This is a genomic window from Falsibacillus pallidus (assembly GCF_003350505.1).
Classification (GTDB): domain Bacteria; phylum Bacillota; class Bacilli; order Bacillales; family DSM-25281; genus Falsibacillus; species Falsibacillus pallidus.
Map to the genome: position 1 here is coordinate 401,903 of NZ_QQAY01000001.1, position 57,671 is coordinate 459,573.

Sequence of the window (57,671 nt, forward strand, 5' to 3'; positions counted from 1 at the left end):
CCGGTATGGAGACATTCCTCCATTTAAAGAAACACAAAAATATGTTGAGAAGGTAAAATCCTTCTTCCTCAGCTGACTATAAGCCTTGCATGTCCATTTTAGACATTGCAGGGCTTTTTTCTTTGATTCATAGAATAGAATGAAGTAAAATCATCAAACATATTAGTATTCAGACAGCGGGACAAAGCGATTTGTTTGAGTTATCCCATTTCCCTTGCTACAATGGAAATAATCTAAAAGGTAAAGGAGTTACCAATATGATCGAGAAAGATGCTACGCCTTTTAAATTGATTGGCGAGGAAAAACTCTCGATGCTGGTGGATGCATTTTATAGAAGAGTTGGAAAACATCCTGACTTATTCCCCATCTTTCCTGACGATCTTACTGAAACCGCTAGGAAGCAAAAGCAGTTCCTGACCCAATATCTCGGAGGTCCCCCTTTATATACAGAGGAACACGGGCATCCAATGATGAGGGCTCGCCATCTGCCCCATCCTATCACACCGACAAGGGCTCAGGCTTGGCTCGGCTGTATGAAAGAGGCGATGGACGAAGTCGGTCTCGAAGGACAAATCAGGGATGAATTTTTCGCAAGATTGACATTGACCGCCCGGCATATGGTAAATATCACGGAAGAAGAACTGGGTGAAGAGATTTGATGGATATGACTGCATGGAATGATTCAAACAGCTGCGGACAGCTAAAAAAGCCGTTGGAGATCTATATGTTCATCGATCCGCTCTGTCCCGAATGCTGGGCTCTTGAACCTATCATGAAGAAGCTTCAGATCCAGTACGGTCGTTTTTTCACACTAAAACATGTAGTCAGCAGCAAGCTTGCAAGATTGAACACCGCTGCTCAAACCCCTGAGAATATTGCAGATTCCTGGGAAAAGACTGCATGCCGTACAGGCATGTCATGTGATGGAAGTCTTTGGTTCGAGAATCCTATTTCTGCTCCCTATTTAGCGTCAATGGCGATTAAAGCTGCCGAGCTTCAAGGAAAAAGAGCTGCTTCCAAGTTCTTAAGGATATTACAGGAATTTCTTTTTCTTAAGAAGGAGAATATTTCTCACCTGGATATTTTACTTGAATGTGCAAAAACGGTCGGGCTTGATACCGAGGAATTTATGAAAGACATCCATTCTGCCAGCGTCGCGAAAGCTTTGCAATGCGATCTAAAAATTTCTTCTGAAATGGAAGTTTCAGAAATTCCAACCCTTGTTTTTTTTAATGAAAACATTGAAGATGAAGGTTTAAAAGTAACTGGATTATATCCGTTTAAGGTATATGTACAGATCCTCTCAGAACTTCTTGACGAGGAACCTGAACCTGCACCTACACCTAGCCTAAATGCTTTTCTGAAGCATTATAAGGTGGTAGCATCCAAAGAAATTGCAGAGGTTTATGAAATGTCCATTTCAGAGGTTGAAAAAGAAATGAAGAAATGGGCTTTGCAGCAAAAGGTCAAAAAGATACCAGCTAAACACGGTTCTTTTTGGAAATACATTGAGTCCAAATGATATTTTAAAATAATAAATAAACACAAGAAACCCCTGGCATAGCCAGGGGTTTCCATTTTACGAACAAAGGGGATGGGAGAAATTTTTCACGGTCAAACAAAGGGGTATATGTTTGTATGTGATCAACTTCACACTAGTAATATAGCATGGGGAGACTTGTATTTGCAAGTGCATGTTAGTTATTTCACAATATTGTCAAAAAGCTTTCCAAGATACCTGATTAGTTGGAATAGATCCCATTCTCTTTCATATATATAGCTTATACTGCTTATCCGGAGTGACATGCTATGAAATTGAACTGGTTTCTTATCGGGTTCATCCTCCTTTTTTTGGCCGCTTTTTGGTTCAATGTCCTGGGCTTATTGGAGATCTATCCTATTTTAATAACGTCGCCTTTTTTGTTTTTTTCTTTATTTCTGCTTGTTTTCTACTTTAATCAAAGAAAGAGATTCAAAGGGTTCAAAAGACGATTTTAGTGGAAACAAAAGGAAAAGAGGAGGGCAAATGCCATCCTCTTTTCCTTTTATCCTAATAGCTCTTCTAGTTCGGCTAACTTTTCTTCGAATACTTTCAAAGCCGCTTCAATTGGTTCTGAAGTCGTCATGTCCACTCCTGCTTTTTTCAGTACTTCGATAGGATAGTCAGAGCTTCCTGACTTCAAGAAGCCGATGTATCTTGAAACAGCTTCTTCGCCTTCGTCCAGAATCTGCTGGCTCAAGGCAGTTGCAGCACTGAATCCTGTTGCATATTGATATACATAATAATTGTAGTAGAAATGCGGGATCCTGGACCATTCCAAACCGATTTCTTCATCAATCACGATATCTTCGCTTCCGAAGTATTTTTGGTTTAGCTTATAATACTCTTCTGTCAGCAAATCTGCTGTCAATGCTTCGCCATTTTGAGCTTTCTTATGGATCAGATGCTCGAATTCCGCAAACATCGTCTGACGGAACACCGTGCCCCTGAAGCCTTCCAAATAATGATTCAAAAGGTAGATGCGCTTCTTCTCATCATCGATGGTTTTTAATAAGTAGTCATTCAGCAAAGCCTCGTTGCATGTAGACGCTACTTCAGCTACAAAAATAGAATAGTTCCCGTACGTATACGGCTGTGACTTGCGTGTATAGTAGCTGTGTACACTGTGGCCGAATTCATGAGCCAGCGTAAATAAATTATTGACGTTATCCTGCCAGTTCATCAAGATATACGGATTAGTCCCATATGCTCCTGAAGAATAGGCGCCGCTTCTCTTCCCTTTAGTTTCAACAACATCTACCCACCGGTTTGAAAATCCTTCTTCAAGAACATTTCTATATTCTTCACCCAATGGAGCCAGGCCTTCAAGGATCATATCTTTTGCTTCGTCATATGGAATTTCCATTTTTACTTCTTTCACAAGTGGTGTGTATAAATCATACATATGCAATTCATCAACACCAAGAATCTTTTTGCGCAGCTTTACATAGCGGTGAAGCAGGTGCAGATTGTCATTTACAGTATTGACCAGATTATCATATACACTTTCCGGAATATTATTTTCAGAAAGGGCTGCATGACGCGCTGAATCATAGTTGCGAACCCTAGCATTGAAGTTATCTGTTTTCACCTGTCCGCTCAGGGTGCTGGAAAAAGTATTTCGATACTTTCCATAGGTACTGTAAACAGCTTTGAATGCATCTTCCCTTACACGACGGTCAGCACTTTCCAAAAAGCGGGTATATCTGCCGTGAGTGACTTCTACTTCCTCACCGTTCTCATCTTCAATGGATGGGAATTCAAGGTCGGCATTATTCAGCATCCCGAACGTATTGCTTGAAGCCATGAAGACCTCTCCAGCCTGTGCAAGCAGTGCCTCTTCCTCCGAAGAAAGTACATGCGGCCTTTGAAGGTTGATTTCTTCAAGTGCGTGCTTATATTGCTGTAAATCCTGATTTCCTTCAACGAATTTTGTAAGTTTCTCTTCATCGATGGATAAAATTTCAGGAACCACATAGGAAAAAGCACTGGAAATCTGGGTATAGAGGTTCTTGGCTCTATCATCCATCCCCTGATAAGTCGAATTCGTGGTATCCTGGTCATACTTCATATGGGAATAGGTATAGATTTTCCCCATCTTTTCCAAGACCTCATCCTGATATTTCAATAGCTTCAACAAGTCTTCTGCACTGCTGCCAAGCTTTCCTTTAAAGGAATCAGCGTCTTTCAGCATATCCTTTACTTCGCTATATTCTTCATTCCATTTTTCATCTGATCCAAAGATATCTTCTAATTTCCATGTCAGTTCTTCAGGCACTTCTTTACGCTTTGGCAATGCCTTTGTCGCAGTAGAGTTTTCCATCTCTAAATTCCCCCATTCTTTCGTGTTACGAAAAATTTTACCTATCTCTCATCAATTCGATGTAAACAAGGGAAATCCTTCTAGAAAAACGTAATTCTCTCTATTAATTGACGATTTATATCCTTAATGATGGTCATATAATAGTTCTTTTCCTCTTCTATCCCCATCTCCATATTGAGATAAAAATTGAATTCCTTTACATACATAAATTTATTCTTGCCACAAATTTTCAGGTGTCCTGTTCTCACAAGCAGATGTAGATAAGAAGAGACCATCCGCTCCGTAAAATCAATAGAAAACAGCGGCAGCGGCCTTTTTTTGATATCCCCTCTATGAATTCTTTTTTGAACATTTTGCAGGCACCTGTCCATATCGATTATTTTACCCTTATTGTGATTAAGTGTATCCGTCCAAATATAAAGCTGCCATTCTAATGGATGAGACGATACAGAGCACATATAAGAGACAGGAAGGCCTATTTGAGGAGCAAGCAAAAATGGATTTAGCCCATTCTCATAAATGGCCAATAAGAAACGATCCCTTTTCCATCTGCTGTAATGGACACGCTGCTGCATCCATTTATTTTTTTCATCAATCCATCTTTTTATAGGATATTGTGTAAAAGAATCTGCAGGATTAAAAAGAATTTGTGAAGGGTCCAGTTTAGTTAAGGGAGAGATGAGTGGAGCAGCAAACGTTTTTGATGGTGTAAGAGGAAAAATTTTTGAGTATTGACCCATGACTTTACTATCAGGGGAGTAAGAAAGGAGTATTGGACTGCCATTTGAGGACATCTGGGCAAAGGACCATTGAAATGGTGAAAGTTTATAGATGCTTGTATTCCCTTCCTTCCCTTTTCTGATAGGCGCATCTCCCATTATCCAAATGGGTTTTATATTCATCTCGTGATAGCCTTTTGTCCGGGCTTGAATAAGGGAGGATGGTATCGAAGAACATTGATATTCTATGGCATAAATCTGTCCCTGGGCCATCATAAGGATATCCGGCCTTTGTCCGATTTCCTCGAGATACGGTTCAAGCTCAACTGAATCCGGATAGAACTGTTTTAACCAATTGAAAATATCAAGCTTACCATTTAAATGCTGAATGGATTCTGATTCGCTGAGACTGCTGCAGGCGGATTGACTTTTGTGGGAGAAATGGGGAATGTTGATGCTCCCTGCTTTTATAAGCAGTGAATCACCACAGTGAGGGCAGTAAAACTTTTGGGTTCGTCTTATTCGTTCAATTTCGTTTATGGGCTTTTTCCATAATACAGTGAAATCTCCATTTTCATTTTTGGCAGAAATCACAACTTCACCTCCTTGTTCATTATCATTCTTCATCCATTCAATAAACCCTGCAAAAATGAAAAAAACCGCCCAATATTATGCGCGGTCTAATTTCTAGAGCAAAGGCGATAAAAGCCTCGATGTGGACTCCAGAAGCCTGTATCCGATGTGCCGGTCCTTGAATGTATCCAGATTCAGTTCATTGGAATTTTCCAAATCATGGAGGTATTCCTTCACTAACGTCTGGGTGCTTAAGGTCCTATATAAAAAAGCATTGACTTCAAAATTCAAATGAAAGCTTCTCATATCCATATTCGAAGTCCCAATTGAAGCAAGTTCATTATCGACAATCACAATTTTACTATGCATAAATCCTTTTTCATACTCATACACTTTGACCCCTGCCGCTAGCAGCTCCGGAAAATACGATCTGGAGGCATGAAATACGATTCTTTTATCTGGGCGGTTTGGTACAAGCAATCGTACATCGATTCCGCTCAAGGCAGCAATCTTTAAAGCAGAAAAAATATCTTCATCAGGGATAAAATATGGAGAGGCAATCCAGACAGAATGCTCAGCAGAATTGATCATCGCAAAAAAGATGTCTTTCAAAACACTCCATTCATTATCTGGTCCCCCTGCTATCATCTGCACCCCACCATCCTGAAAAAGCTCCGGCGGCTCTGCATGAAGATATTTTTCATCCAGGAAATGTTCACTTGTCATGTAATACCAATCTTGAAAAAATATGAGCTGAAGAGATTTTACAGCTTCTCCATGTACCATTAAATGGGTATCTCTCCAAAAGCCGAAGTGGTCATTTTTCCCTAAATATTCATCTCCGATATTCAACCCGCCTACAAACCCAACTTTTCCATCAATCACAATGATTTTTCGGTGGTTTCGGAAATTAAACTTATTGTTCAAAAAAGGAACCTTTACCGGTCCGAATGGAATGGCTTCGACACCTGCAGCCTTCAATTCAGAGATATATCGTTTAGAGAGCTTCCACGAACCAACTGCATCATAAAGGAAACGAATTTTCACACCTGCTTTGGCGCGGTCTATTAGGATCGATTTTATTTCCTGCCCAAGTTCATCATTTCGTACAATGTAATATTCCATATGAATATGATGTCGTGCACGTTTTAATTCTTCCTTGATGAATTGAAAAGTCTCTTGTCCATTTGTCAGTACTTTAGTAGCAGTCGAGAAGGACACCGGACTATGCCCAAGCTTTTGAGCAAGGTGATAAAGCTTCTTTTGGTGATCCCCGAGCTTCTCAAGCCTGGGTTCATGATTCTCTGGAAAATCTTCATATTTTATAAAAGCTTCTTTATCAAGGATGTATTTTTCCCTGAACATCTTTTCTTTTCGATAATTCCTTCCGAAAAGGAGATAAAAAACGAATCCCAATAACGGAAAACTCCCAAGCACGACCAGCCATGTGAGCGTCTGTGTGGGATGCCGGTTTTCCAAAAATATCACTACCCCGATAAAAATCACTGATAGTGTAATGATAAAGCTGAGATATTTTAATACATCATACTCAAGCCAATCTTTCATAATAATGTATACACCGGTTAACGCTGCTAAAAACAAGACTAATCTTACTGTGTTTTTCACGTGAATCCACCGCCAGTCATGATCCCATTCTAATTAACGCACCTGAGCGATAAAAAAACCGATTTCTCATGGAAATCGGTGTTGAAGCCTTTCAGCTAAAATGTTTATTAAGGACAGAAAATACATCTTTATCGATTACAATATTACCGTATTCTTCTAACCGATGGATGGTCATCTGTGTTTCATTTCCGTATTCGAGAAGCACACTCAACACGTTGTCGATTTCATCTTCTTCAAATACATCTTCCTGAAACTCAACATATAAATAATATTTATCCTCAAATGAGAACAACTTTGTATTTAAATGCTCTAAACCAGGACGCTTTGACAATGATATGGCATCCTCAATGTCTTTGAATGATAATAGAAATTCAAGTGAATCCTCATTATCCGAATCCTGCTGCCTTAATTGAAACTGCTGATCAAGAAGTTCTTCAATTCTTTCATCCACAGGCAAATCCTTTAATTTATCTTCCGGAATAGGCAGTTCAAAACGCTGGCCATCCTTGGACATCTGTGCTCTAGTCACTAGGACTTCCAAGCCTTTGTCAAGCGCCTGTACCTGAATCCATAAAGGACCTTCTACTGAAAACTCTTCTTCCTGATGGACTTCATCCATCATTTCCCAAAAGAGTTCCTCACTACGCTCGCGATTGTACCAAATTTCTTCGCGATCGAAACCTCTCTCTTCTATATCAAGATACGAAATATAAAATTTAACCGTATTTTCGTTAATTCTCTCGATTTCCACTTTCAACTCTCCCTTCTTTGTTAAAGTGATGAAGGGACTACACCCCCGAGCATCTGCTCAAATCGATGTTGAAGCTGTACAAAGTATTTTGTACCTTGTACTCTTATTTTATGATAATAAGGTCTAAAATGGAAACAAAATGTACTATTTCTTGAACAAAATAATCAAATGCCCATCAAGTCCTTTTTTCAATTGGGTCGTTTTGGCTATTTTAGCCCATTCAAATAAAAATTTCAAGTCAGAATATTTTTTCAATTCAAAAGACTGGTGATGAATGTTCGAATTTTCTCAGCCCATCTTAAATGAATAAGAAAAAGCCTGCCGGTAATGTACAGCAATGCAGCGTTGAAACTTCTTGTCTCGAACTTGCAGCCGAACATATTATGGGCAGGCCTTTATAGTTAAAAATTAATTGACCATTCTTTGCGCTTCACGCAATTGGAATGTCCTTACTTTACGAGGAAGGAATCTTCTAATCTCGTCTTCATTATAGCCAACTTGAAGGCGCTTTTCATCAATGATGATCGGACGTCTTAAAAGACCAGGATTTGATTGAATCAATTCAAATAACTGCTGCAGAGGAAGAGTTTCTAAATCCACATTCAGCTTTTGGAATATCTTTGAGCGGGTTGAGATTATTTCATCTGTACCGTCTTCTGTCATACGAAGGATCTCTTTGATTTCCTCTAAGCTAAGAGGTTCTGAGAAAATATTTCTTTCCGTATATGGAATTTCATGCTCCTCTAGCCATGCTCTTGCTTTCCTACATGATGTGCAGCTTGGGGAAGTGTATAATGTAACCATTCTTCATTCACACTCCTATATAATAATGGATTTTAGTTATCTTATGGATTTTTAGTTTATAATTACTATAAATAAAAAATCTATATTGTGTATTATACACTATTTAAATATAATTGAACATACATTTTGGAATATGTAATAATTGTTATACATACATTGTACAATTTTTGTCAAAATTCGTTTGATATAATACATTACCCCTTATTTACTGCATATAAACATGCCTTTTTAAAGTTTTTTGAATATAAAAAGGTGCGGCTTTATGCCACACCTTCTGCATTAAATATCCTTTAATATATCTTCTGAATCCTTCGTGTCTTCATCATATGTCAACACTTCATTCACCGGCTGATATGATGCACCATAAAAATCTGTGTCCTTATAAGTATGAATCATTTCGTATGTTTTCTTCATTGCTTCATAAACTTGTTCTTCGGACTCATTATTAGGAGCCCAATAAAGGATTTCCATTGCATTGATTTCATTAGTAGCTAATGAACGCCTGCGATAACCAATGTTCTGGGCATGCTCAAATCCTTCCCTCTTATAAAACCGAAGTCTTTTCTCAGTATCCGTATCTTCATAATTTACTGGTTCAACTTCTAATATAATTGGCTTGTTTTTCTTTTTCAACTTTTCAATTAACTTATGTCCAAGTCCTTGGCCCCTTGCATCTTTGGAGACAAATAAATAATCAATGAAAGTAAAATCTTCAAGTTCAACATACATCAATACGTGTAGTGGACCTTCATCCTTATGGTAGATCTCACCCTTATCTTTCAATAATGTCTCCATATGTTCTTTCGATTTCATTTCCACAACGGGAAAATACTGATTCAATTTTTCATACCAATGCATTTTTCTGCTCCTCCTGAACTTATTCTCAATCAATAAGCTCCCATCTTTGTATTTATATTATTGCGATTACTACTGCTTTTCATTCAGGTTCCGGCATACAATGAAATAAGCGCAGCAAGTCCAATGGCAATACTTAATGGTTAGAGAGCGATTAAATATAAAGATGGAGGTTTATGATGACTGAGTATGTGATTGATTTGATACTTTTCTCCGCATTCGTCATCGGGTTAACGGCCATAATGGGCGTTTTGACAAATGGAATAGGAGAAAAATTATTCGGTGGAAAGAATAAAAGGTTTTTCGTGGAAAAATCAGCTTCCATTCAATCTGGCTGGAATAAGGTTGGCGGAAGAAGTGATTAAACTTTTTTAGACGTTTCCAACACTATATCCAATTATCTCTTTTCCCCCTATTTATAGTTATTAAACATAAAAAGAGAATTCCCTTTATATTTTTTATTCTAACTTGTTAAGTTTGTGTCGAAATTTCCGAGGAAATGAGATAAAGGACAAAAAAAAACGATCCAATTAGGATCGTTTTTTTCTATTTATTAATCATGTTTATATTGTGCTTGGTATTGGACAAATTCCTTTTCAGAGCAAAGGACGAAATGACCAGGTGCTACTTCCCTCATTTGTACGTCTTCCCCGTCTTTATAATCATGTACGTTCGGATCGTAGGTTTTTCTCTTTCTGGACCGTTCGTATTCCGGGTCCGGAAGCGGAATCGCTGAAAGAAGTGACTGTGTATAGGGATGCAAAGGATTCTTATACAATTTTTCAGATGTTGTCAACTCGACTAATTTACCGAAATACATAACACCGATACGGTCTGAAATGTATTTTACCATTGACAGGTCATGCGCAATGAACAGATATGTCAGGCCTTTTTCTTTCTGCAATTTTTTTAGAAGGTTAACAACCTGCGCTTGGATGGAAACATCAAGCGCTGAAATCGGCTCATCCGCAATGATGAACTCTGGATCTACAGCCAAAGCACGTGCAATTCCGATACGCTGTCTTTGCCCGCCTGAGAATTCATGCGGATAGCGGTTCGCATGCTCTTTATTCAATCCAACCGTTTCAAGAAGATCATAGACAATTTTCATGCGCTCTTCTTTTGATTTTGCAAGACCATGGATATCAATACCTTCGGCGATGATATCCGCTACTTTCATACGGGGATTCAAAGATGCATATGGATCTTGGAAAATCATCTGCATTTTGCGATTGAATTTTTTCAATTCTGCCCTGGATTTTTTTCCATGAACATTTTCCCCATCGAATAGTACTTCACCATCTGTCGCATCGTACAAACGGATGATTGTACGGCCAGTCGTTGATTTTCCACAGCCTGACTCGCCAACCAACCCTAATGTCTCTCCTTTATAAATATCAAAAGTGAGACCGTCAACTGCTTTAACCTCGTTAGGGCGTCCTACGTTGAAGTGCTGCTTAAGGTTTTTGATTTCAAGTAATTTTTCTGCCATTTCTTAACGCCCTCCCTTTGATAAAGATGTTTTCGCTGAAGGGAATTTGCGCATACGAACCTTCACAGCTTCCGGCGGCTCAACTTTCGGAGCATCCGGATGCAGAAGCCATGTTGCTGCATAATGAGTGTCAGAAACCTTGAACATTGGAGGCTCTTTTTCCAAATCGATTTTCAGCGCAAATTCATTACGAGCTGCAAATGCATCTCCTTTTGGAGGATCCAATAAATCTGGAGGAGTACCAGGAATCGCATATAACTCTGCATCAGCAGCATCAAGGTTAGGCATGGAACTGATTAATCCCCATGTATATGGATGCTGTGGGTTATAGAAGATTTCATCCACTGTACCCACTTCCACAATTTTTCCACCGTACATAACTGCTACTCTATCCGCTACATTTGCCACTACACCTAAATCATGTGTAATGAAAATAATGGATGTATCAATTTTCTTTTGTAAAGCCTTCATCAATTCAAGAATCTGAGCTTGGATTGTTACATCCAATGCAGTTGTCGGCTCATCCGCAATAAGAACCTGTGGATTGCATGCTAATGCAATCGCAATAACGACACGCTGTCTCATACCACCAGAGAATTGGTGAGGATATTGCTTCAGACGAACTTCAGGTTTTGGGATCCCAACAAGTTTAAGCAGTTCGAGTGCACGATTGCGCGCTTCTGCTTTGCCTAAATTTTGATGCTTCAACAATGGTTCCATTATCTGCTTTCCAACTGTCATCGTTGGGTTCAAGGAAGTCATTGGATCCTGGAAGATCATCGAGATGTCTTTTCCACGGATTTTCTGCATTTCTTTTTCAGATGCTTTGGTCAAATCTTTATTGTTAAAAAGGATTTCTCCAGATTTAAATTCAGCACTTTGCTCAGGCAATAATCGCATAATTGATTTAGTCGTTACGGATTTACCTGAACCTGATTCACCAACTATCGCGAGTGTTTCCCCTTTGTATAAGTCGAAGTTCACTCCACGAATTGCTTGTACTTCACCTGCAAAGGTGTGAAAAGATATGTGCAAATCTTTTACTTCTAATAACTTTTCCATTATTTCACCACCCTTATTAATCACGCATCTTAGGATCTAATGCGTCTCGTAGACCATCTGCCAATAAGTTGAATGCAATCATCAACAAACAGATAATGATTGCCGGGAACAACATGATGTGCGGAAGGATCTGCATAGTGCGGTATCCGTCCTCAATCAATGTACCAAGTGATGCTGCCGGAGCCTGAAGACCCAGTCCGATAAAGCTTAAGAATGCTTCGAAGAAGATAGCACTCGGAATTGTAAACATAGTGTTGATGATAATGACACTCGCCAAGTTAGGAATCAAATGTTTAAAGATGATTTTCCCATTGCTCTCACCCAATGTACGGGAAGCGAGGACATATTCCTGTGACTTTAATTTCAGTGTTTGTCCACGAACAACACGTGCCATACCTACCCAGCCCGTGATGGTAATTGCGATTGTGATGGATAATATTCCTGGTTCCAGAACTAAAATCATCAAGATTACTACAACGATATTCGGTATACCTACTAGAACTTCAAGGATACGCTGCATGATATTATCGGTGCGTCCGCCATAGAATGCTGAAATTCCGCCGTAAGCCACACCAATGACCATGTCAATGAAGGCTGCCAATATGGCAATGTATAGGGAAATCTGTGTTCCTTTCCACGTTCTTGCAAAAAGGTCACGTCCAAGTCCGTCAGTACCGAACCAGAAATATTCGTCAACATTCTTTCTTTCATACATGTCTACTTCTTGACCGCCAAGCTGCATTTTTCCATCAAAGATTCCAAGCTTTTCAAGACCTGGAACTTTCGGAGGCAGATTCGCAAAGGCAAGGTTTTGTTCTTTATAGTTATGTTTCGTCATATGTGGGCCTGCAAAAGCCATGAACGCCAAAATGATAAGAAGGATCAGAGCAAATAGGGCCCCTTTATTCTTTTTGACACGCAGCCATGCATCTTGCCAATAGTTCAAGCTGGGCTTTGCAATGCGCTCACCTGATGATGTATCAATATTAGCGGGCTGAAATAATTCTTTTGAGATTTTTTCTGGCTGATTCATTATTTTTTACCTCCCGCTAAACGAATTCGAGGGTCGATTACACCGTATAGCAAGTCGACAACCAAAATGATTGCGATTAAAGCAAATGCGAATAAAAGTGTTGTACCCATAATAATCGGGTAGTCATTTGTCATGATGGACTTAACGAATTGTTCACCAATTCCCGGAATAGAGAAAATCTTTTCAACTACCAGGGATCCGGACATTAGACTTACAGCTAATGGTCCCAATACTGTAATCAATGGAATCAAAGCATTACGGAATGCATGTTTGAATGCAATTTCAAAAGATGAAGCACCTTTTGCTTTTGCCAATGTTATATAGTCGGAACCTAATACTTCTATTAATTCTGAACGCATAAAACGTGCTCCTGTCGCAATTGGGAACATGGCCAATGCGATAGTAGGCAAGATGCTGGATGAGAACCCATTCCAGAATGCCACAGGGAATATTTCAAATTTAACAGCCAGCACATACTGCAAAAGTGCAGCGAATACGAAGGATGGGATTGATTTTCCAAGAACAGCAATGAAGGTACTGCTGTAATCCACCCATGTATTTTGATAAATAGCTGCCAAAACCCCTAAAATGACCCCAAGAAGGGTACCTACAAACATAGCTTGGAAACCTAGCATAGCGGAAGGTCCGATTCGTTCGAGGATTAGCTCAGTTACGCCGTGGTTATCGAATTGAAATGATACTCCCATGTCACCTTTAAGCAAGCCAAAGATATAATGTGCATATTGAACAGGAACGGGATCATTCAATCCATACTTTTCATTCATGATATGAACCTGTTCTGCAGATAGCTTCTGGTCGTTAAACGGTGAACCAGGCAGTATTTTCATGAGGAAAAATGTAAACGAAGCAATGATAAATAAAGTAATAATCATGTATATTACACGCTGTAAAACATACTTCGTCATTGCTGCACCTCCTAGTAATAAACTCTATCTTCTATAGTATCTGTGATTCACTAAAATTAGTGTCGAAATTTAGTATTTTTTCTAAAAATTCGCCAATATTCGACAATTCTTATACAGGGAAAAAGAGAGTATACTCGAGGATATACTCTCTTTCCGCTATTGGAAAAATATCAGCCTATATTATTTTTCAATGTGCGTCCACTTGTAGCTGAACTCAGGTCCAAATGGATGTACATAAAGATCTTTAACATATTTTTGTTGAAGAACTGCTTTTGCACGTTGGTATAATGGAGAGATTGCAGCATCATCCATTAGGATTTTCTCAGCTTTTTGCAGAGCTTCCCAACGAGCTTGAGGATCAGTTGCTAAAGTAGTTTTAGCATCGCTGATCAACTTATCGTATTCTGGGTTGGAATATCCCATTTTATTTTGAGATCCGCCAGTTACGAACAAGTCAGAGAAAGTCATTGGATCTTGGTAGTCAGGACCCCATCCAGCAACTTGGATATCGTAGTCTTGCTTAGTATCAAGATCAAGACGGATTTTGAAAGGTACTTCTTTCAACTTGATAGAAAGGCCTTCAAGGTTCTTTTCAAGTTGGTTTTTGAAGTAAGCATCCATGTTTTTAGATACTTCAGAGTCACCGCCAAGAATTTCAAGGTCTAACTTGTCAGTTCCAAGTTCCTCTAATCCTTTTTTCCAGTACTCTTTCGCTTTATCAAGATTGTATTCGTTCATATCGCCGTTTCCTTTACGGAAATCGTCGCCGCTTTCAGGATTGAAAGCAAATTCTTTTGGAACTTCGTAGTTTGCAACAACTGATCCGTTTGCAAGAACTGTATCAACCATAGATTGTTTGTCTACAGCCAAAGAAAGTGCCATACGGATGTTTTTGTTAGCTAAAGCAGTCTTTTTGCCTGTGCGCTCTTGGTTAAATTTAAACCAGAAGATTGTCGGCTCAAGATATTTGTTCAAATCTGGATCGTTTTCATATTGTGTTACATATTCAGCGCTTAGAGCAGCACGGTCAACTTTACCAGTTTTGTAAAGGTTAACTGCAGTACCAGTTTCTTTAACAACGTTTACGTTAACTTGAGTAAGTTGAACTGTGTCTTTATCCCAGTAGCTGTCGTTCTTTTTGTATTTCCAAGAAAGACCTGTTCCGTTCCAGTCAGACAATGTGAATGGACCGTTGTAGATCATGTTATCGCTGTTAGTAGCGTATTGATCGCCTTTAGATTCTACGAACTCTTGGTTTTGAGGGTAGAAAATAGGGAATGTCATTAATGATAGGAAGTAAGGAACTGGACGCTCCAAAGTAACTTCTAAAGTTTTATCGTCTATAGCTTTAACTCCCAATTGATCTGGAGCCATTTTGCCTTCGCCGATTTCAGCTGCATTCTTGATTACGCCGCCCATCATGTAAGCTCCGTATGGAGTTGCATTTTTAGGGTCAATTGTTTGCTGCCATGCATAAACGAAATCGTTTGCAGTTACAGGAGTTCCGTTAGACCATTTAGCGTCGCGGATCTTGAAAGTGTAAACTGTACCGTCTTCATTTTTTTGAGGTTCTTCAGCAGCCATACCTAATGTTGGCTTGTTGTCTTTGTCAAGACGCATTAAACCTTCGAATACTTGGTTCATTACGTTAAGAGAAACAGCATCCTGTGCCATGATTGTATTCATGGTTGGAATCTCCGCAGTTTCGTAAGTATTCAGGACTTGCTCAGTTTTAGTCTTAGTACCTGTGTCGCCTTTACTGCCCTCATTTGAAGCTTTCTCTTCATCTTTGCCGTAGCAAGCTGAAAGGAACATGCTTAGAACGAGTGAAAAGCATAAAAGTAATAATAATTTAGACTTTTTCACTAGTAGACCTCCCTTTTTTATTTTTCTGAAAAATTTCTACAATGATTATTATACATAAATTCAGAAGATTGTACATTACTTTTTTTAAAAAAAATTTACACAATTGAAATATTTTTATTATTCTATCAAAAGCATAATTGAAATATTCTATTACAATAGCCTCCCAATTAATAGGTTCAAAGCCTTGATTTCATGCCTTTCGCCCTAAGAGGGAAATTTTTGGAATATAATTATTTCGAAAGCCGCAATAATGTTTCTTCCTTATTTTTCATTGTAACTATTACACTTCTTTTGTAATATGAATACGGTAGTATTTCATTACGAAGACAATACTAATGAAATATAGACTCATTATTTTCAAGGGGCTGTTGCTATTGCTGGCAAAGAAAGTTGCAAGATTATTCATCCCTTCAGAGATTGCGGTATTGGCTGCTTCTTATATTCATTACCATGACCTCAGCCTTGTTCATTATATTAATACTTCTTTTTTTATAGGTGGACTGTTTCTATTCTTCTCATTGACAATCTTCATCCTATCCAGCGGTTTTTTTGATCGCACGGCTAATGGATTCAGAAAGACTTTCACTTTTAATGGAAAAGGCCTTTCAAAAGATGAATTGAGTGAAATAAAGCCATTATCTGAACTCATTGCCATCCCTTATCTTCCATCCCTTCTAAATGGCGTACTATTAATGGCCGTCATGATGGTTTGCCTATGGATATATTATTTATAGGAAGGGCATGCTTGAAATGTATCATGTGATTTCTTATAATAATGTCATTCAATAGTTAATAGGCTATGAAAAAGAGTAGTATAGCTGAGTTTCGTTTTTAGAGAGCCTGTGGATGGTGGAAACAGGCAGCGGATCAGCTGGAATGGACTTTAGAGCCCTGTCTGCCAAAAGCATTGAGCTTAGTAGTGGACAGCGCATGCCAAAGCGTTAAACTGGCACCATGGTGTTTCGCCATGGACTAAGGAGGCTTATTTAAGCACTTAGGGTGGTACCGCGGATGTTCAGCCATTCGTCCCTATTTTTCAGGGATGGATGGCTTTTTATTTTTTAGGAGGTTATTATATGAAGACTATTTTTTCAGGGATTCAGCCGAGCGGCACAATCACGCTTGGCAACTACATTGGTGCAATGAAGCAGTTTGTAGAGCTGCAAGAGGAATATAACTGCTATTTTTGCATCGTGGACCAGCATGCTATCACAGTTCCTCAGGATCGACTCGTCCTCCGAAATAATATCAGGAGCCTTGCCGCCTTATACTTGGCGGTTGGAATCGACCCAGAAAAGACGACGCTATTCATTCAATCAGAAGTGCCGGCTCATGCCCAGGCAGGCTGGATGCTTCAATGCGTAGCCTATATCGGCGAGCTGGAGCGCATGACCCAATTCAAGGATAAATCACATGGAAAAGAAGCTGTATCTGCAGGACTTCTTACGTATCCCCCTTTGATGGCGGCTGATATCCTCTTATATAACACGGACCTGGTTCCTGTTGGTGAGGATCAGAAACAGCATATTGAGCTTACAAGGGATCTGGCAGAACGCTTCAACAAAAAATACAACGATATCTTCACGATTCCAGAAGTTCGTATTCCAAAAGTCGGAGCGAGGGTCATGTCCCTTCAGGATCCAATGAAAAAAATGAGCAAATCCGACCCGAATACAAAATCCTTCATCACGCTGCTGGATGATCCTAAACAAATCGAGAAGAAAATCAAAAGCTCAGTAACTGATTCAGATGGCATTGTAAAATACGATAAAGAAAACAAGCCGGGAGTTTCTAACCTTTTATCGATTTACTCCATCCTTTCCGGAAAATCCATTGAAGAGTTGGAAGCTGCATACGAAAATAAAGGATACGGTGATTTCAAAGGCGACCTTGCTGCATTAGTCGTTGAAACCATCAAGCCGATCCAGGATAAATACAATGAACTTATGGCTTCCTCAGAGCTTGATGAAATACTGGATAAAGGCGCGGAAAAAGCTAACCGGGCTGCATCCAAAATGATCAAGAAAATGGAAAATGCAATGGGATTAGGCAGAAAGAGAAAGTAAAAAAGAAGCTGGATGATAGATTTTATCATCCAGCTTCTTTTTGTTAAGGTTGTTTTCATAACAAATGTTGTTAAAATCTTACTGCCGATTTTAACGCTAAATTAGCTGTTTTGGTGCGATGCGAATTTGTATCCAGGCTCTTTTAGGGCCAAATAAGGAATACTACTCTCATAAGTGATCCTGCTTTAATGGCTTAAGCAACAAACTTTGAGAAAAGAGCCATTGTTAATTTACCCTCGGACCATTCTCAACTTCCCACAGTTTTTCAAAGAATGGCTGGCCTTTTATAAGGTTTTCACAAAAATAAAGATGTTTCTCGCTCCACCCATGCTTCATATCTTCAAACAAGCCTGTCCAAATTTCCTCAAAACTCATCTCCTGAATTTCATGATAGAGGTTTGGGGACCACTCTGTATACCAATAGCGCATCTGGGCGGTATTCTTTGAACTATAAAGCTGGTCTAACCCCATGAATAAAAGCTGCTTCAGCTGTCTTTCTTTCCTTGTCAAACCATTCATCAATTCCGGATTCGGTGATAAAATGTGGTACTCTTTCGCCCTAGGCTTCGCGGCAAAAGAAAATGATTGTGGTTCATGCATTTCCGTCATTTCATAAACGAGCTGCTCCTGACGTGGAATCAACCTGCTCTTTCGGATAGGGATGTTATAGCCAATGGTGTCTACTGCCAGGATGCCTGTCCCATCTGTAGCAACAAAACAATATTCAAGCTGAGTCCTTTCGTGGTTCTTTCTTAAATATGCCTTGTGATATACCTCATCAAGAAGTGCTTTAGGGAGTTCTGACAAATCATTCTCAATATAGTGGAACAATAAAGAATCGACTTTGAGCAGTGGAACCTGGTCCAATAGCTCTATGACATCATCTTTCCTCCACTCGTGGAAGTGGCATACATTATACCCATTCTCTTCACCTTCGAACCAGTTCACCCAAACATCATGAAGATATAACATGTTTTACCCCTCGCTTCATAACCGTTTGTCATTCAGTATAGGCAGCAGCAAGGTTAATTATTCCTTTTCCCGAAAATCACCTTAGGAATCATCGGCCTCTATTATGTGGAAGAATGATAGCAAGAATGATGAAAACCATCCCTCCAATAAGAAAGTACCCTTCAATCCGCCTCGACATAAAAAGCAGATACCCTGCTGCATCGCTGCCAAAAGTCATGATGTTCAAGTAAACGATCCAGCTGATTCCCCCTGTGACGGCAAATCCAAAACCAATCAGCAACAGAAACAACCTCAAATTGAACCAGTCCATTTCTTATTATCTGTTTGTCCTTTTTTAATACGTATTCCCATTAACCTGCTGATAGAATAGCAATCGAAGATACAAAAAAAAATCTACCATATGTCGATGGTAGATTATCGTCTTGATTTTGGATTTAATGCATCTTTTATTCCTTCTCCAACAAAGTTAATGGAGAGAATTGTTAAAGTGATAGCTAACGCCGGTGGAACCCACATCCAAGGCTTAGATTGGAGAACATCTGGTTCGTTGGCGAAAGATAGCATGTTGCCCCAGCTTGGTATCTCGGCCGGTACACCGAATCCTAAGTAGCTGAGTCCTGATTCCGCAACGATCATTCCCGCAAACACGATGGTTGCTTGAACGATGATTGTTGAAAGGACGTTTGGCAGCAAGTGTTTCATTATAATTTTTGCAGGTGAACACCCAATGGATATTGAAGCGAGAACATACTCATTTTCTTTCTCTGCAAGGATCTTACTTCGAACAACCCTGGCGATGCCGCCCCAGCTAAGTGCACCGATAACCAGGATTAATATCCATAGTCCACTGACATTAATAAAAATAGTCTTCAATACAATAACAAAAACCAAGAACGGGAAGTTCAAAACAAAATCAGTGAATCTCATTAATGCATTGTCTACTGAGCCGCCGAAGTAGCCTGCGACAGCTCCGACAATCGTTCCGAGTACTATTACAAATAATGTACAGGAAATACCGACTAATAGAGAAACCCTGCCTCCATATAAGAGTCTTGTGTATACATCCCTTCCACTCTTATCAGTGCCAAGCCAGTGGTCCCCTGAAGGATCGAGGGACATCTGTCCAATATTTACTTTAACAATATCCTGCGTTGTAATATATGGTGCTAAGAATGAGACAATTATGACAAACATCAAAAATACAAAGCTGACCATCGCAATTTTATTTCTTAGGAATTTTCTTCGGGCAATGGCCCAGGGAGATAAATACTTCACTGGTTTTATTGATGTCTGGGCTGTCTTCTGTGTTACTACTTCCATCTGCCATTCCTCCTAATCCATTCTAATGCGCGGATCAACTATTCCATAAAGAATATCTGCCACTAAATTCCCGAATAGCGTTAAAAATGAGAACATCATTGTCAATGTCATCAATACTGAATAATCACGCGTCGTAACAGAACTTAAGAACAGTTGTCCAATTCCCGGATACGTAAAGATTGTTTCAGTAATGATTGCTCCGCCCACAATGGCGACAATGTCAAATCCCAAGAAAGTGATCAAAGGGATAATTGAGTTTCTCATGATATGCTGATTATAGATCTTCCTTTCAGGTGTACCTTTCGCACGAGCCGTCCTTACGAAGTCTTTACGGCTGTTTTCAATTATGTCATTACGCAGGAACTGCGTATAGTTTGCTGTACTCAATAAACCTAATACTAGAGCTGGAAGTAGGACATGGTGGAATCTGCTTGCCCACCAGCCTAAAGTGCCTTCCGGAACAGAAATGTCCACGGATCCATTCGACGGGAACCAGCCAAGATAAAAAGCAAAGATATAAATGGCGAAAACCCCTGCGACGAATGAAGGCAATGCGAGGCCGAGATAGTTGGCTCCACCTATAAAATGATCACCTATCGTATACGGCTTCCTCCCTGCAAATGTCCCCATTGCAAAAGCACATATATAAGTAATTAAAATAGAAGTGATTCCTAAAAATACAGTGTTTGGCAGACGCTCTAAAATGATGTCGCTTGCCGGAATTTTATAGCGGACGGATTTGCCGAAGTCTCCATGTGCAAAATCATTGATCCATCTGAAATATTGTTTATAAACTGGATCATTGTAGCCAAGCTGTTCCCGCATTTCTGCAATATATGTAGGATCCGTATTGTTTGGATCGATTTCCCCACTGAGGGAATCCCCTGGCATAAGCTTTGCCAGGGTAAACACTACAATGGAGATAAGGAAGAGCATAGGGATCATACCGAGTAATCTTCTTAAAGTGTATTTAAGCATGATGCATTCTCCTTATCTAAGTGATGCCATTAGGATTATTGCTTGATCCACCATTCTGCAGGTGAATTTGATCCAGAAACATCATATTTCACGTCTTGTACGCGTTTGCTTACAGCGTATACATCATAAAGTTCAGCGATTGGAAGTGCTGGAACTTCTTCGTTGAAAAGTTTTTGCCAATCAACATAAAGCTGCTTGCGCTTCTCTTGGTCTGTACCAACAACGCTTATATCTACAGCATCTTTAAGAAGTTTTTCTGAATCATCGTTCACCCAGCGAGGGTAGTTCCATACTGCTTCTTTACCCCAAAGTGGTAGTGGATCTGGATCTGCACCAGTTCCCCAGCCGCCATAGAATACTTCAATAGAAGGATCATCTTTTTCTAACTGATCGTAGTAAAGGTTAACGTCAGTCATTGTAAGCTTGGATTTCAAGCCGACTTCTTCCCAATATTGAGTCATTGCTTTCGCACGAGCTTCATATGTTGGGTTTCCTGTATCATAGTGTGCAAAGTTAACAACAAATTTCTTGCCGTCTGGATCTTCGCGGAAACCATCGCCGTCTACATCTTTGTATCCAGCTTCATCAAGCAATTGCTTTGCTTTTTCTGGATCGTACTTGTAATCGTTCGGAAGATCTTTGTTATCAGCAGCAATCCAGTGTGAAGTTGGGACAGGACGGTTAATAGGTGAGCCTAAACCGCTGAAGAACGCTTTAACCCATTCATCGCGGTTGATCGCATAAAGCATCGCTTGACGCAATTTTTTGTTTTGGTATTTCGGTAGATCCATTACGTTTTTCTTGCCATCAAAGTGGCCCAATTTGAATCCGATGTAGTAATAAGAAAGACCAGGGACTTTTTCAACACGTACATTGTCAAGCTTCTCGATTTCAGGAAGCAATGTTGGGTGGAACGCTGTCATATCAACGCCGCCATTTTGAAGCTCACCCACTGTCAAAGATCCATCGATAACTTTTACGATGATCTTTTCAATGTGAGGCTTGCCTTTCCAATAATCATCGAATCTTGTCAATTCAACAGATTCACCAGGAATAACTTTTGTAACTTTGTATGGTCCTAGACCGACTGGCTTTGTACGGACTTGCTCGGACTCTGCCATTTTCTTAGGATCCATGCCTTCAAACTCTTTGCGGGAAAGAGGGTATGTCCAAAGGTTTTCCAAGTTGTTCACACGAGCTTTATCAAAAGTAATTTTGATTGTGTAGTCATCAACGACTTCAACACCAGAGATATGGTCTGCTTTGCCTTCATTGAAAGCTGTAGCACCTTCAATTGTGTTAACGTTCGTCCAGCGAGGATGCTCTGGTCCGATTTTCGCAATTGTTTCAAGGGCAAACTGCCAGTCTTGAACTTTCAATTCTTCGCCGTTTTGCCATTTAACCCCTTTTTGGAATGTGAATGTATAAACTTTGTTATCATCCGTTTTCCAGTCAGCGATGTTTGGCTGCGGTTTAAGGTTTTCATCATAGTCAATTAAAGTATCATCGAAAAGGCCGATGATTTCAGCATCTGATGAGCTGTCATAGAAGTTGACGTTCAAAAGTCCTTTGAACTCAGACTCCATCGCATAAGTCAATGTACCGCCGTCCTGTGGACCAGAATCAGCTTGTTCGCTGCCTTTTTTATCTTCATTATTATTCTTAGTGTTTGTTGCGGTTTTCTTATCGCCGCCACATGCAGCTAAGAACATTGACAACACTAGTACTAGAGTTGTCAGCCACAAAAGTGATCTTCTCTTCATGTTTTTCCCCCCAAAAATATTTGTTGTTTCTTACTCATAAAGGATGCAAGCTACACTATGACCAGGCTTCACCTCCTTTAATGCTGGCTTGATCTTGGAACAATCCGCCTTTGCCATTGGACACCTTGTATGGAATGGGCATCCTGACGGAGGATTGATCGGACTCGGTACGTCGCCTTGAAGCACAATCCGATCTTTCTTTTTCTTTGGATCCGCTTCTGGAATCGCCGATATCAGAGCCTGTGTATATGGATGAAGCGGTTCAGCATACATGGATTTCTTATCAGCAATTTCAACAAGGTTTCCTAAGTACATGACACCGATTCGATCACTCATATGTTTAACGACACTCAAATCATGGGCAATAAATAGATATGTAAGGTCAAAATCTTCTTGAAGCTCTTTCAAAAGATTGAGCACTTGAGACTGCACCGACACATCCAGTGCCGAAACCGGTTCGTCCGCTACAATCAGCTTCGGCTTCAATGCCAGCGCCCGGGCAATTCCGATACGCTGCCTTTGGCCGCCGGAAAATTCGTGTGCATATTTATAATAGGCATCTTCCGGAAGGCCGACGCGGTTAAGAAGCTGCATCACTTCACCTTTCAGTTCCTTAACGCTCTTTCCTGTATAGTTGCGGATAGGTTCAGATACAATATCACCGACCATCTGCATCGGGTTGAGGGATGCATATGGATCCTGGAATACCATCTGGAAGTCCTGTCTTGCTTCCCGCAGATTCTTTCCTCTTAATGCTGTAATGTCCTGGCCGTCAAATAGGATTTTCCCATCTGTAGGATTCAACAGTCGGAGGATCGTTCTGCCAATGGTAGATTTTCCGCAGCCTGACTCCCCAACCAGCCCGAGTGTTTCACCTTTTTTTATTTCAAACGTAACATCATCAACTGCTTTGACGTTGGCAACCGTTCTTTTGAAAAAACCGCCTTTAACAGGGTAATAGGTTTTTAGATTGTGAATTTCCAAGAGGTTTTCTTCAGAAATCTGCAGTGAAGATTTTTTGTTTTTCTCTTTGACATCCGTGATGCTCATCATACATTCATCCCTTCTCTAGGCTGGCTTGTTTCATAAAGCAAGCATGCTACTTCATGTCCCGCTGTATTTTCTGCCAGCTTCGGAGTGATTTGAGAACATTCCGGCATTGCTTTAGGACAGCGGTTGGCAAAACGGCAGCCGACAGCAGGCATATTCTTCAATGACGGGACAATGCCCTCAATCGAACTGAGCTCTTCCACTTCTTCATCCATTTTAGGGATGGCACCCATCAATAATTCTGTGTAAGGATGCTTCGGTTCATGGAAAAGGGTTTCGACATCGGTTCTTTCAACTACTCTTCCGGCATACATGACGATGACTTCGTCGCACATTTCCGCAACAACACCAAGATCATGTGTAATCAAGATGATGGACATTTCATTTGCTTCCTGTATTTCTTTCAACAGCTCAAGGATCTGGGCTTGTACCGTTACATCCAATGCTGTAGTCGGTTCATCTGCAATGAGAAGCTTTGGCTGACATGCGATCGACATGGCAATCATGACACGCTGCCTCATCCCGCCGGACAATTGATGCGGATATTCATCAACGATTTTTTCCGGCCTGGAAATCCCTACACTTTTCAATAGAGCGATGCTTTTCATTCTTGCTTCTTTTTTTGATATTTTCATATGATTGAAGAATGCTTCCTGAAGCTGGAATCCAATGGTGAATACCGGATTCAATGAAGTCATCGGCTCCTGGAAGATCATCGAAATATCTTTGCCTCGGATTTTATTCATTTCCCTTTCAGAAAGGCCATCGATCTTTCTTCCTTCGAAAACGACCTCTCCGCCGGCAATCTTCCCGATTCCTTTCGGAAGGAGCTTCATGATTGACAGTGACATAACACTCTTCCCGCAGCCTGACTCCCCTACAATTCCTAATACTTGGCGCCTTTTGACTTTGAATGAAACATTGTCGACTGCATTGTAGTACTTTCCGTCTATATCGAATGCAGTTTCCAGATTGTTTACTTCAAGTAAAGGAGCGTCTTTATGTATATTCTGTTTAGTACTCATCTAGACACCTCTAACTATTTAAATTATCTGTCTATTTATTATATTTGAATAAAATATTATTACAGCTTTGTTACAATTGCAAGATTTTTTTATCAATTTAGAATCTTCGTTCTTTGCAAATAACAGGAAAAAGCCCATTAATTAGGCATTTGGGCATTTGTAAAAAATTTTTTTATTAGTAATTTTTTAGGGGGTAAATAGATTGCTTTTGCAGTTGAAAATGAATTTTCTTTCTTAAATTGTTCAATCAGATAGTATCCCATCGAGTAGCCGAGCAATTTCGGATAGCCTCTCTTCCCGAACAAAAGATCATCATGTGCCTGTTCATTCTTTTTTAATCCCAGCTTGTTTTTGAACCACTTTTCCCAGTATCCTTCCAGCTGCTTCCCTCCCCTCGATTGACACCAGGCAGCCAGGTAGTCTTCACCGCAATACTCTTTTACTGCGTGCTCGGCCAATCCTTCAAACATCAAGGAATCTAGAAGTGTGTAGTCTCCCATTTCTTTTTTAAAGTGCTTCAGCCTTACTGCATGGTGGTATTCGTGGACAAACAATGATTCATATTCCTTATCATCTTTTTGAGGGGAAAAGAAAAGGTATATACAATCATGAAAGGCGATTCCAGAGCGTCCTCTTGTTTCCCTCATCAAGCCTCTATTTTGAACATCGATGGGCAGAATGGCGATATTAATATCCACTCCATTCCAAAGCTTTTTATATTTTTTAAACATGATTTCAACCTTTGACCACACGTCATCTTTCACAAGCTCTTTACAGCATTCTTCTGCCCCACGGGAAGGCTGGTACATTCCAAATGACCGCAAGTATTTATAGAACTGTTTTCCATCTTCAAGATTGCCATCAATTTTTTTCAAAATTTCAAGCGGTTTATTGAGGTTCTTTTCAAGCCATTTATCTGTCGGCAATATCATCTTTGGCACCCCCGATAATTTCTCTACTTACATCCTATGTCCGTAATCTAGTGATAATGGCTAAATTCTAGACACAAAAAAAGCAAGACCATTACGGCCTTGCTTTCGGATTATTATTTTAGATTAGCTGTATTTTTTAAATACAATGGTTGCATTGTGGCCGCCGAAGCCAAGTGAATTGCTCATGGCAGCAGTAATTTCTTTTTTCTTTGCTTCAATTGGAACATAATCCAGGTCGCACTCAGGGTCTGGATCATTGAGGTTGATGGTCGGCGGAAGGATCCCTTCTTTAAGCGCCATTACTGTAAAGATGGCTTCGATTCCTCCTGCTGCACCTAATAAGTGTCCTGTCATGGACTTAGTGGAACTGATGGCAACCGTTTGGGCATTTTCGCCGAAAACTTCTTTGATTGCCATTGTCTCATACTTGTCATTATATTGCGTGCTTGTTCCATGCGCATTGATATACCCGATGTCGGCAGGTGTAAGTCCACCGTCTTCAATGGCAAGCTTCATTGCCCTCGCACCGCCTTCTCCACCTGGAGCTGGTGCAGTGATATGGTAAGCATCACCTGTTGAACCGTAGCCGACGATTTCAGCATAGATTTTAGCGCCTCGAGCTAAAGCGTGCTCGAGTTCTTCCAAGACAACAATACCTGCACCTTCTCCAATAACAAATCCATCACGGTTCGCATCAAATGGACGACTTGCACTATTTGGATCCGGATTTGTAGATAATGCTGTATTTGCACAGAATCCTGCAATGGACATTTGAGTGATAGGCGCCTCTGCTCCGCCTGTCACCATGACATCTGCATCCCCGCGCTGGATTACTTTGAAGGCATCACCAATTGAGTTTGTACCAGTCGCGCACGCTGTAACTGTACAAGAATTGATTCCCTTTGCACCAAGCATGATGGATACCTGCCCTGCAGCCATATCAGGGATGATCATCGGGACGAAGAAAGGACTTACCCTTCTATATCCTCTTTTTTGGAACGTTTCAAACTGCTGTTCGAACGTTTCCATACCACCGATTCCAGATCCGATCCATACTCCCACACGGTGGGCATTTTCGTCTGTAACAGTCAAGTCCGCATCTTTTGCAGCCATAACCGAAGCCGCTACCGCATATTGAGTGAAGCGGTCCATTTTTCTAGCTTCTTTCTTTTCTAAATAGGCTTCAATATCAAAGTCCTTCAACTCTGCAGCAACCTTTGCAGGATAGTCATCGGGATTCAGCCTTGTCAAAGGCCCTACCCCATTGACTCCTGCAATGGCATTTTTCCATGAAGTTTCTGCGTCATTTCCAAGTGGAGACAATGCTCCGATTCCTGTTACTACTACTCTGCGTTTAGTCATGATTTCCATCTCCTTTATCTCAATCAAGAAGATTCAATTGATTATCTTCATTCGATTATCTGCCCCATTTAATGGCAATTGCTCCCCAAGTGAGTCCTCCACCGAAGCCAACCATGACAATAACATCATCATCTTTCACTTTACCGGCCTCTAATTCTTCCACTAGTGAAATCGGGATGGAAGCCGCTGATGTATTGCCATATTTATGGACGGTCTTAGACATTTTCTCTTCTGGAAGCTCAAGTCTCTGCCTTGAGGCTTCCATGATTCTGATATTCGCTTGATGAGGAATGAGGAAATCCACATCTTCTTTTTTCAGACCTGCTTTTTCTATCACATTAATACATGATTCACCCATTTGTCTAACGGCAAACTTAAAAACTTCCCGGCCATTCATGTAAAGGTACTTTCCGTTCTGGAATAAGTGCTTCCCGCCGGAACCGTCAGCACCAAGTTCAAAGGATAATATTCCTCTTCCTTCGGATACTGGACCGACAATAGCAGCCCCTGCTCCATCCCCGAATAGGACAGCTGTATTCCTGTCCTCCCAATCTGTGATTTTAGAAAGCTTCTCTACACCGATAACCAATACATGTTTATACGTGTTGGTTTCAATAAATTGCTTAGCGGTAACAATTCCGTACATGAATCCTGCACATGCTGCACTGATATCCATCGCTGCTGCTTTCTTGGCACCGAGCCTTTCCTGCAGCATTGTTGCCACACTTGGAAATGGACGATCCGGTGTAACGGTCGCCACAAGGATCAAATCGATTTCTTCAGGATCGATTTCAGCGTTCTTTATGGCATTCTTTGCAGCTTCGTAGGCAAGATCGGACGTATCCATATCGTCACCTGCAAGCCTTCTTTCTTCAATGCCTGTCCTTGTCCGGATCCATTCATCCGACGTATCCATTATCTTTTCCAAATCTGCGTTTGTTACCACTTTCTCAGGATTGTATCTTCCTATACCAATGATTCCTGCATTCATGAAAGGGATCCCTTCTTTCGAATCAGTTGTTTTTCATCCATCTGCCAAGGTACAGCAGCCAGGATGATTTAAGACAATTTGTTTCTAAATTTATTTTTTATTATCAAATATTATGACTTGGTACTAATTTTATCGGATTTCATTTTTTCTTGCAACTTATTTGTGCTTTTTCAATCATTCGTCTATACCGTATCCACCAAGAATCATATACATGTCATATGTACTAATGTACTATCCGGAGGTGAATGAAATTGGCTGATGGCCCATCCGCAGAACGCACCCATCCATTTGACCAATTAATATTCGGGAATAAAATGCCAGAGACGAATGAGTCCCTTCTCGAGAACCTGCAGCAAAAAGCAGTCTCAGGGCTCGATGAAATAGATGTTGATGAGTTGTTCGGGCATATCGATTCCTTGATGGAGACTTTTGCTTACTTTAAGCCTTTATTCAAGAAAATCGGGCCCTACCTAGAAGCCTTCATACAGCAGGATGATAAATAAAAAAGGCAATGCATCGGATGCAGGTTGCCATCCGAGTGCTTTGCCCGTTTTTTTATTTATTTGCATCTTGTTTGCCAAGTTCGTATGCTTCGCTCATTACTTTTGTGAAAAGCTCCATGAACGGTTGAATCATTTCCATTGATAATTCCACACCTGCACCATCCAGCTTTTCTTTTGCTTCCGGCAGGTATTTCATAGCTATCTGCATAAATTGCATGTTTTTATCTTCGTGCATCTCTCATTACTCCTTTGTTTGGTCTGATGTTTGCAGTTTACCTGTCTTTTTATATGTATCGATCATGTCTGCCACTTTCTGTTGGAATTTTTTATCCACAAGTGAACTATATTTCCCCATGGAGATGACCCCATCATTGAAATCAAAATACAGATTCCCGGAATCAAGCTTCCCTTTAGAAAATTTTTCGGCAACAATTTCATACAGCTTCGGTACATGTTGGACAGTGCTGGTTAATACAGTTGTTTCTCCAAGGTCGGACTGATCGGAAACATACCCGATTGCATATAAGCCCCTGGACTTTAACTCTTCGATCACAGGAATATTATATCCATCTCCGGCAGGATACACAACATCTGTCCCATCCTTTGTCAGTTCATCCAACAGCCGTATTGCTTTTTCCCGGTTGTCCCAATTCCCTACATATTTTATGGTGACTTTCACATCTTTATTTTCTTTTTTGGCACCATCAATGAATCCTTTGATTTCAGGCTGCCATTCGAATGCGGCAATCATTCCGATTTGATTGGACTTCGACATATGGGCGGCTGTCATACCCCCGAAATACCCCATTGCATATGATTTAAAATTAAGGCTGGTGGTGTTTTTTTGTTTCGCATCCCCGTTGAAGCTCACAAACCTGATATCAGGGTATTTCGGCGCCAATTTATCAAAGTAGGCTGCATACTCATTACCATGCCCGAAAATTAAGTTGACACCTTTTTGATGAAAGACTTTGACTGATTTTTCTACAAGGTATTCAGAGTCCATCCCTTCTTTATAGTAGACTTCCACTCCGAATTTAGATTGAATATTAAGCAGCCCTTTATATCCTTTTGTTCCCCACACCTGATCACTCACTGTCTCCGGGACCAGCAGTCCGACCTTTTTGATTTTCCCTTTTTCAGGGTCTTGAGAACAGCTGACCAGCAGGAAAAGAACCAGCAGGATCGGTACCCATTTTTTGATCAATATTCAGCAACTCCTTTGTTCATGGCTGCCTTCCATATTTATGAAAGAAACATCTATTATTCTACCTATTAATTCGGTTTCTGAAAAGACCCGTTAGGTCCGTTTCTTCAGGAGGCTGTCAATACAGGTTCTTTGCTGCTGTAGTCCTTCTTCCAATGTAGTGCTGCTATTTATGACCAATTCCTTATAAAGAAGCGCAGGCTCATGAGATTGATATGAACTTTCCCCCGCCTTTTCACCTAAGTGCTTGAGCCCTTCTGCCCAGCGTCCATTCTCTCCGGTAGAGAGCACCAATGATGCTTTATCTCCCTTTTTTTCCGCATAATCAATGACCCCTGCTGCCAAGTCATCCACATAAAACGCATCCTTTAATGGTTCTTTATAGTCGATCGTGGACTCAAGCCCTTCCCGTTCCTCCGATAAAAGTTTATGAAAGGCAAATTCTTTTGGCTGCCATGGGCCAAAGACGGTCGGCAAAAAAAGATTACTGTGAGGAATCGGAATTTCATTAAGCAGTGCATCCTGTTCTATTCGACTTTCACTGATAAAGCGAAGAATCATGGTTTGATGGACGGACTTATCAAACCATGATTTATTTTGAATTATTTTTTTCTTGATTTCCGAGGTTCTTCCTTCGTACCTTTCCCCGAGAAAATCGTAGTATGGGATAAAACAAAAGAAGGGTTCTTTAAGTCCGCCTTCCCAATCCTCCAGTGAAGAAACATTGAAATTGGCATTCCTTCCGAATTCCATCCATTTATTTTCTTCTGAGATCTGCATTGTTTCGTTATGTTCGATTGCCAAAACATTGTAGCCTCTATTCAAAAGTTCCCTGCATAGGGAAAAACCGATGAATCCGCCGGCGGAAAATACAATTGCATGATTCATGCTTCCGATACCCCCAAATAATAAGTTGTTATTGTATCGTATGCTATGAATCTCATTTTCTTTCATTTATCCTATAGGTCCAATTCAGAATGATGAAATTCTTTCAGCATCTTTCTTGGGATGAGGGTCCTTTTTTCAGGTAGGAGATAGTGAAAAGAAATAGGCAGGCCTGCATCCTTTCTTTTCTGGATTGTTTGATTGATGAGTTCCTGCTGCCCATCGTAGCGGCTTCTTTCTACAAACTTTATGATGACCATCGGAAAAATGGCTTCTGCCAGTTTTTCCAGGTTTCCTTCCTGAGTCTTGAGTAATTCTTCGATTTGATTCTCGTTTATTTCATGAGAATTAATGAGTTCCTGGACAATCCTTTTGTAAAAAAACTTCTTTTCTTTCTCCTGTTCCACATGTTTTTTGAGAGAAAGGCATGGAGAAATAAGCGATACGGATCTGATTTCCCCTTTCATCATTGTGATGAGCTCAATCGCGGCCAATGCCCCCATTCCTTCTGCGATAACGTGGATTTTCTCGTTGAGGATTTCTTGCTTCATGATTAAATGATACAAGGTTTGTGCTAACTCTGCGGCTTTAGTGCTTCCCCAATTCTTCCCGTATAAGTTCGAATAAAAAACTGTATAGCCGTTGGAAGTCAATTCTTCAATCATTTTTGCCCTTCCGATATTTTGTGTCCAAAAGCTTTGGTTCTCTTCCACAAAATGCTGCTGATCGCCTAAGATCATTACCGCAAAACCGTTTGGCTTTTCAGGGCAATGAATCATACACCATTCATGTTCAATTTGAAACGTTCGCTGCGTCATAAGGAATTCTCCTTTTGCAAAGTGAGTCAATATAATGTATGAAGGGAAAAGATGTTGGAAAGGGACAAAGCCTAGTTTTTAAAAAATCCGCTCTCGGGAAAGCCGTGATTTTAGGCAAGAAAAGGTTTTCAATAATTTTGCGAAAAATATTTATTAATTATTTTGGCTGTGATACTATGTAACGAGAAACTTTTCCGTTTTACATTTTATGATAAATGTATTTGAATAGAGGTGAATAAGAAATGAGATACATCTGGACTTTCTTTTGGACTTTTTTGTTGATTGAAATGGTTACATATGTAGTAAGTGCCATGAGCGGATCTGAATTCCACTTTGCAACTGGTGTGACATTAGCTGTCGCTGCTACAATCTTGATCTTTATTATTCCTGCAGTCATCCCGAATGAGCCTGTGGAGCACGAATAATTATTTGGATGGCCGATCATTGATCAGCCATCCTTTTTCATTTAATTCACGATTATTTCTCCATCGATCAATTGGATGGTCACTTTATCATAAGGATGTACATTCCCTGCAATGATTTCTTTCGCGAGTGCCGTTTCTACTTTCCTCTGCAAATATCTCTTTAACGGCCTTGCACCATAGACAGGATCATAAGCTTCCTCCGCAATCGCTTTTTTCGCTTCCTCTGTTATCTCAATTGAAATATGCTGTTCATCCAGTCTTTTCTGCAGCTGTTTCACTAACTGATCTACGATTGCTTTTATATTATCTATCGATAATGGACTAAATAAAATGACATCATCCACACGGTTTAAAAACTCCGGACGAAAATGCATACGCAGCTGTCCCATCACCTTATCTTTTGTTTCATCACTTTCCATATCGCCTTCAAGCAGCCATTGTGAGCCAATGTTTGAAGTCATGATGATGACAGTGTTCTTAAAATCTACCGTTCTCCCTTGGGAATCTGTTATCCTTCCATCATCAAGCACCTGCAATAGGATATTAAACACTTCAGGGTGCGCCTTCTCAATTTCATCAAGAAGCACCACTGAATAAGGCTTCCTTCTGACTGCCTCCGTCAGCTGTCCTCCCTCTTCATAACCTACATACCCCGGAGGTGCCCCAATTAATCGTGAAACGGCATGTTTTTCCATATATTCGGACATATCAATCCGAATCATCTGTTCCTCGCTGTCAAACAAAGTGTTGGCCAGTGTCTTGGCGAGCTCGGTTTTTCCCACTCCTGTCGGCCCAAGGAAAATAAATGAACCGATAGGACGGTTAGGATCCTTTATCCCTGCCCTTGCTCTCAGAACGGCATCACTGACAAGCCTTACTGCTTCATCCTGCCCAATGACACGTTCATGCAGTATGCTCTCGAGTTTTAATAACTTTTCACGCTCGCCTTCCACCAGCTTGGATAGGGGAATTCCTGTCCATCTTGAAACAATCCCTGCAATTTCCTCCTCTGTCACTTCTTCTCTAAGCAGTCTAGTTTCGTCTTTTTGTTTTGAAGCCATTTCTGATTCGATAAGTGAAAGCTCCCGCTCCATAGCCGGTATCTTTCCGTGGCGAAGCTCAGCCGCTTTATTCAAGTTATAATCATTTTCAGCCTCTTCCAGCTCACGTTTATATTTTTCCAATTCTTCGCGTTTAGATTGAACCTTTTGCAGCCCTTCTTTTTCACTTTGCCACTTTGCTTTCATCGCATCTGCCTTTTCTTTCAGGTCAGCCAATTCTTTCGTCAGCAAGGAAAGTCTTTCTTTACTCGCTTCATCCGTTTCCTTTTTCAAAGCGGCTTCTTCAATCTCCAGCCGCATTACCCTCCGTGTGACTTCATCCAATTCTGTCGGCATGGAGTCTATTTCCGTACGGATCATTGCGCAGGCTTCATCCACCAGATCAATTGCCTTATCCGGCAGGAACCTGTCAGATATATATCGGTTTGATAAAGTGGCAGCAGCAACTATCGCTCTGTCATGAATCTTGACTCCATGGTGTATTTCAAATCGTTCCTTCAATCCCCGCAGGATGGAAATTGTATCTTCCACAGTCGGTTCATCAACTAAGACTTGTTGAAATCTGCGCTCAAGCGCCGGGTCTTTTTCGATGTATTTCCGATGTTCATCAAGAGTAGTTGCCCCAATGCAGTGAAGTTCTCCCCTCGCAAGCATGGGTTTAAGCATATTTCCTGCATCCATGGCCCCTTCTGTTTTTCCTGCCCCAACGATTGTATGAATTTCATCGATAAACAGAAGGATCCTCCCTTCACTCTGCTTGATTTCATGGAGAACCGCCTTAAGCCTCTCTTCAAACTCTCCACGAAATTTTGCTCCGGCAATCAGCGCACTCATATCCAGGGCGAAAATAGTCTTATCCTTTAATCCTTCGGGAACATCCTTTCTGACAATGCGCTGCGCCAACCCTTCTACAATTGCTGTTTTTCCCACGCCAGGCTCACCGATCAACACTGGATTATTTTTTGTCTTTCTCGATAGAATCCTTATGACATGCCTGATTTCTTGGTCCCTTCCTATTACAGGGTCCAATTTCCCTTCCCTTACTTCCGCTACAAGGTCCCGTCCATATTTCGCCAATGCTTCATAGGATGCTTCAGGATTTTGATTGTCCACCCTTCTATTCCCCCTTATTTCTTTGATGACTTTTTCTAAATCTGTTTTCCCGATTCCCTTTTTTCCTAAGTATTCCACCAGAGGAACATTTTTTTGATTCATCAATGCAAGGACAACATGTTCTACTGATAGATAATCGTCTTGAAATTGGTCCTTTATTTTTTCAGCATCATTGAATAATGTATGGAGTCTGCTTGAAATATATTGGCCGCCGCTCACACCGCTTCCAGATACACGTGGACGAGCCTCCAGTGCTTTTTCAATATATAAGAGGAGTTCCCTTTTGTTCAGTCCGAGCCTTCCGTATATCACACCTATAAGACTATCCGGTGATGAAAGCAGGGAATGCCAAAAATGCAGAACATCTATTTCTTGATGATTATGTGCTGCTGCAGCTTGCTGAGCATGTGACAGCCCTTCCTGAAGACTTGTGGTCATCTTATTGAGATCCAACAACCATCACTCCTTGACCTTATTTGACTATTGTGAATCCATTATAATTCATTTGTAAAAAAAGGAAAAGAAAAAGCGCCTGCCGAATGCAGGACGCTTATGATTCATTATGGTTTCCGCTTGTACGTCCAGTAGCGGTCATCGTTTGAAGTTTCAGGAAAGTGGTCCCCGGCTTTCAATTTGATTTTCTGCGGGTGTTTGACCATGCTTCCTGTTTCTCCGATTTCTACATATATCCCGTTGTTCGGAGCCTTTTGCCCTGGTCTGAATTGATGGCTTTGTCCCATGAATGACCCTCCTTAGAAGCTGTGGCTTCCTTTACAGTTTTCGACGATTGAGAGCAAAACATGAGCGACGATTTTTTCCAACATAAAAAAGACACAGCCAGCAGGCTGCGTCTCTTCTTTTATCGTATGCCTAATGCAATTTTTGCGTATCTGGACATTCTTTCTTTTGACCATGGCGGGTTCCAGACAATATCGACTTCCGTACTTTTTACTTCAGGGATATCGGAAAGGGCAACCTTTACTTGATCGACAATGGTTCCTGCCAGAGGACATCCCATTGAAGTCAATGTCATAGTTACTGTGGCTTGTCCCTCTTCATTCAAATCTACGTCATACACAAGCCCCAAATTCACAATATCGATTCCAAGCTCTGGATCGACGACCTGTTCCAAGGCCCCCATAATATTATCTTTTAAATCTTGATCGATCATTTCACAACACTCCTCAGGTTAATATCCTTATCTTCATCCTAACAAATCCTCGGCAGGAATGAAAATCATAAATGCTTATCAAACCATTCCGCCGTTTTCAACAGCCCTTCTCTTGATACTTTATGATCCGCTTTTTCATCAATAATGAATTGCAGGTACTCTTCCTTGCCTTTATATTCCGATTGAATGGATTGATAAAAACGGTAAGTTGGTTCAAATGGTACGACTGGATCCCGCTTCCCGTGCCAGAACAGAATCGGTCTTCCATTTAATTTATCCACTTGGCTGCTTAAATCATACTTTCTTAATATCTGGAACTGTTCCTCAAGCTGATTATCATCCAGGGGCAATTCTATATTGTTTTGCTTCAAGTATTCAATCTGGCCTTTCGCCAGTTCTTCATACGAAGCATTTCCCATGAGGCTTACAGCAGTTTTGATCCAGTCATATTGGCTTAATGCTCCAAGAGAGGCTATTGCTCCCATAGAGGTGCCTGCCAAACCGATTCTATTTTCATCAATGAGTCCTTTGACGGTAAATGCCTCTCTCAAGACTTTCAATTCCTCGATGGTCTGGATGACCATTCTCCAAAACTGGTGGCTATTTTTAGAAGGGTCCACCCCATCAATTCTTTCTCCATGCCCATATGCTTCCGGCATTAGGACTCTGAAACCTTTTTGCGCCATTAAGTATGCATAATGAAGATTATGTTCTTTTGCCGAGGTAAATCCATGAAGAAAAAATACCGTTGGTAGCCTATCTTGAGCTTTCTCTGTTTCCACTACGTGTAGTAAAGGAATATTCTGCACATACTCCTGGCTGATTTGAATCAATGAAATCGCTCTCCTCATAAGACGGTTTAAACTCCACCCTTTTTTTGGTAAAATAAAAGGATCATCTGTAAATATTTCATATAGTGTATTTTATCATGTAGACATTTCAATTCCTAAAGATTTACACTGTTTTTAGACAGACACCGATAAAAGAGGAGAAAAATTATGACAGCCAAACATTTGATATGCCTTGATTTAGATGGAACATTACTGACGGACGATAAACATATTACAGAAAGAACGAAGAGTACTATCAAAAAAGCAAAAGCAGCTGGTCATGAGGTGATCATCTCAACTGGCCGCCCTTTCCGTTCGAGTGAACCGTATTATAAGGAATTGGAGCTTGAGTCACCTATCGTCAATTTTAATGGTGCTTTCATTCACCATCCACTTGATAAGGATTGGGGTGTACATCATAGTCCCTTGGATATTGAAATCGCCAAAGAAATTGTGGATACATGCCAAAAGTACAACATCCATAATATCATTGCTGAAGTGATGGATGATGTGTACTTCCACTTTCACAATGACAAGCTCATGGACATTTTTGGAATGGGGAATCCAGAAATCACTGTGGGAGATTTAAGACAATACCTTGAAAAGTCCCCTACTTCCCTGTTGATACATGCAGAAGAAAGCCATGTGGAAGAAATACGCAGTCATTTGAGCAGTATCCATGCAGAAGTAGTCGATCATAGACGATGGGCAGCTCCCTGGCATGTGATAGAGATTGTTCGAAACGGTGTTCATAAAGCCGTCGGAGTCAAGAAAATAGCGGAATATTACCAAATCCCCCAATCAAGGATTATTGCATTCGGTGATGAAGACAATGACCTTGAAATGCTTGAGTTTGCCGGAGTTGGCGTAGCAATGGGAAATGGTATTGATTCCGTCAAATCGACTGCAGGCAATGTAACCCTTTCAAATGAAGAAGATGGTGTAGCTGTTTTCCTTGAAGAAAAATTGAATTTGTAGTCATTGCCTTTGAATCCATTAATTGATTAATGGATTCTTTTTTATTAATGCCATACTAAAGAAGAACGAACGATTTCGTTCAATGATTGCATGCTTGATAAAGGGGTGTTCATTGTGGGTAAACGAAACAAATCAAAACGATTCGTCCAACAAGGAAAAGATACGGTGAACCAGCATGATATGCGTATTCCATATCATCTGACGTACGCAGAGGCAGAGGCTCAAAAGCTTGAGAATGTAGAAAAGTCCTCTCTTGGAGGAATTTAACGATGGCAAATCGTCTATTTCAAGAAGCCCGAAAGCGAGTCGACCTGGCTAAACAATCCCAGCAGGCAAGTTCTGGTGCAGCAATGGAAAAAGCAAAAAATGCCCTTTCCTCGGCATATGCCAACTCCACAGCAGCAGAACAGATGCAGCTTCATGACATGCAAAAAGAATTAGATCAGATTAAATAAATAAAAAGGGCAGGATTTTCTCATAAAAAATCCTGCCCTTTTCCACTGCTACTCCCTCCGGAAAAATCCGAAGATGCCTGCTGTTTCTACAATATTTGTAAATGCATTAGGATCCACTTCCCGTATGATTTTCTCCAAATCATACAGCTCATACCTTGTTATGACGATAATCAGCATTTCTTTATCTTCACCTTTGAACGCACCCTTTGCCGGGACACGAGTGATTCCGCGGACGAGTTTCCCATGGATCGCTGTTTTCAGTTCTTCTGATTTCTTCGTTATAATCATGGCAGTGAGCTTTTCATGTCTTGTGTGGATGGCATCTATGACTCGGGTGGAGGCATACAGCGTCACCAATGTATACAACGCTTTATCCCCGCCATAAAGTAATCCTGCACTAGTTATGATGACGGCATTCAGCATGAAGAAGTACGTTCCAACCGGACGGTCCTTCATTCTCGATAAAATCATAGCCACGATGTCAAGGCCTCCCGTTGAAGCACCATATTTCAAAGTGATTCCTACCCCGACTGCAGCTATGACTCCTCCAAATACCGCATTTAATAAGATATCTTCTGAATATGTATGAAGAGGGATTATTTCAAGAAAAACGGTCATGAATGTAACGGAAATAAAACTATATAGGGTGAAGGATTTCCCAATTTTCTTCCATCCTAAAATAGTGACAGGAATATTAAGCAGGAACAATAATATCCCGGTAGAGATGGTAAAAGGCGTGTATTCTCCTACAATACTTGAAATCAATTGGGCAACCCCCGCAAATCCACTTGCATATACCTTTGCCGGAATCAAGAATTGGTTTAAGGCCAGTGCATTAAGGAATGCTCCGATGACGACGATGATGAATTTTTTCGATTCCTGCCAAAACATATCTTTAGACATGCTAGCCCCCCTTTGGTATTATATTTCTCTCTTTAGCCTATTTTCTTGCACATTAATACACTTATTGTCAATTTTCCATAAAATCGCTAAACTAAAAGCATATCTTAATCGTGAAAGGTGAAGAAAATGACCATTAAATTATTTGCGGACAGTGCAAGCGATCTGCCTCTTTCCTTCTATGAAGAAAATGACGCAGTCTTGATCCCCCTCCGCGTAGAAATCGACTCGAATGAATATGATGACCTGAAAACCATCAATCCTAAACAGCTTTATACAGAAGTTAAAAATGGCAAGATGCCTAAGACTTCACAGGCTTCCCCTCAGGTGCTGCAAACCTTATTCAAGGAATTGGCCGAAAAAAAAGAAACTGGCATCTATATTGCTTTCTCATCTCAGCTCTCAGGTACATACCAAACGGCCGTGATGGTGCATGATCAAGTCAAGGAAGACTTCCCTGATCTTGATTTGACGATTATCGATTCCAAATGTGCTTCCCTTGGATACGGATTAGTCGTATTAGAAGCAGCCAAATTGATTCAAAACGGTGCTCCGAAAGATGTAATTTTAAATGATATTCAATTTCGCTGTCAACACATGGAGCATCTTTTTACAGTGGAGGACCTGGAATTCCTTGCACGCGGGGGAAGAGTGTCCAAGGCTTCTGCATTTATCGGTGGATTATTGAATATTAAACCCCTTCTTCATGTTGAAGATGGAAAATTAATCCCGCTTGAAAAGATACGGGGAAGAAAGAAACTCTTTAAACGCATGGTGGAATTAATGTTGGAACGAGGTCAGGACCTGGAAAATCAAACGATTGCAATCAGCCATGGGGATGATGAAGAGTCAGCCTTGCATTTGAAAGAATTGATTCTTGAAGCCTCTTCTGTGAAAGAGGTAGTCATCAATATGATCGGTGCTGCTGTCGGCTCACATTCCGGCCCGGGCACAATTGCGCTATTCTTTTATAACGAAACAAAAAAGTGACATAAATCCTTGCTGAAGCGGATAAAATAAGCCTATCACCATTAGAAAGGCGTGACTTTTGTGCCGTATACTTCCGATAATGACAAAAAGGCAAAGGATAACAATGCCTTGCTTCATGAAAAGAATATGGAGCGGGAAAAAAATAGAAAAAAAGGGAAACACCAATATTCCAAGAAAACAGATCACCTCTGATTTCTGAAAAATCAGCCCCGCCATCCATTTGGATACGCGGGGTTTTTTGTCCCTTCCCCTCTCCTTAGTTGTATACTAAGGAGATTTTCACTATAATGAAAGACACATAAATCCATTGGGGAGGTACATACATGGCTAAAGAAAGCTCATTCGACATCGTCTCTAAAGTCGATCTTGCTGAAGTGACTAACGCAATCAACATTGCTTTAAAAGAAATCCAAAACCGCTATGATTTTAAAGGAAGCAAAAGTGATATCAAATTAGAAAAAGAAGATTTGGTTCTTACCTCTGATGATGAATTCAAGCTTGAACAGCTAAAGGATGTTCTAATCAACAAATTGATCAAGCGTGATGTGCCCGTTAAAAATCTTGACTATGGCAAAATTGAAACTGCCTTGGGCGGCACTGTCCGACAGAGGGCGAAGCTTGTCCAGGGCATTGACAGGGACAATGCAAAAAAAATCAATGCCATCATTAAAGATTCCGGTGTCAAAGTAAAGACACAGCAGCAGGATGACCAAATCCGGGTTACGGGGAAAAGCAGAGATGATCTTCAACAAATCATTGCAGCCATAAGGGCAGCTGACCTTTCCATCGATGTTCAATTTATGAATTATCGATAAACAGTGTCTAATTAAAAGAACGAATGGGTAAAGTAAACTGACCCATTCGTTTTTTTGTATATAAAAATCTTTCAAGCCTGTAAGACGGCGTTTCATCGTATACATATGGAGGTGATCAACATGCCTAAACACATCGTTATAGTGGGGGGAGTTGCTGGCGGCGCCACTGTTGCAGCTCAATTAAGGAGACTGAATAAGGATATACGCATATCAATCTTTGAAAAAGGCGGTCAAATCGCCTATTCCAACTGCGGGATTCCTTATTATATTGGAGGAATTGTTCCTGATCGAAACAGCATTCTTCGCGATTGCCAGGACTTTTCTGACAAATACGATGCAGCCATACATTTATATACCGAAGTCACTTCTATCGACAGAGAAAAGCAAAGAATCAGCTTTATTGATTTAAAAGACAACAAAGAAGGGTATGAGGAATATGACCACCTTATCCTGTCACCCGGGGCATCTGCCAGGATTCCGGATATTCCAAACTTAAATGCAGGTAATTGCTTCCCTATAAGATCCATACAGGATATGGATCACGTCCACCAGTTCATTGAAGAATCCTCCCCTAAGACTGCACTGATTGCTGGAGGGGGCTTTATCGGAGTGGAAATGGCGGAAAATCTCATTTTAAGGGGATTAAATGTCCAATTGCTGGAACGCTCCAAACAAGTCATGGGGATATTGGACAGCGATATGGCCGAATTGATGGAAAAGGAAATGCGGGATAAAGGGATTTCCCTTCTCTTCGATGAGGAGCTGGCTGCCGTTGAAGATGGCGGTACAACATTTGTCATGAAAAGCGGGAAAAGAACTGAAGCTGACCTTCTCATTCTTTCAATGGGAATCATCCCAAACACTTCACTCGCTGAGCAGTCAGGTTTGAAGATTGGGGAGACAAAAGGGATTGTTGCCAATGAATTCATGCAGACAAATGATCCATTGATCTACGTACTCGGGGATGCGGCTGAAACTGTCGACCCCATCCTGCATAAGCCTAAACAAGTTCCTCTAGCCTGGCCTGCCCACCGGCAAGCCTATATCATCGCAAATCATATCGCAGGCGTTCCCATCCCTTATAAAGGGACCTACGGAACAGCCATTGTTAAGTTCTTTGACCTGGCTGCAGGTATGATCGGCCATAATGAAAAAACTCTCAAAAGCATGGAAACGCCTTTTAAGACAGAGGTTGTGGAGGCAAAGTCTCATGCAGGATATTTCCCTGGTTCCATGCCATTAAAAATCAAATTGCATTACGACCCGGTTTCCAGAGCAATCCTTGGTGCACAGACAATCGGAAAAGATGGTGCAGATAAAAGAATTGATGTAATAGCTGCAGCAATGAAAGGCAAATTGACAGTAGACGATTTGCAGGAGATTGAATTAGCCTATGCCCCTCCGTTTTCATCGCCAAAAGACCCTGTAAATATTCTCGGATATATGGCCAGTTCCAAAAATATAAACAAGGAGTGATTGCAATGAGTTCCAATAATCAACCAAAACAGACATTCCCGCCGCAGCACCAAAATATTCAGCCCGGCATAGAGTCGCAAATGAACCCAGAACCTCAATTTGTAGATCCTAACTATAAAGGGAGCGGAAAGCTTCAAGGAAAGAATGCCATCATCACGGGAGGCGATAGTGGCATCGGCAGAGCTGTTTCCATTTATTTTGCAAAAGAAGGAGCGAATGTTGCCATCGTCTACCTTGAAGAACATGAAGATGCCAAATTGACAAAGAGCCTTGTTGAAAAAGAAGGCGTACGCTGTGAATTGTATCCCGGAGATATTGGAAGCGAAACGTTTTGCAAATCCATCATCGACAAAGTTGTTGAAAGCTTCGGGGGAATCGATATCCTTGTCAACAATGCTGCAGAACAGCATCCGCAAGAAAGCTTGCTGGACATTACTTCTGCACAATTGGAAAGGACATTCAGGACCAATATCTTCTCTTTCTTTCATATGACAAAAGCAGCGCTTCCCCATTTGAAAAAAGGAGATGCCATTATTAATACCGCATCCATAACCGCTTATAAAGGCAATGAGCAATTGATTGACTATTCTTCTACTAAAGGGGCCATCGTCTCATTCACAAGATCGCTTTCTCAATCGCTTGCCTCTCAAGGAATAAGGGTTAACGGGGTTGCGCCAGGTCCCATTTGGACGCCGCTCATCCCTTCGACTTTTCCCGCAGACCAAGTGGCCAAGTTCGGTTCGGGCTCCCCGCTTGGGCGTGCAGGGCAGCCGTTTGAACTCGCACCAGCCTACGTTTACCTTGCAGCAGCCGATTCACAATACGTGACCGGCCAAATGATCCACGTGAACGGCGGGAGCGTGGTTAACGGTTAATGAAAAGCAGGTGGACAACAAGAAGCAAAAAAAGAACCCTCTATGGGTTCTTTTTTTGTTGTTTTGGCGCATTTGTACACGAGCATCTCTTGATGATTTGATGCGGAACAATGACCCGCTTGATAGGTTCTTTCGGATCTTCGATTTTTTGGATAAGGCTTTTGGCTGCCTGGTACCCTAAATCAAAGATGTTGATGTCAACCGATGTGAGGGGCGGCTTTGACATCTCTGCCATAAGGACGTTATTAAAACTGATGATCGAAATATCTTCCGGAACTCGGATATTCATATCATCGAGTGTATTGAGTACACCGAGCGCCATCAGGTCATCCGCAACAATCAGTGCGGTAGGAGGCTCTTTTAATGTCATCAATTCATTGACCGCTTCACGCCCGCCTTCACGCAGGAATTCTTCATGGATGATATAATCATCCCGAAGAGGATGCCCGGCCTCTCTCAAGGCTTTCTCGTAGCCGAGAAGGCGTTCAATGGTCACGACCAGATTCAAATCCCCGCCTATAAAGGCAATTCTCTCATGTCCGAGGTCCAGCATATGTTCAGCGGCTTCCTTAGTAGCTCTGAAATTATCATTATCGACATGTGTGATTTCTTCAACAAATTTAAAAGGCTTCCCTACCATGACAAAAGGAAAGGCACGCTCTTTTAAGTACATCATGAGCTTATCTTCCACTTTGGAGTATAAAAGCACCACACCATCCACACGGCCTCCTTGGACCATTTGGACGACGCCCTCATAGATTTCTTCATCCGTTTTCCCTGTAGTCAGCTGCAGAGCATATTGCTTCTCATCTGCTCCTTCACTAAGTCCCTGAAGGACAGTTGGAAAGAATGGATTCTGAAAAAACACTCCTGCAGATCCGGGCATAACAAGACCTATGACCCTCGTTGACTGATTAGCCAGACTTCTGGCAATGAAGTTAGGATGGTAGCCAAGATGTTCCATTGCTTCACGGACTCGTTTCTTGGTTTTATCACTGATACGGGGATGATTGGCAATGACCCGTGAAACAGTCGATGGTGCTACATTTGCCATTTTTGCAACGTCTTTAATGGTGACGGCCAATTCTATACACCTCTTCTCCAAAAGCATAGGGCACTTTTCTCCCTAAATCACGCTTCCGGGCTAATCGCGAAACCGTTTACATTTTTGTGGCAGAAAATAGGGCGATAATGCCCTATTTTAATATTCGGCTTGATCCTGATGCCGGTGTGAACCACTTTAATCAGTTATTCTTGTTTTTATTTTTCTTTCCCCTTCTCCAAGCCGCAATTAAAAATATCATGAATGCAATATAAACAAGTGCAAGAGAAGAAATAAACTTAATATTCACTCCTGATTTGTCAGCAAGAGCGTAGATTTCTGACTTTTCACGATCAATGATAATGGTATAATTCCCATTCTTATCTTTAACAAGGTCATCATGCTGAAGTCCCCGCAATTCTTTATCGGGCTTCAGGTCCTTTTCAGGTATGACGACTTTTTGGGACTTGCTTGTGTTATTAATAGCTACAACAACAGTTTCGTCCTTATATTCACGTTTAAAAACGGCCATTCCATCTTTTTGATAGAGCAGTTTCATGTCTCCTCTGCGGAGTGCAGGAAGCTGCTGCCTCAACTCGCCGATTTTTGTCATGTAATCAATAAGGTCTTTGTTTGCACGGAAATTCATGAAACGCCGGTTATCCGGATCATTGCCGCCATCCTGTGCAATCTCTGTTCCATAATAGACGATCGGTATTTCAGGTGTAGTATAAAGATATGTAAGAGCTAATTGCCATCTTGTACCCGGGAACTGTTTTGCTTCTATCATATCTCTCGTATACCGCTGCATATCGTGGTTATCCAAAAAACTCCCCATTAACTCAGGGTGGGGATAGATATTCTTATTGATATCCCACATTGTGAATGGACGCTCCATGGAAACATCCGGCTTCACAAATGCTTCCTTCAACGGTCCGTTTAACGGATAGTCCACTAAACCGTCAATTCCAGCTTCCTGATATTTCTTGATATAGTTCGGATCCTCGGACCATACCTCACCAAGAAGGTAAAAATTCTTTTTGACTGATTTCACTTCTTTTGCGAAGTCCTTCCAGAAAGTGATCGGAACATGCTTCACGGTATCGAGGCGGTAGCCGTCAATATCCGTTTCTTTGATCCACCATTTAGCTGCATCGATCAAATATTTCTTAACCTCTGGATTGTCTTGATTTAAGTCAGGCAAATCATAGATCCATCCATTTTCAAGGCTGCTCTGTCCGCTGCCGATAATCGGCTTCTTCTCATGGAACCAATCCTTTTTGGCAGGGTCATTGACCCATGGATTGTCAGGGCCTACATGATTGGCCACGAAGTCCACGATGACTTTCATATCGCGCTTATGTGCTTCTTTCACTAATTCTTTGAACTTTTCAATCGAACCAAAATGTTCATCGGTTTTGTAAAAATCATTGATCCAATAGCCATGGTATCCCCCATCTTGATTATCAAAGATCGGAGTGAGCCATATTGCAGTAAATCCCATATCCTTCAAATAATCCAGTTTATCTATGACACCCTGGAAATCCCCGCCTTGATAGGCCTTGGGGTCATTCATGTTGACATTGAAATCATTTGAAGCATCGCCATTATTGAAACGATCGACCATTAAGAAATAAATCGTTTCATCCTGCCAATTGCGTTCCTCTTTTTCAGCGGCTTTTGCATTATAACCGTGAAAAAGGAGGAATGGGATGAGAAATATAGGCAGCCACCTTTTTCTCATCTCTTGCCCTCCTTGCTGTGTGAATTATTATCCTTTTGTACCTCCGGAAGTCAAACCGGAAATCAAGAAACGCTGCGAGAAAAGGTACGCAATGGCAATCGGTATTGCAATCAAAATGGAGCCGGCTGCAAAACGGGTAAAGTTATTTGCAAACTGCTGATTGATAAAATGGAACAATCCGACGGCAAGCGTATATTTTCCTGGGTCACGCAAGATGATCTGCGGCAAAAGGAAGTCGACAAACGGAGCCATGAAATTGAATAATGCAACAACGCCAAGAATCGGCTTGGCAAGCGGAAGCATAATTCGGAAGAAAACCCCGAGATGTCCTGCTCCATCAATGCGTGCTGCTTCATCCAGTTCACGAGGTATTGTATCAAAATATCCCTTGACCAGCCAAGCATTAAATGGAATTTGTCCACCTACATAAATAATAATAAGTCCTTTTAGTGAATCAAGCAGACCAAGCATATTCAGCATAACATAAATGGCCACCATCGCCATCAAAGACGGGAACATCTGCAGAAGCAGGAATGCATATAATCCATATTTTCTCCCCACAAATTTGTAGCGGGAGAATGCGTACGCCACAAGTGCCGTCAAAAGCACTGAGAAGAAAGAATTGGCTACAGCCACAACTAAACTATTTTTATACCAAGTGATATAGTCGCTGCCTGGATCTGTCAACAGCCATTTGTAATGAACCAATGACCAGTTGTCGGGGATGATCTTGGCTGAATAAAGGCTTTGCCCCGGATTCAAAGACATCCCGATCGTCCATAAAAGAGGATAGGCAATAATAATAAACATGAATGCAAGAAATAGGTAAATCAAAGCTACTTCTATATTCGATTTTGTTTTCCTGCTCATTAGATATTCCCCTCCTCTTTGAAGGAACGTGTGCGTCTGAACTGGAAGAAAGCAAATAGACAGACGATGATTCCAAGAATGATGGATACGGCTGCTGCCATATTGTATTGGTTGATATTGAACGTTAGATTATAGACCCATGAAATCAGGATATCCGTCCCGCCAGCGCCGTTTTGTCCACGTACTGCCGGTCCACCTTGATTAAATAGATAAATAATATTGAAGTTATTAAAGTTTCCTGCATATTGCATGATTAATAGCGGAGCTGTTGCATAAAAGATGTGGGGCATTGTTATGAATTTGAACTTTTGCCATCTTGATCCCCCATCTACATCAGCCGCTTCATACCAATCCTTAGAGATGCTCTGAAGAACCCCTGTAAATAAGGCAAAGACAAATGGGAAGCCCAGCCAGGTCTGAATCATGATCAAGGCAACTTTCGTCCAGAACGGGTCCTGCAGCCAAGGGATGCTTAAATGGAACATCGAGAGAATATCGCGATTGATCGAACCGAACTTATCATTGAACATTGCTGCAAATATCAAAATAGTGACAAATGCCGGAACAGCCCAAGGTAAAATCAAAACCGTACGAATCAATCTTTTGAACTTAATCCTTGGATCATTTACGAGCAGCGCCAAAAACAATCCAAGTGCAATTTGAAGCGTTGTAGCTACAACTGTCCAAACGATCGTCCAGGCAAATACGTGGAAGAAAGTATCTTTCCAGACATCAATTGTGACAAGCTTATGGAAGTTATCGAATCCTACCCAATTCAAAAGCTTGCGTGGAGGAGAATTATATAGATTATAGTTGGTAAAGGCCAGGGTCACTGTAAAGAGAATTGGTAAAACAACGATAAATAAGAGCATGATCAAGCCGGGAGTGACGAAAATGTATGGGAATCCCTTATCCCAAGTGTTGCGGATTGCTTCACGGATATTAGGGATCTTTTCACCCCGCTGGATTTTAAAAGCCTGCTTTCTGGCATCGATGACATTATAGATATAAATCGTAATGGCAAACGCCAAAATGATGATGGAAACCAATCCATAGATAATCAGGAAAATGGAGTGATCGACCATCGGGATCGTTCCGAGTGTACGGATGCCCCAAAGACCGTAGTTGATAAAATTCCCCAAAGTAAGGATGAAAGATACTTCGAGTATGATGAAAATAATCCCTTTGATGAATCTTCTATTATATAGTTGTCCAAGTCCTGCTAACAGGATGGACAGAATCATGGCCAATGTGGGATTATGTCCTTTTTTCTTCCCTTCAGAATATGTAGACATAGGAAATCCTCCCAAGATAGAATAATGAGGCTGACCCCTGAATACCCGCTCCCCTTCAGAATCTCTTTGAAGGAGGCCTGGCTCTTCATGTTAGAGTCAGCCCCAAGATCATTTAATTATTATTTGGATGCTGCAATGTTATCTTTGATTGCTTTTACAGCTTCATCTAATACATCGCCAACAGGCTGGCCTTTAGCAATGAATGCAAGAGCATTATTGATTGGCTCCCAAACCTGCTGCATTTCAGGTGCTGACGGCATTGGCTCACCGTATTTTACTTGCTCAGCAAATGCTGCAATCAATTGATCGCTAGTCACTTTATCATCTTCTAGAGCAGCTTTGTTTGCAGGCATTTCACCGGCAACTTCAAAGTAGTGCAAAGAGTTTTCTTGATTTGTGACGAATTTCATCAAATCTGTAGCCCACTCTTTATTCTTAGAATAAGAAGAAAGCATCCATGATTTTACACCAACAAATGATTGTGGGATCTTTCCATCAATTTTTGGAAGTGTTGCTGTACCAAGTTTGTCGCCTAGAGCATCTTTATACGTTGGGATATTCCAAGGACCAGTGATGACAACGGCAGTATTTCCTTTTGTGAATAATCCGTTCATGATGTCAGGATTTACTTCTACAGGGATATAGCCGTTTTTAAACCAAGAACCGATTAGTTCTCCGCCTTTTTTAGCGCCATCATTGTTTAATCCGATGTCGTTTACATCATAAGATCCGTTATCCTTCTTGAACACGTATCCACCGTTTGCTGCAAAGAATGGATAAGAGAAGTAGAAGTTTGCAGCTTCCATCAAGAAGCCATATTTATCTTTAGATGCATCCGTTTGATTTTTAGCAATTTCCATTAATTCATCCATTGTTTCAGGAGCTTTATCAACTAGATCTTTATTGTAGAAAGTTCCATATGTTTCAACAACCAATGGAGCTCCCCAAACTTTTCCATCGTAAGTCACGGCGTCTACAGCTGTATCGATGTAATCACCTTTTGCATCGCCTAAATCAACTGGATCAGCCAATCCTTGAAGCACGATGCTTCCGATGCGGTCATGCGGCTGGAAGAATAAATCCGGACCTTTTCCTGCAGGTCCATCAAGAGCAAGTGTTTTTACTTGATCAAGCATGTCCATAGGAACAGCTTCAACTTTAATGCCAGTTTTCTCTGTGTATTTAGCAAAAATGTCTTGTAGAGCTTGTTTTTGCTTATCTTCGTTGTTAACCCAGACAACGAGTTTATCCGGCTTAGCAGCCTCTTCTGTCTTTTTCTTTGTGTCTTCCGGTTTGCTCTCGCCCGTTTCACGTTTTGGTCCACATGCAGCAAGGACACCCATAACGAGAATTAGAGCCATGAGCAGCGATAGAGCTTTCTTCATTTTAGACCCCTCCTAAAATATGTAGGTTTTCACCCATTGCTGAACAGCCGTTTACACTAAAAATTATGATTGATTAAAGATAACGCTTTCATTTTAGTGAAAACGATTGCACAACCTATTCTAATTATATCGCCTATTTCAAATTTGACAACCAATTTTTTAAAAATTTTCTCAATTCCTTTTGTCAAATGAAAGCGATTTAATTTTCTTCTAAAATCCGTTGACAATGCATAGGGATTGGAATAGCCTTTAACTTGATACATATATTGGATAGGAGTTGTGTTCCAGATGCTTAACGAGGCTGTATATCATCGTCCGAAAGATAATTATGCATACGCTTGCACTGAAAGTGAATTACATATTATGATCCGCACAAAAAAGAACGACATAGAGCAAGTCAACCTACTTCACGGAGATCCATTTGATTGGGCTGACGGAAAATGGCTGTTTCAATCAAAACCGATGATCCTTAAAGGAAGCGATTCTTTATTTGATTATTGGTTTGCAGAAATTTCCCCTCCCTATCGCAGGCTCAGATACGGATTTATTCTTGAAGACGGCGGGGAAAGTGTATTTTATGGTGAAAAGGGCTTTTTTGAAGAGCCTATCCACGATACAGGGTATTATTTCTGCTTCCCATTCTTGAACAAAGCAGATATTTTCAAAGCACCGGAGTGGGTGAAAGAGACGGTATGGTATCAAATCTTCCCGGAAAGATTCGCTAACGGCGATCCTTCAATCAATCCTGAAGGAACACTTCCATGGGGGAGCACTGACCCAACCCCGGAAAACTTCTTCGGTGGAGATTTTGAAGGTGTCATAAGCCATCTAGACCACTTGAATGAATTGGGGATCACAGGAATTTACTTCACGCCGATCTTCAAGGCATTCTCAAACCATAAATATGACACGATCGACTACATGGAGATCGATCCTCAGTTCGGGGACAAGAAAACATTTAAAAAACTTATTGATGCCTGCCATGAAAGGGGCATTAAAGTAATGCTCGATGCTGTATTCAATCACAGCGGCTACTACTTCCCTCCATTTCAGGATGTATTGGAAAAAGGTGAAGCTTCTGATTATAAGGATTGGTTCCATATTCATGAATTCCCTGTTCAGACTGAGCCAAAGGCAAATTATGATACATTTGCATTCACTCCTTTCATGCCTAAACTCAACACCGAAAACCAGGCGGTAAAGGAATACTTGCTTGAAGTGGGCAGATATTGGGTAAGGGAATTCGATATTGATGGCTGGCGGCTGGATGTTGCCAATGAAGTGGACCACGCATTCTGGAGGGATTTCCGGAAAGAAGTGAAAGCCATCAAACCTGACCTGTATATTCTCGGTGAGATTTGGCACGATTCCATGCCTTGGCTTAGAGGGGATCAATTCGATGCTGTCATGAACTATCCGTTCACAACAAACGTACTCAATCTATTTGCCAAACAGTCCATTACACCAGCAGAATTCACTGAGAACATGGTTTCAGTCATGAACATGTATCCTAAACCTGTAAATGAAGCAGCATTCAACCTTGTAGACAGCCATGATACTCCCCGCATCCTGACAGAATGCAGCGGCGATGTTATGCGTATGAAGCAAGTGTATACATTTATGCTGACGTTTGAAGGAACTCCATGCATCTATTACGGAGATGAAATTGGAATGACAGGTGTGCATGATCCCGGGTGCCGTAAATGCATGGAATGGGATTCAGAAAAACAGGATAGAGATCTTTTCAGCCATATTCAGAAGCTGATCAAAATCCGCTGCAGCCAGCCTCTTCTAGCCAATGAAGGAACCTTATCATTCCTTCCTGCAGACTACCATAAGCAATGCATTGCCTATACGAGGTCCAATGGCAGCGAGACCATACTGGTCATTTTGAATACTTCAGATAGTGAGGCAGCTTTTACAATCCCATTCGACTTTACTGACAAATCAGTCACAGATGTTTGGGACGGAAAGCCATATGAGTTCAATGAAAAGGATCCTTCTATCAAATTGGACGGATACAGTTTCAGAATATTGAAGTTTTAAATCATAAAGCACTAGAGTCTTAAGGGGCATTTCAGCTCTTAAGGCTCTCTTTTTGATTACTTAAATACGGGGAGTCTTACATATGAAAAACAAACAGCAAAAGATGACTTTGTTCACCCTGACTTGGCCCATCTTTATAGAAATAATGCTTCACATGCTAATGGGAAATGCAGACACACTCATGTTGAGCCAATATTCAGACCAGGCAGTAGCAGCAGTTGGCGTATCCAACCAAATTTTATCTCTAATCATCGTTATGTTTGGATTTGTAGCAGCCGGAACGGCCATCATCACTTCCCAGAATATAGGGGCATCCAATCACCTGGCAGCCAGGGAAGTTTCCGTCGTTTCTTTATGGGTCAATTTAGGATTTGGCCTCCTGCTAAGCTCTATCCTAGTCATCTTTCATAAAAACCTGCTTGCCATGATGTCGCTTCCGCCTGAATTAATGAAAGACGGAACAGCTTATCTGGCAATAGTCGGCGGATTCATCTTTATTGAAGCTCTGGTCATGACATCAGGCGCCATCATCCGAAGCTACGGATATACGAAAGATGCTATGTATGTCACTATCGGGATGAACATCCTGAATATCATCGGAAATTATCTGTTCATATTCGGAGCATTCGGGGTTCCTGTCCTTGGAGTCACTGGAGTGGCCATCTCCACTTCAGTCAGCAGATTTGCGGGACTTCTTGCCATGGGCATCTTGCTTAAGAAACGGATTCCTGGGGAACTTCCATTTAAAAAGATTCTTAAACTCCCTTCCATCCATGTCAAAAACCTGCTGAAGATTGGGATCCCTTCTGCCGGGGAACAATTATCCTACAATTCTTCGCAGATGCTTATCACTTATTTTATCTCAATGATTGGAACGGAAGCTCTGACCACCAAAGTTTACACACAAAATTTAATGATGTTCATTTATTTGTTCAGTGTAGCCATCAGCCAAGGGACACAGATCCTCGTAGGAAGGATGATTGGTTCCCGACAGACAGACGATGCCTACCATCGATGCATGAGAAGTTTGAAGATCGCCGTCTCCATTTCCTTTGCTATGGCGCTCGTATTTTCATTATTTGCCCGTCATTTATTCGCCATTTTTACAGACAATCAAACAATTATTGAATCAGGCATCCTATTAATCTATTTAACGATTCTACTTGAGCCTGGGAGAGCCTTTAATCTAGTTATCATCAATTCTCTAAGAGCTGCTGGAGACGTTAGATTCCCTGTGTACATGGGAATTTTGTCCATGTGGGGTGTCAGCGTGACCATTTCCTATTTTTTAGGCGTTGGGTTAGGATTGGGCCTGGTAGGAATATGGATTTCGTTCATTGCAGACGAATGGCTCAGAGGACTTCTCATGCTGAGACGCTGGAAATCAAAAATATGGCTAAGAAAGTCCTTTATACAAAAAGCCGTTTCATAATATGAAAGCAGCCTACGAAAATAGGCTGCTTTTTTTATCGATCCAGCAATATAATATTATTTTTCTCAAACCAATAGTCTACTTGAATAAGATAAGCAAGCAGCTGCGGCCCTTTCATCAGCTGTCCGTACCAAGGCACTCGGAAAGCATCCCCTCCGCTGTCTACAATTGCTTGCAGCTTCCGAGAGTCGAACAGCTCCAAAAGGACACTCGAACGATTATTCAAGATTTGCGTCAGCTTATCTTTGACAAGCTTCGTATAAACGGGGTGATGGGTCTTTGGATAAGGGCTTTTTTTCCGGTAAAGAATGTCATGCGGCAAAACCCCTTCAAGCGATTTCCTTAACAGCCCCTTCTCTCTTCCATCGGCCATCTTCCAATCCCAAGGGATATTCCAAGCGTACTCGACAAGTCTGTGATCAGCAAAAGGAACTCGGACTTCCAAGCTCGCTCCCATGCTCATTCGATCTTTCCGATCAAGCAGAGTCGTCATGAACCAGACCATATTTAAATAAAACAGTTCTCTTCTCCTTGCTTCTAAAGGACTTTCCCCCTCAAGGCAAGGAGTCTCATCAACCGTATTCTGGTAGACTGCCTGAACATATTCATCAAGCTTCAATTTACTTTTCCATGAATCATTCAAGAGTCCTTGCCTCTCTTCTGTTGACCTCATCCATGGAAATCCTTTTCTGTTTAAATCATCCTCGCGATGAAACCATGGATATCCCCCGAATATTTCATCTGCGCATTCCCCTGAAAGACTGACAACAAAGTCCTGCTTAATCTCTTTGCAGAACCAAAGAAGGGAAGAATCCACATCTGCCATACCCGGGAGGTCCCTGACCAGCACGGCTTCTTCAAGGTTTTCAACCAATTCTTCCTGTGAAATAACACTATAGTGATGCTTCGTTCCAAATGTATTGACCATTTGTTCGATCCATGGTCCATCAGAGTTCGGCTGAAAGGCATCCGCTTTAAAGAACTGGTCATTTCCTTCATAATCAATGGAATACGTATGGAGGGCTCCTTTTCCTTCCCGCTTGAATTGATTGGCAGCAATAGCCGTAATGGCGCTGGAATCCAACCCGCCAGAAAGAAATGTACATAATGGTACATCTGACACAAGCTGCCTCGTCACCGCATCATTCAATAGAAAGCCTACGTTTTCAACTGTCTCATCAAATGTATCTCGGTGTCTCTCACTTTTGACATTCCAGTATCGCCATATCTTCAGTCCATCACGTGAAAATGTCAATGCATGGCCAGGGCGAAGTTCGTTCAGATTTTTAAATACGCCATTCCCCGGCGATCTGGATGGACCAAGGCCTAGCACTTCTGAGAGCCCGGTGCGGTCTATTTCCGGTTTCATATCTTTGTGGGCCAAAACGGTTTTCATCTCTGAACCAAAGATGAATCCCCTATTTATTTCTGCATAAAAAAGAGGCTTTACCCCAAGCCTGTCGCGTCCGATGAACAATTGCTCCTTTTGGCTGTCCCAAACAGCAAAGGCAAATATCCCATTTAGAAAGTCAACGCAATTTTCCCGCCATTCTATATACGCATTCAGCAAAACTTCTGTATCCGAATGACCTTGAAACGAATATCCTTTAGAGAGCAATTCTTTTCTCAAATCCTCTGTGTTATATAATTCTCCATTATAGCAGAGGGTGAAAACGTGCTCTCCGCGCTTTCTTGACATTGGTTGCCTGCCTCCAGCCGGGTCTACGACAACCAAACGCTTATGTCCAAGTGCTGCATGCTGATTCGACCATATGTTGACATCATCTGGTCCTCTTTTACTTAATGTATCTGTCATTTTCTTAATGACATCCAGCTCATTATTTAAATTATGATGAAAATGAATCCATCCAGTTATGCCGCACATAGTCTTGCCCCTCTCTTTCTTCTAGTCGCACTTAAATAGGCATGCATTATCCTATGCACTGCCCTAGGGAATAGTTATTCGTCCCAAAAAAATTAAAACCCCCGGCTGCATGACGGTATGAAATCCATTTTGGATGTCAAAAAATAGTGAGTAGAGTAAGAATATTGGAGGTTTCTTTCGTGAAGCACAAAAATCGCAGTCAATTGCTGGATCGGCAAACACGTGCTTTTACAACAGGCACTGTGGAATTAATCAATGATCAATGGATATTTTTCGATGAAGAAACAGATGAAGCATCCATGCTTGAATATTATATAGATCAAGAAATTGAAGTACTCCGCTTTAACAGTTGGGAAAAAGGCCAGCTTCTCGAGGAAGGTCAAATCAATCTTCCATACGGCATCGTTGCTCTGGAGAACTCTGCTTCTATCAGAATCAAGAAAAATCTCGTTTTTTCCCTGGAGATGCTGCTGGATGATTTGAACGACGATGCATTCATTCAATTCATCACTAGTTTAAACACAGCCCATTTCTCCATCTATGATTGCATCTATTGCCACAACCATTTATCTTTTCTTCAGAAAAGCGGACGCAGGGAAGGGGTCAATTTCTTGATGTTCGACAATATGGATGGAATCTGTGCGGTTCAGCACCATTTCCGGTACAACGAAAAAAATCAGGATCGCTTCGAATTTACATTGAATACAGGGAAAAGATTCATAATAGAAAAATTACCCTAAAAATGAGACAGCCGCCCCAAATCAAATTGGGACGGCTGTTTTATTTGGCTCTGGCTTTCATTTCCCGATTCAACGGGAGCCATTGATAAAGTTCGCTTGCTTTCATTGGCTTAGCGATATAATAGCCCTGTGCAAAATCACAATTCATTGACTCCAGGAGGAGAAGCTGATCCAATGTTTCCACCCCTTCTGCGATGACCTGCAGACGAAGTCCTTCTCCCATGGTCATGATTGCTTTGACAATAGCAAAATCAGGCGAGCTTTCACTTAGGTTCATAATGAACGAACGATCAATTTTTAAGATATGGAATGGCAAATGTTTAATATAGCTCAAGGATGAGTAGCCTGTACCGAAATCATCAATGGAAATATTCACACCGATTTCGCCCAGGGTTTTAAGCCTTTCCATCGTTGAATCTGACTGATCGATCATCACGCCTTCAGTTAATTCCAAGTGAATTCTTTCCGGGCTGATTGCTGTTTTTTCAATGGTTTCCTTTATTTCATAGATAAACGAAGGATCTTGGAATTGTTGGGCAGATACATTTATGGACATGGATAAATCGTGATATCCCTGCCGTTCAAGTTCTTTTAGCTGAAGCGAAGCTGTCTCAAGGACCCAGCTTCCGATTGGGATGATGATTCCCATTTCTTCAGCAAGAGGGATAAAATCAGCTGGGGACACCAAGCCCCTCTGCGGATGCTCCCATCGGATGAGGGCTTCAAGCCCCGTCACCTTTTTATTTCTTATATCTAAGATAGGCTGGTAGACGAGAAAGAATTCTCCGTTATCCAGCGCTCTCCTCAACTGGCTTTCAAGTTCTACCCTTCTTAATGCATCTTCATTCATATCATTCGAGAAAAACAACAGGTTGTTTCCACCATGCAGTTTCACTTGATTGAGGGCGGTATCTGCGTTCTGCATCAGCTGCTCTGTTTCCAATCCATCCTGTGGATAAACGGCAATACCCATGCTTGCTGTGACAAAGAACTCCTTGTCTTTAAAGCTGAACGGTTCCTGGACTTTGTCAAGCAATTTTCTCCCTGTATCCACAACAGCTTCATCATCAATATCCTTGGTGAGGAGGATGGTGAACTTATCGCTTCCGAATCTTCCCAAATATGCGCCATTCGGCAAAGCACCTTGGAGTCTTGCTGCAAGCTCCTTCAACATTAGATCCCCCGCAAAATGTCCGAGAGTATCATTGATGATCTTGAACCGGTCAATATCGACAAAGATGACGGCAAGCCGCCGTTTCTTCTTCTTTGCCCGGTGAAGCATCTCTTCAAGCACTTCGTTGAATTTAGAACGGTTCGGCAGGCCCGTATCATAATCATAATTGGAAAGCCTTGAGATCTCTTGCTGGATTTTCTTTTGTTCGGTCATATTTTTTCCTATGCCGTAAATTCCGACGCACTTGCCATTAATGGTGATAGGGATATTTTTAATCTGGAAATGAACCTTTTCTGCATTCTGCGTGTTTACAAGAAGTTCATAGTATTGTTCCTTCCCTTGTACAGCCTTGTGAAAATGACGCCTAACGAGCGCATGGTTCTCTGGTTCCACCCATTTCAATGCTGATTTTCCAATGACCATTTCTTCTTCCTGGCCGAATGTTTTAAGGAAGGATGCATTTACACTTGTAAAGATGCCATTTAAATCAGTTGAATAAACAAAATCATTATTATTGTCAAAAAGGGATCGATAGTAGCTTTCGGAACGTTCAATATTCACCCGAAGCTGATTGATATCTTCTGAAGTAGCATTAATCAAATGAGTCAAGGCTGATAAATTTTTGACTTCTGAAGAAATGTCATATTTAAACCTTAAATCCTTATGTATAGAAAGTGGGCTTTCAGAAATGGCCAAATAAGTTAGCGCATGGGCAAAAAGCCTTGGCGGTTCATCCGCTTTTTTCCCAATCTCTCCGTTAGAAAAGAAGCCGCACACCGGTGAAATCCTGCTCATCATTTCCAGTTCTTCAGAAATATATTTGGATAGGGTGTTTTTTCTTCCAATGCAATTGTATAAAAAGATGGATTCAACGGGCTTTTTGTTGAGCCTTTTTAATTCTTTAATCGATTCTTCCATTAACTTTTCTATATTGGCATAAGCAAAATTGATTTCTTCACCCTGCTCGATTTCATGGCTCATCTGAATGGCCCCGTGATCAAGGACATTGTAGATAAAAAGGGCCTCATCCCCTTTTCTAAAAGGGATTTGGATAGCGGATTGCGGAAGCCGCGCCACAAAATCTTCACCTAAATATCTCCTGATGATTGATGTAGGTTTTTTATGATCGATTTCATAAATAGTCTTGCCTGAAGCCTTTGTCACAATAAATGGGCGCCCGATATCCTCCCATTGTTCATTTACAGAGGAATTCACAATCAAGTCCTTGCCGCTCAATGCAGCAACGGCCATTCCCCTTTCTTCGGCAGCATATTCATTCATTACGATTGTATCCCTGCAATTCGGTATATCGGCAGCAACTCCACCGGAGAATGCGATCCCAGGATAAAGTTCATGAACTTTCTCTAATATATAGCTGAAACTCAGCTCAAGATGGCTGATAAGGAATATGATAGCTTTAGTATCTTCCGTGATTAATTCTTTGCTGATCTTTTCAATAATAGCCTGTTCATCCATTCTTGTCTCAAGGTTGAACAAGCGGGTAGAAAGATTGGTATTTTCGAAGGT

Annotated in this window: 56 protein-coding genes and 1 other annotated feature (2 of these 57 running past the window's edge); of the genes, 19 read left to right on the top strand and 37 right to left on the bottom strand. The window is 41.1% G+C overall.

Annotated features, from left to right (window positions below; all coding sequences use genetic code 11):
* The 3 genes from DFR59_RS20465 to DFR59_RS02040 form a co-directional block, all read left to right on the top strand.
* On the top strand, window positions 1-76 hold the 3' portion of the coding sequence (locus tag DFR59_RS20465; RefSeq protein ID WP_170137255.1) for a lytic transglycosylase domain-containing protein. The gene continues 569 nt to the left of window position 1, outside the view; the window shows 76 of its 645 coding nt (coding positions 570-645); its start codon lies beyond the left edge, outside the window; it ends in the stop codon at window positions 74-76.
* Between the two features lie 181 nt (window positions 77-257).
* Window positions 258-659: a globin domain-containing protein gene (locus DFR59_RS02035; protein WP_114743959.1), complete on the top strand. Its 402-nt coding sequence runs from the start codon at window positions 258-260 to the stop codon at window positions 657-659.
* Window positions 659-1,522 (top strand): ClpXP adapter SpxH family protein, encoded by an 864-nt coding sequence (locus DFR59_RS02040; protein WP_114743960.1) that lies wholly within the window; start codon window positions 659-661, stop codon window positions 1,520-1,522. The genes DFR59_RS02035 and DFR59_RS02040 overlap by 1 nt, the downstream gene beginning before the upstream one ends.
* Window positions 1,523-2,045: 523 nt before the next feature.
* Here DFR59_RS02040 and pepF read toward each other — a convergent pair.
* From pepF to DFR59_RS02075, 6 genes are all read right to left on the bottom strand, one after another.
* Window positions 2,046-3,863, bottom strand: a complete 1,818-nt coding sequence (pepF, locus tag DFR59_RS02050; protein ID WP_114743962.1) for an oligoendopeptidase F — start codon at window positions 3,861-3,863, stop codon at window positions 2,046-2,048.
* Window positions 3,864-3,943: 80 nt separating this feature from the next.
* Window positions 3,944-5,176: a competence protein CoiA gene (locus tag DFR59_RS02055; protein WP_158538286.1), complete on the bottom strand. Its 1,233-nt coding sequence runs from the start codon at window positions 5,174-5,176 to the stop codon at window positions 3,944-3,946.
* A gap of 93 nt (window positions 5,177-5,269) precedes the next feature.
* Window positions 5,270-6,781, bottom strand: coding sequence for a cardiolipin synthase (gene cls / locus DFR59_RS02060; RefSeq protein ID WP_114743964.1), 1,512 nt, complete (start codon window positions 6,779-6,781; stop codon window positions 5,270-5,272).
* A 91-nt stretch (window positions 6,782-6,872) separates the two neighbouring features.
* Window positions 6,873-7,532, bottom strand: a complete 660-nt coding sequence (gene mecA / locus DFR59_RS02065; protein WP_114743965.1) for an adaptor protein MecA — start codon at window positions 7,530-7,532, stop codon at window positions 6,873-6,875.
* Window positions 7,533-7,940: 408 nt separating this feature from the next.
* Window positions 7,941-8,336 (bottom strand): transcriptional regulator SpxA, encoded by a 396-nt coding sequence (gene spxA / locus DFR59_RS02070; protein WP_114743966.1) that lies wholly within the window; start codon window positions 8,334-8,336, stop codon window positions 7,941-7,943.
* A 279-nt stretch (window positions 8,337-8,615) separates the two neighbouring features.
* A complete protein-coding gene (locus tag DFR59_RS02075) occupies window positions 8,616-9,194 on the bottom strand; it encodes a GNAT family N-acetyltransferase (protein WP_114743967.1) in 579 nt (192 codons plus the stop codon).
* Between the two features lie 176 nt (window positions 9,195-9,370).
* Here DFR59_RS02075 and DFR59_RS02080 point away from each other — a divergent pair, with 176 nt between their 5' ends.
* A complete protein-coding gene (locus DFR59_RS02080; protein WP_114743968.1) occupies window positions 9,371-9,556 on the top strand; it encodes a hypothetical protein in 186 nt (61 codons plus the stop codon).
* 188 nt (window positions 9,557-9,744) lie between these two features.
* Here the strand turns inward: DFR59_RS02080 and DFR59_RS02085 are convergent, their stop codons facing one another.
* From DFR59_RS02085 to DFR59_RS02105, 5 genes are all read right to left on the bottom strand, one after another.
* Window positions 9,745-10,683 (bottom strand): ABC transporter ATP-binding protein, encoded by a 939-nt coding sequence (locus DFR59_RS02085; RefSeq protein ID WP_114743969.1) that lies wholly within the window; start codon window positions 10,681-10,683, stop codon window positions 9,745-9,747.
* 3 nt (window positions 10,684-10,686) lie between these two features.
* On the bottom strand, window positions 10,687-11,745 hold the full coding sequence (locus DFR59_RS02090; protein ID WP_114743970.1) for an ABC transporter ATP-binding protein: 1,059 nt from the start codon (window positions 11,743-11,745) through the stop codon (window positions 10,687-10,689).
* Window positions 11,746-11,761: 16 nt separating this feature from the next.
* Window positions 11,762-12,778 carry an oligopeptide ABC transporter permease gene (gene opp3C, locus DFR59_RS02095; RefSeq protein WP_114743971.1) on the bottom strand — a complete coding sequence of 339 codons (1,017 nt, stop codon included), beginning with the start codon at window positions 12,776-12,778 and terminating at the stop codon, window positions 11,762-11,764.
* Window positions 12,778-13,704: an oligopeptide ABC transporter permease gene (opp3b, locus tag DFR59_RS02100; protein ID WP_114743972.1), complete on the bottom strand. Its 927-nt coding sequence runs from the start codon at window positions 13,702-13,704 to the stop codon at window positions 12,778-12,780. Before opp3b ends, opp3C begins: the two co-directional genes overlap by 1 nt.
* A 180-nt stretch (window positions 13,705-13,884) precedes the next feature.
* Window positions 13,885-15,570, bottom strand: coding sequence for a peptide ABC transporter substrate-binding protein (locus DFR59_RS02105; RefSeq protein ID WP_114743973.1), 1,686 nt, complete (start codon window positions 15,568-15,570; stop codon window positions 13,885-13,887).
* A gap of 374 nt (window positions 15,571-15,944) precedes the next feature.
* Here DFR59_RS02105 and DFR59_RS02110 point away from each other — a divergent pair, with 374 nt between their 5' ends.
* Entirely contained in the window at window positions 15,945-16,304 is a 360-nt protein-coding gene (locus tag DFR59_RS02110; RefSeq protein WP_158538287.1) for a DUF3899 domain-containing protein, read from the top strand.
* Between the two features lie 56 nt (window positions 16,305-16,360).
* Window positions 16,361-16,604: a binding site (T-box leader), on the top strand.
* Between the two features lie 42 nt (window positions 16,605-16,646).
* Window positions 16,647-17,636 carry a tryptophan--tRNA ligase gene (trpS, locus tag DFR59_RS02115; RefSeq protein ID WP_114743975.1) on the top strand — a complete coding sequence of 330 codons (990 nt, stop codon included), beginning with the start codon at window positions 16,647-16,649 and terminating at the stop codon, window positions 17,634-17,636.
* A gap of 225 nt (window positions 17,637-17,861) precedes the next feature.
* Here trpS and DFR59_RS02120 read toward each other — a convergent pair whose 3' ends face one another.
* The 10 genes from DFR59_RS02120 to DFR59_RS02165 form a co-directional block, all read right to left on the bottom strand.
* Window positions 17,862-18,608, bottom strand: a complete 747-nt coding sequence (locus DFR59_RS02120) for a YjbA family protein (RefSeq protein ID WP_114743976.1) — start codon at window positions 18,606-18,608, stop codon at window positions 17,862-17,864.
* Between the two features lie 88 nt (window positions 18,609-18,696).
* A complete protein-coding gene (locus tag DFR59_RS02125) occupies window positions 18,697-18,918 on the bottom strand; it encodes a YuzI family membrane protein (RefSeq protein WP_484078103.1) in 222 nt (73 codons plus the stop codon).
* Window positions 18,919-19,022: 104 nt separating this feature from the next.
* Window positions 19,023-19,928: an oligopeptide ABC transporter permease gene (gene opp4C / locus DFR59_RS02130; RefSeq protein ID WP_114743977.1), complete on the bottom strand. Its 906-nt coding sequence runs from the start codon at window positions 19,926-19,928 to the stop codon at window positions 19,023-19,025.
* A 12-nt stretch (window positions 19,929-19,940) separates the two neighbouring features.
* A complete protein-coding gene (gene opp4B, locus DFR59_RS02135; RefSeq protein ID WP_114743978.1) occupies window positions 19,941-20,906 on the bottom strand; it encodes an oligopeptide ABC transporter permease in 966 nt (321 codons plus the stop codon).
* 35 nt (window positions 20,907-20,941) lie between these two features.
* A complete protein-coding gene (opp4A, locus tag DFR59_RS02140; protein WP_114743979.1) occupies window positions 20,942-22,669 on the bottom strand; it encodes an oligopeptide ABC transporter substrate-binding protein in 1,728 nt (575 codons plus the stop codon).
* A gap of 30 nt (window positions 22,670-22,699) precedes the next feature.
* Window positions 22,700-23,722 carry an ABC transporter ATP-binding protein gene (locus DFR59_RS02145; RefSeq protein WP_114743980.1) on the bottom strand — a complete coding sequence of 341 codons (1,023 nt, stop codon included), beginning with the start codon at window positions 23,720-23,722 and terminating at the stop codon, window positions 22,700-22,702.
* Complete coding sequence (locus tag DFR59_RS02150; RefSeq protein WP_114743981.1) at window positions 23,719-24,744, bottom strand: ABC transporter ATP-binding protein; 1,026 nt, start codon at window positions 24,742-24,744, stop codon at window positions 23,719-23,721. Before DFR59_RS02150 ends, DFR59_RS02145 begins: the two co-directional genes overlap by 4 nt.
* Window positions 24,745-24,881: 137 nt before the next feature.
* Window positions 24,882-25,676, bottom strand: coding sequence for a DUF2268 domain-containing putative Zn-dependent protease (locus DFR59_RS02155; RefSeq protein ID WP_114743982.1), 795 nt, complete (start codon window positions 25,674-25,676; stop codon window positions 24,882-24,884).
* Window positions 25,677-25,799: 123 nt separating this feature from the next.
* Window positions 25,800-27,038 (bottom strand): beta-ketoacyl-ACP synthase II, encoded by a 1,239-nt coding sequence (fabF, locus tag DFR59_RS02160; RefSeq protein ID WP_114743983.1) that lies wholly within the window; start codon window positions 27,036-27,038, stop codon window positions 25,800-25,802.
* A 55-nt stretch (window positions 27,039-27,093) separates the two neighbouring features.
* A complete protein-coding gene (locus tag DFR59_RS02165; RefSeq protein ID WP_114743984.1) occupies window positions 27,094-28,029 on the bottom strand; it encodes a beta-ketoacyl-ACP synthase III in 936 nt (311 codons plus the stop codon).
* A 251-nt stretch (window positions 28,030-28,280) separates the two neighbouring features.
* Between DFR59_RS02165 and DFR59_RS02170 the strand changes: the two genes are divergently transcribed.
* Window positions 28,281-28,532: a hypothetical protein gene (locus DFR59_RS02170; protein WP_147278247.1), complete on the top strand. Its 252-nt coding sequence runs from the start codon at window positions 28,281-28,283 to the stop codon at window positions 28,530-28,532.
* Window positions 28,533-28,584: 52 nt separating this feature from the next.
* Here the strand turns inward: DFR59_RS02170 and DFR59_RS02175 are convergent, their stop codons facing one another.
* The 4 genes from DFR59_RS02175 to DFR59_RS02190 all read right to left on the bottom strand — a co-directional run bounded on the left by DFR59_RS02175 (window position 28,585) and on the right by DFR59_RS02190 (window position 31,442).
* Complete coding sequence (locus tag DFR59_RS02175; RefSeq protein WP_114743986.1) at window positions 28,585-28,767, bottom strand: ComZ family protein; 183 nt, start codon at window positions 28,765-28,767, stop codon at window positions 28,585-28,587.
* A 6-nt stretch (window positions 28,768-28,773) separates the two neighbouring features.
* On the bottom strand, window positions 28,774-29,739 hold the full coding sequence (locus tag DFR59_RS02180) for a BMP family ABC transporter substrate-binding protein (RefSeq protein ID WP_114743987.1): 966 nt from the start codon (window positions 29,737-29,739) through the stop codon (window positions 28,774-28,776).
* A 93-nt stretch (window positions 29,740-29,832) separates the two neighbouring features.
* The gene (locus tag DFR59_RS02185) at window positions 29,833-30,627 is read right to left on the bottom strand and encodes a hypothetical protein (protein WP_114743988.1); all 795 of its coding nucleotides are present in this window, start codon (window positions 30,625-30,627) and stop codon (window positions 29,833-29,835) included.
* Window positions 30,628-30,698: 71 nt separating this feature from the next.
* Window positions 30,699-31,442: a lipase family protein gene (locus tag DFR59_RS02190; RefSeq protein WP_245948349.1), complete on the bottom strand. Its 744-nt coding sequence runs from the start codon at window positions 31,440-31,442 to the stop codon at window positions 30,699-30,701.
* Window positions 31,443-31,684: 242 nt separating this feature from the next.
* Here DFR59_RS02190 and DFR59_RS02195 point away from each other — a divergent pair, with 242 nt between their 5' ends.
* Entirely contained in the window at window positions 31,685-31,867 is a 183-nt protein-coding gene (locus DFR59_RS02195) for a YjzD family protein (RefSeq protein WP_114743990.1), read from the top strand.
* A 41-nt stretch (window positions 31,868-31,908) separates the two neighbouring features.
* Here the strand turns inward: DFR59_RS02195 and clpB are convergent, their stop codons facing one another.
* The 4 genes from clpB to yjfP form a co-directional block, all read right to left on the bottom strand.
* Complete coding sequence (gene clpB / locus DFR59_RS02200; RefSeq protein WP_114743991.1) at window positions 31,909-34,494, bottom strand: ATP-dependent chaperone ClpB; 2,586 nt, start codon at window positions 34,492-34,494, stop codon at window positions 31,909-31,911.
* Window positions 34,495-34,601: 107 nt separating this feature from the next.
* On the bottom strand, window positions 34,602-34,781 hold the full coding sequence (locus tag DFR59_RS02205) for a YjzC family protein (protein WP_114743992.1): 180 nt from the start codon (window positions 34,779-34,781) through the stop codon (window positions 34,602-34,604).
* Window positions 34,782-34,900: 119 nt separating this feature from the next.
* The gene (locus DFR59_RS02210; protein ID WP_114744238.1) at window positions 34,901-35,209 is read right to left on the bottom strand and encodes a metal-sulfur cluster assembly factor; all 309 of its coding nucleotides are present in this window, start codon (window positions 35,207-35,209) and stop codon (window positions 34,901-34,903) included.
* Between the two features lie 68 nt (window positions 35,210-35,277).
* Window positions 35,278-36,045 carry an esterase gene (yjfP, locus tag DFR59_RS02215; RefSeq protein ID WP_114743993.1) on the bottom strand — a complete coding sequence of 256 codons (768 nt, stop codon included), beginning with the start codon at window positions 36,043-36,045 and terminating at the stop codon, window positions 35,278-35,280.
* 165 nt (window positions 36,046-36,210) lie between these two features.
* Here yjfP and DFR59_RS02220 point away from each other — a divergent pair, with 165 nt between their 5' ends.
* The 3 genes from DFR59_RS02220 (at window position 36,211) to DFR59_RS02225 (ending at window position 37,475) form a co-directional block, all read left to right on the top strand.
* Window positions 36,211-37,020 carry a Cof-type HAD-IIB family hydrolase gene (locus DFR59_RS02220; RefSeq protein ID WP_114743994.1) on the top strand — a complete coding sequence of 270 codons (810 nt, stop codon included), beginning with the start codon at window positions 36,211-36,213 and terminating at the stop codon, window positions 37,018-37,020.
* Between the two features lie 114 nt (window positions 37,021-37,134).
* Entirely contained in the window at window positions 37,135-37,287 is a 153-nt protein-coding gene (locus DFR59_RS20210; protein ID WP_170137256.1) for a hypothetical protein, read from the top strand.
* Between the two features lie 2 nt (window positions 37,288-37,289).
* A complete protein-coding gene (locus tag DFR59_RS02225; RefSeq protein ID WP_114743995.1) occupies window positions 37,290-37,475 on the top strand; it encodes a DUF3813 domain-containing protein in 186 nt (61 codons plus the stop codon).
* Between the two features lie 48 nt (window positions 37,476-37,523).
* Here the strand turns inward: DFR59_RS02225 and DFR59_RS02230 are convergent, their stop codons facing one another.
* Window positions 37,524-38,366 (bottom strand): YitT family protein, encoded by an 843-nt coding sequence (locus DFR59_RS02230; protein WP_114744239.1) that lies wholly within the window; start codon window positions 38,364-38,366, stop codon window positions 37,524-37,526.
* Window positions 38,367-38,504: 138 nt separating this feature from the next.
* Between DFR59_RS02230 and DFR59_RS02235 the strand changes: the two genes are divergently transcribed.
* The 5 genes from DFR59_RS02235 (at window position 38,505) to DFR59_RS02255 (ending at window position 42,531) form a co-directional block, all read left to right on the top strand.
* A complete protein-coding gene (locus DFR59_RS02235) occupies window positions 38,505-39,365 on the top strand; it encodes a DegV family protein (RefSeq protein WP_114743996.1) in 861 nt (286 codons plus the stop codon).
* A 60-nt stretch (window positions 39,366-39,425) separates the two neighbouring features.
* Entirely contained in the window at window positions 39,426-39,557 is a 132-nt protein-coding gene (locus DFR59_RS02240) for a DUF3941 domain-containing protein (RefSeq protein ID WP_114743997.1), read from the top strand.
* Between the two features lie 131 nt (window positions 39,558-39,688).
* Entirely contained in the window at window positions 39,689-40,180 is a 492-nt protein-coding gene (locus DFR59_RS02245; RefSeq protein WP_114743998.1) for a YajQ family cyclic di-GMP-binding protein, read from the top strand.
* A 120-nt stretch (window positions 40,181-40,300) separates the two neighbouring features.
* Window positions 40,301-41,656 carry a CoA-disulfide reductase gene (locus DFR59_RS02250; RefSeq protein ID WP_158538288.1) on the top strand — a complete coding sequence of 452 codons (1,356 nt, stop codon included), beginning with the start codon at window positions 40,301-40,303 and terminating at the stop codon, window positions 41,654-41,656.
* A gap of 5 nt (window positions 41,657-41,661) precedes the next feature.
* On the top strand, window positions 41,662-42,531 hold the full coding sequence (locus tag DFR59_RS02255) for an SDR family oxidoreductase (RefSeq protein WP_114744000.1): 870 nt from the start codon (window positions 41,662-41,664) through the stop codon (window positions 42,529-42,531).
* A gap of 40 nt (window positions 42,532-42,571) precedes the next feature.
* Here DFR59_RS02255 and DFR59_RS02260 read toward each other — a convergent pair whose 3' ends face one another.
* The 5 genes from DFR59_RS02260 to DFR59_RS02280 all read right to left on the bottom strand — a co-directional run bounded on the left by DFR59_RS02260 (window position 42,572) and on the right by DFR59_RS02280 (window position 48,867).
* The gene (locus tag DFR59_RS02260; protein WP_114744001.1) at window positions 42,572-43,615 is read right to left on the bottom strand and encodes a LacI family DNA-binding transcriptional regulator; all 1,044 of its coding nucleotides are present in this window, start codon (window positions 43,613-43,615) and stop codon (window positions 42,572-42,574) included.
* A gap of 160 nt (window positions 43,616-43,775) precedes the next feature.
* Complete coding sequence (locus DFR59_RS02265) at window positions 43,776-45,317, bottom strand: alpha-amylase family glycosyl hydrolase (RefSeq protein ID WP_114744002.1); 1,542 nt, start codon at window positions 45,315-45,317, stop codon at window positions 43,776-43,778.
* Window positions 45,318-45,344: 27 nt separating this feature from the next.
* On the bottom strand, window positions 45,345-46,187 hold the full coding sequence (locus tag DFR59_RS02270) for a sugar ABC transporter permease (RefSeq protein WP_114744003.1): 843 nt from the start codon (window positions 46,185-46,187) through the stop codon (window positions 45,345-45,347).
* Entirely contained in the window at window positions 46,187-47,482 is a 1,296-nt protein-coding gene (locus tag DFR59_RS02275) for a carbohydrate ABC transporter permease (protein ID WP_114744004.1), read from the bottom strand. Before DFR59_RS02275 ends, DFR59_RS02270 begins: the two co-directional genes overlap by 1 nt.
* 119 nt (window positions 47,483-47,601) lie before the next feature.
* Window positions 47,602-48,867 (bottom strand): sugar ABC transporter substrate-binding protein, encoded by a 1,266-nt coding sequence (locus DFR59_RS02280; protein WP_114744005.1) that lies wholly within the window; start codon window positions 48,865-48,867, stop codon window positions 47,602-47,604.
* A 288-nt stretch (window positions 48,868-49,155) separates the two neighbouring features.
* Between DFR59_RS02280 and DFR59_RS02285 the strand changes: the two genes are divergently transcribed.
* A complete protein-coding gene (locus DFR59_RS02285) occupies window positions 49,156-50,913 on the top strand; it encodes an alpha-glycosidase (RefSeq protein WP_114744006.1) in 1,758 nt (585 codons plus the stop codon).
* Between the two features lie 82 nt (window positions 50,914-50,995).
* A complete protein-coding gene (locus DFR59_RS02290) occupies window positions 50,996-52,345 on the top strand; it encodes an MATE family efflux transporter (RefSeq protein ID WP_114744007.1) in 1,350 nt (449 codons plus the stop codon).
* A gap of 34 nt (window positions 52,346-52,379) precedes the next feature.
* On the opposite strand, the gene asnB is transcribed toward DFR59_RS02290, so the two are convergent.
* Window positions 52,380-54,230 (bottom strand): asparagine synthase (glutamine-hydrolyzing), encoded by a 1,851-nt coding sequence (asnB, locus tag DFR59_RS02295; RefSeq protein ID WP_114744008.1) that lies wholly within the window; start codon window positions 54,228-54,230, stop codon window positions 52,380-52,382.
* A 179-nt stretch (window positions 54,231-54,409) separates the two neighbouring features.
* Here asnB and DFR59_RS02300 point away from each other — a divergent pair, with 179 nt between their 5' ends.
* The gene (locus tag DFR59_RS02300) at window positions 54,410-54,970 is read left to right on the top strand and encodes a DUF2777 domain-containing protein (RefSeq protein ID WP_114744009.1); all 561 of its coding nucleotides are present in this window, start codon (window positions 54,410-54,412) and stop codon (window positions 54,968-54,970) included.
* Window positions 54,971-55,010: 40 nt separating this feature from the next.
* On the opposite strand, the gene DFR59_RS02305 is transcribed toward DFR59_RS02300, so the two are convergent.
* Window positions 55,011-57,671 carry the 3' portion of a bifunctional diguanylate cyclase/phosphodiesterase gene (locus DFR59_RS02305; RefSeq protein ID WP_158538289.1) on the bottom strand. 255 nt of this gene lie beyond the right edge of the window, so 2,661 of the gene's 2,916 nt are visible here — the last part of the coding sequence; the start codon falls outside the window, past its right edge; its stop codon occupies window positions 55,011-55,013.

Excerpts from the sequence above, each read along its gene's own strand:
- DFR59_RS02035 (WP_114743959.1), top strand. The coding sequence starts at position 258 with ATGATCGAGAAAGATGCTACGCCTTTTAAATTGATTGGCGAGGAAAAA.
- DFR59_RS02040 (WP_114743960.1), top strand. The coding sequence starts at position 659 with ATGGATATGACTGCATGGAATGATTCAAACAGCTGCGGACAGCTAAAA.
- pepF (WP_114743962.1), bottom strand. The coding sequence starts at position 3,863 with ATGGAAAACTCTACTGCGACAAAGGCATTGCCAAAGCGTAAAGAAGTG.
- spxA (WP_114743966.1), bottom strand. The coding sequence starts at position 8,336 with ATGGTTACATTATACACTTCCCCAAGCTGCACATCATGTAGGAAAGCA.
- DFR59_RS02075 (WP_114743967.1), bottom strand. The coding sequence starts at position 9,194 with ATGCATTGGTATGAAAAATTGAATCAGTATTTTCCCGTTGTGGAAATG.
- DFR59_RS02080 (WP_114743968.1), top strand. The coding sequence starts at position 9,371 with ATGACTGAGTATGTGATTGATTTGATACTTTTCTCCGCATTCGTCATC.
- DFR59_RS02085 (WP_114743969.1), bottom strand. The coding sequence starts at position 10,683 with ATGGCAGAAAAATTACTTGAAATCAAAAACCTTAAGCAGCACTTCAAC.
- DFR59_RS02090 (WP_114743970.1), bottom strand. The coding sequence starts at position 11,745 with ATGGAAAAGTTATTAGAAGTAAAAGATTTGCACATATCTTTTCACACC.
- opp3C (WP_114743971.1), bottom strand. The coding sequence starts at position 12,778 with ATGAATCAGCCAGAAAAAATCTCAAAAGAATTATTTCAGCCCGCTAAT.
- opp3b (WP_114743972.1), bottom strand. The coding sequence starts at position 13,704 with ATGACGAAGTATGTTTTACAGCGTGTAATATACATGATTATTACTTTA.
- trpS (WP_114743975.1), top strand. The coding sequence starts at position 16,647 with ATGAAGACTATTTTTTCAGGGATTCAGCCGAGCGGCACAATCACGCTT.
- DFR59_RS02120 (WP_114743976.1), bottom strand. The coding sequence starts at position 18,608 with ATGTTATATCTTCATGATGTTTGGGTGAACTGGTTCGAAGGTGAAGAG.
- DFR59_RS02125 (WP_484078103.1), bottom strand. The coding sequence starts at position 18,918 with ATGGACTGGTTCAATTTGAGGTTGTTTCTGTTGCTGATTGGTTTTGGA.
- opp4C (WP_114743977.1), bottom strand. The coding sequence starts at position 19,928 with ATGGAAGTAGTAACACAGAAGACAGCCCAGACATCAATAAAACCAGTG.
- opp4B (WP_114743978.1), bottom strand. The coding sequence starts at position 20,906 with ATGCTTAAATACACTTTAAGAAGATTACTCGGTATGATCCCTATGCTC.
- opp4A (WP_114743979.1), bottom strand. The coding sequence starts at position 22,669 with ATGAAGAGAAGATCACTTTTGTGGCTGACAACTCTAGTACTAGTGTTG.
- DFR59_RS02145 (WP_114743980.1), bottom strand. The coding sequence starts at position 23,722 with ATGATGAGCATCACGGATGTCAAAGAGAAAAACAAAAAATCTTCACTG.
- DFR59_RS02150 (WP_114743981.1), bottom strand. The coding sequence starts at position 24,744 with ATGAGTACTAAACAGAATATACATAAAGACGCTCCTTTACTTGAAGTA.
- DFR59_RS02155 (WP_114743982.1), bottom strand. The coding sequence starts at position 25,676 with ATGATATTGCCGACAGATAAATGGCTTGAAAAGAACCTCAATAAACCG.
- fabF (WP_114743983.1), bottom strand. The coding sequence starts at position 27,038 with ATGACTAAACGCAGAGTAGTAGTAACAGGAATCGGAGCATTGTCTCCA.
- DFR59_RS02165 (WP_114743984.1), bottom strand. The coding sequence starts at position 28,029 with ATGAATGCAGGAATCATTGGTATAGGAAGATACAATCCTGAGAAAGTG.
- DFR59_RS02175 (WP_114743986.1), bottom strand. The coding sequence starts at position 28,767 with ATGCACGAAGATAAAAACATGCAATTTATGCAGATAGCTATGAAATAC.
- DFR59_RS02185 (WP_114743988.1), bottom strand. The coding sequence starts at position 30,627 with ATGAATCATGCAATTGTATTTTCCGCCGGCGGATTCATCGGTTTTTCC.
- DFR59_RS02190 (WP_245948349.1), bottom strand. The coding sequence starts at position 31,442 with ATGACGCAGCGAACGTTTCAAATTGAACATGAATGGTGTATGATTCAT.
- DFR59_RS02195 (WP_114743990.1), top strand. The coding sequence starts at position 31,685 with ATGAGATACATCTGGACTTTCTTTTGGACTTTTTTGTTGATTGAAATG.
- DFR59_RS02205 (WP_114743992.1), bottom strand. The coding sequence starts at position 34,781 with ATGGGACAAAGCCATCAATTCAGACCAGGGCAAAAGGCTCCGAACAAC.
- DFR59_RS02220 (WP_114743994.1), top strand. The coding sequence starts at position 36,211 with ATGACAGCCAAACATTTGATATGCCTTGATTTAGATGGAACATTACTG.
- DFR59_RS02225 (WP_114743995.1), top strand. The coding sequence starts at position 37,290 with ATGGCAAATCGTCTATTTCAAGAAGCCCGAAAGCGAGTCGACCTGGCT.
- DFR59_RS02230 (WP_114744239.1), bottom strand. The coding sequence starts at position 38,366 with ATGTTTTGGCAGGAATCGAAAAAATTCATCATCGTCGTCATCGGAGCA.
- DFR59_RS02235 (WP_114743996.1), top strand. The coding sequence starts at position 38,505 with ATGACCATTAAATTATTTGCGGACAGTGCAAGCGATCTGCCTCTTTCC.
- DFR59_RS02245 (WP_114743998.1), top strand. The coding sequence starts at position 39,689 with ATGGCTAAAGAAAGCTCATTCGACATCGTCTCTAAAGTCGATCTTGCT.
- DFR59_RS02250 (WP_158538288.1), top strand. The coding sequence starts at position 40,301 with ATGCCTAAACACATCGTTATAGTGGGGGGAGTTGCTGGCGGCGCCACT.
- DFR59_RS02255 (WP_114744000.1), top strand. The coding sequence starts at position 41,662 with ATGAGTTCCAATAATCAACCAAAACAGACATTCCCGCCGCAGCACCAA.
- DFR59_RS02265 (WP_114744002.1), bottom strand. The coding sequence starts at position 45,317 with ATGAGAAAAAGGTGGCTGCCTATATTTCTCATCCCATTCCTCCTTTTT.
- DFR59_RS02270 (WP_114744003.1), bottom strand. The coding sequence starts at position 46,187 with ATGAGCAGGAAAACAAAATCGAATATAGAAGTAGCTTTGATTTACCTA.
- DFR59_RS02275 (WP_114744004.1), bottom strand. The coding sequence starts at position 47,482 with ATGTCTACATATTCTGAAGGGAAGAAAAAAGGACATAATCCCACATTG.
- DFR59_RS02280 (WP_114744005.1), bottom strand. The coding sequence starts at position 48,867 with ATGAAGAAAGCTCTATCGCTGCTCATGGCTCTAATTCTCGTTATGGGT.
- DFR59_RS02285 (WP_114744006.1), top strand. The coding sequence starts at position 49,156 with ATGCTTAACGAGGCTGTATATCATCGTCCGAAAGATAATTATGCATAC.
- DFR59_RS02290 (WP_114744007.1), top strand. The coding sequence starts at position 50,996 with ATGAAAAACAAACAGCAAAAGATGACTTTGTTCACCCTGACTTGGCCC.
- asnB (WP_114744008.1), bottom strand. The coding sequence starts at position 54,230 with ATGTGCGGCATAACTGGATGGATTCATTTTCATCATAATTTAAATAAT.